43 protein-coding genes, 1 pseudogene and 1 other annotated feature are annotated in these 47639 nt (G+C 38.3%); of the genes and pseudogenes, 12 read left to right on the top strand and 32 right to left on the bottom strand.

Annotated elements, in window-relative coordinates; genetic code table 11:
- Positions 1-178: 178 nt before the first annotated feature.
- Positions 179-1420 carry a tyrosine--tRNA ligase gene (gene tyrS / locus SAZ04_RS17480; RefSeq protein WP_332697614.1) on the bottom strand — a complete coding sequence of 414 codons (1242 nt, stop codon included), beginning with the start codon at positions 1418-1420 and terminating at the stop codon, positions 179-181.
- 160 nt (positions 1421-1580) lie between these two features.
- Positions 1581-1796: a binding site (T-box leader), on the bottom strand.
- 122 nt (positions 1797-1918) lie between these two features.
- Between tyrS and SAZ04_RS17475 the strand changes: the two genes are divergently transcribed.
- Positions 1919-4756 (top strand): transglycosylase domain-containing protein, encoded by a 2838-nt coding sequence (locus tag SAZ04_RS17475; RefSeq protein ID WP_332697606.1) that lies wholly within the window; start codon positions 1919-1921, stop codon positions 4754-4756.
- 247 nt (positions 4757-5003) lie between these two features.
- Here the strand turns inward: SAZ04_RS17475 and acsA are convergent, their stop codons facing one another.
- Positions 5004-6719, bottom strand: coding sequence for an acetate--CoA ligase (acsA, locus tag SAZ04_RS17470; protein WP_332697604.1), 1716 nt, complete (start codon positions 6717-6719; stop codon positions 5004-5006).
- Between the two features lie 219 nt (positions 6720-6938).
- Here acsA and SAZ04_RS17465 point away from each other — a divergent pair, with 219 nt between their 5' ends.
- From SAZ04_RS17465 to SAZ04_RS17455, 3 genes are read left to right on the top strand one after another with little or no spacing between them, the layout of a single operon-like run.
- On the top strand, positions 6939-7571 hold the full coding sequence (locus SAZ04_RS17465) for an N-acetyltransferase (RefSeq protein ID WP_332697602.1): 633 nt from the start codon (positions 6939-6941) through the stop codon (positions 7569-7571).
- 14 nt (positions 7572-7585) lie between these two features.
- A complete protein-coding gene (locus SAZ04_RS17460) occupies positions 7586-8227 on the top strand; it encodes an acetoin utilization AcuB family protein (RefSeq protein WP_332697612.1) in 642 nt (213 codons plus the stop codon).
- Entirely contained in the window at positions 8227-9390 is a 1164-nt protein-coding gene (locus tag SAZ04_RS17455; RefSeq protein ID WP_332697610.1) for an acetoin utilization protein AcuC, read from the top strand. The genes SAZ04_RS17460 and SAZ04_RS17455 overlap by 1 nt, the downstream gene beginning before the upstream one ends.
- Before the next feature lie 152 nt (positions 9391-9542).
- On the opposite strand, the gene SAZ04_RS17450 is transcribed toward SAZ04_RS17455, so the two are convergent.
- From SAZ04_RS17450 to SAZ04_RS17425, 7 genes and pseudogenes are all read right to left on the bottom strand, one after another.
- A complete protein-coding gene (locus SAZ04_RS17450; RefSeq protein ID WP_332697600.1) occupies positions 9543-10241 on the bottom strand; it encodes a 5'-methylthioadenosine/adenosylhomocysteine nucleosidase in 699 nt (232 codons plus the stop codon).
- A gap of 142 nt (positions 10242-10383) precedes the next feature.
- Complete coding sequence (locus SAZ04_RS17445; protein WP_332697598.1) at positions 10384-10590, bottom strand: hypothetical protein; 207 nt, start codon at positions 10588-10590, stop codon at positions 10384-10386.
- 50 nt (positions 10591-10640) lie between these two features.
- A pseudogene (locus SAZ04_RS23545) lies at positions 10641-10727 on the bottom strand (motility protein A); the annotation flags it as partial.
- A 13-nt stretch (positions 10728-10740) separates the two neighbouring features.
- Positions 10741-11739 (bottom strand): catabolite control protein A, encoded by a 999-nt coding sequence (gene ccpA / locus SAZ04_RS17440; RefSeq protein WP_332697596.1) that lies wholly within the window; start codon positions 11737-11739, stop codon positions 10741-10743.
- 272 nt (positions 11740-12011) lie between these two features.
- Positions 12012-13088 carry a bifunctional 3-deoxy-7-phosphoheptulonate synthase/chorismate mutase gene (locus SAZ04_RS17435; protein WP_332697594.1) on the bottom strand — a complete coding sequence of 359 codons (1077 nt, stop codon included), beginning with the start codon at positions 13086-13088 and terminating at the stop codon, positions 12012-12014.
- Positions 13089-13333: 245 nt separating this feature from the next.
- On the bottom strand, positions 13334-13792 hold the full coding sequence (locus SAZ04_RS17430) for a YtxH domain-containing protein (RefSeq protein ID WP_332697592.1): 459 nt from the start codon (positions 13790-13792) through the stop codon (positions 13334-13336).
- Complete coding sequence (locus tag SAZ04_RS17425) at positions 13785-14237, bottom strand: DUF948 domain-containing protein (protein ID WP_332697590.1); 453 nt, start codon at positions 14235-14237, stop codon at positions 13785-13787. The genes SAZ04_RS17430 and SAZ04_RS17425 overlap by 8 nt, the downstream gene beginning before the upstream one ends.
- 189 nt (positions 14238-14426) lie before the next feature.
- Here SAZ04_RS17425 and SAZ04_RS17420 point away from each other — a divergent pair, with 189 nt between their 5' ends.
- The gene (locus SAZ04_RS17420; RefSeq protein WP_332697588.1) at positions 14427-15542 is read left to right on the top strand and encodes an aminopeptidase; all 1116 of its coding nucleotides are present in this window, start codon (positions 14427-14429) and stop codon (positions 15540-15542) included.
- A gap of 163 nt (positions 15543-15705) precedes the next feature.
- Here SAZ04_RS17420 and murC read toward each other — a convergent pair whose 3' ends face one another.
- The 7 genes from murC to SAZ04_RS17385 all read right to left on the bottom strand — a co-directional run bounded on the left by murC (position 15706) and on the right by SAZ04_RS17385 (position 24653).
- Positions 15706-17001, bottom strand: a complete 1296-nt coding sequence (gene murC / locus SAZ04_RS17415; RefSeq protein WP_332697586.1) for a UDP-N-acetylmuramate--L-alanine ligase — start codon at positions 16999-17001, stop codon at positions 15706-15708.
- 307 nt (positions 17002-17308) lie between these two features.
- The gene (locus tag SAZ04_RS17410; protein ID WP_332697584.1) at positions 17309-18406 is read right to left on the bottom strand and encodes a nicotinate phosphoribosyltransferase; all 1098 of its coding nucleotides are present in this window, start codon (positions 18404-18406) and stop codon (positions 17309-17311) included.
- Positions 18407-18518: 112 nt separating this feature from the next.
- A complete protein-coding gene (locus SAZ04_RS17405) occupies positions 18519-21158 on the bottom strand; it encodes a DNA translocase FtsK (protein ID WP_332697582.1) in 2640 nt (879 codons plus the stop codon).
- A 550-nt stretch (positions 21159-21708) separates the two neighbouring features.
- Positions 21709-22503: a DUF1444 domain-containing protein gene (locus SAZ04_RS17400; RefSeq protein WP_332697580.1), complete on the bottom strand. Its 795-nt coding sequence runs from the start codon at positions 22501-22503 to the stop codon at positions 21709-21711.
- Between the two features lie 239 nt (positions 22504-22742).
- Complete coding sequence (locus SAZ04_RS17395) at positions 22743-23066, bottom strand: thioredoxin family protein (protein WP_332697578.1); 324 nt, start codon at positions 23064-23066, stop codon at positions 22743-22745.
- A 28-nt stretch (positions 23067-23094) separates the two neighbouring features.
- A complete protein-coding gene (locus tag SAZ04_RS17390) occupies positions 23095-24123 on the bottom strand; it encodes a PTS sugar transporter subunit IIC (RefSeq protein ID WP_332697576.1) in 1029 nt (342 codons plus the stop codon).
- A 20-nt stretch (positions 24124-24143) separates the two neighbouring features.
- Positions 24144-24653: a hypothetical protein gene (locus SAZ04_RS17385; protein ID WP_332697574.1), complete on the bottom strand. Its 510-nt coding sequence runs from the start codon at positions 24651-24653 to the stop codon at positions 24144-24146.
- A 124-nt stretch (positions 24654-24777) separates the two neighbouring features.
- Between SAZ04_RS17385 and SAZ04_RS17380 the strand changes: the two genes are divergently transcribed.
- The gene (locus SAZ04_RS17380; protein ID WP_332697572.1) at positions 24778-25218 is read left to right on the top strand and encodes a YtoQ family protein; all 441 of its coding nucleotides are present in this window, start codon (positions 24778-24780) and stop codon (positions 25216-25218) included.
- 329 nt (positions 25219-25547) lie between these two features.
- On the opposite strand, the gene SAZ04_RS17375 is transcribed toward SAZ04_RS17380, so the two are convergent.
- Together SAZ04_RS17375 and SAZ04_RS17370 are read right to left on the bottom strand one after the other, a co-directional pair.
- Complete coding sequence (locus SAZ04_RS17375; protein ID WP_332697570.1) at positions 25548-26069, bottom strand: DUF84 family protein; 522 nt, start codon at positions 26067-26069, stop codon at positions 25548-25550.
- Positions 26070-26228: 159 nt separating this feature from the next.
- Positions 26229-27302: a M42 family metallopeptidase gene (locus tag SAZ04_RS17370; protein WP_332697568.1), complete on the bottom strand. Its 1074-nt coding sequence runs from the start codon at positions 27300-27302 to the stop codon at positions 26229-26231.
- A 181-nt stretch (positions 27303-27483) separates the two neighbouring features.
- Here SAZ04_RS17370 and SAZ04_RS17365 point away from each other — a divergent pair, with 181 nt between their 5' ends.
- Positions 27484-27789, top strand: a complete 306-nt coding sequence (locus SAZ04_RS17365) for a PepSY domain-containing protein (RefSeq protein ID WP_332697566.1) — start codon at positions 27484-27486, stop codon at positions 27787-27789.
- A 144-nt stretch (positions 27790-27933) separates the two neighbouring features.
- On the opposite strand, the gene SAZ04_RS17360 is transcribed toward SAZ04_RS17365, so the two are convergent.
- Positions 27934-28791: a YtnP family quorum-quenching lactonase gene (locus SAZ04_RS17360; protein WP_332697564.1), complete on the bottom strand. Its 858-nt coding sequence runs from the start codon at positions 28789-28791 to the stop codon at positions 27934-27936.
- A 116-nt stretch (positions 28792-28907) separates the two neighbouring features.
- A complete protein-coding gene (gene trmB, locus SAZ04_RS17355; protein ID WP_332697562.1) occupies positions 28908-29549 on the bottom strand; it encodes a tRNA (guanosine(46)-N7)-methyltransferase TrmB in 642 nt (213 codons plus the stop codon).
- A 122-nt stretch (positions 29550-29671) separates the two neighbouring features.
- On the opposite strand from trmB, the gene SAZ04_RS17350 reads away from it, so the two are divergent.
- On the top strand, positions 29672-29923 hold the full coding sequence (locus SAZ04_RS17350) for a YtzH-like family protein (RefSeq protein WP_332697560.1): 252 nt from the start codon (positions 29672-29674) through the stop codon (positions 29921-29923).
- Between the two features lie 135 nt (positions 29924-30058).
- Here SAZ04_RS17350 and SAZ04_RS17345 read toward each other — a convergent pair whose 3' ends face one another.
- Both SAZ04_RS17345 and pulA read right to left on the bottom strand, forming a co-directional pair.
- Positions 30059-30838, bottom strand: coding sequence for a phosphotransferase family protein (locus SAZ04_RS17345; protein WP_332697558.1), 780 nt, complete (start codon positions 30836-30838; stop codon positions 30059-30061).
- A 245-nt stretch (positions 30839-31083) separates the two neighbouring features.
- Positions 31084-33231, bottom strand: a complete 2148-nt coding sequence (pulA, locus tag SAZ04_RS17340) for a type I pullulanase (RefSeq protein ID WP_332697556.1) — start codon at positions 33229-33231, stop codon at positions 31084-31086.
- A 265-nt stretch (positions 33232-33496) separates the two neighbouring features.
- Between pulA and purU the strand changes: the two genes are divergently transcribed.
- Positions 33497-34363 (top strand): formyltetrahydrofolate deformylase, encoded by an 867-nt coding sequence (gene purU / locus SAZ04_RS17335; protein WP_332697554.1) that lies wholly within the window; start codon positions 33497-33499, stop codon positions 34361-34363.
- Between the two features lie 124 nt (positions 34364-34487).
- Here the strand turns inward: purU and SAZ04_RS17330 are convergent, their stop codons facing one another.
- The 4 genes from SAZ04_RS17330 to thpR form a co-directional block, all read right to left on the bottom strand.
- Positions 34488-34808 (bottom strand): type II toxin-antitoxin system HicB family antitoxin, encoded by a 321-nt coding sequence (locus tag SAZ04_RS17330; protein ID WP_332697552.1) that lies wholly within the window; start codon positions 34806-34808, stop codon positions 34488-34490.
- Between the two features lie 247 nt (positions 34809-35055).
- On the bottom strand, positions 35056-35739 hold the full coding sequence (locus tag SAZ04_RS17325) for an LrgB family protein (RefSeq protein WP_332697550.1): 684 nt from the start codon (positions 35737-35739) through the stop codon (positions 35056-35058).
- On the bottom strand, positions 35736-36104 hold the full coding sequence (locus tag SAZ04_RS17320; protein WP_332697548.1) for a CidA/LrgA family protein: 369 nt from the start codon (positions 36102-36104) through the stop codon (positions 35736-35738). Before SAZ04_RS17320 ends, SAZ04_RS17325 begins: the two co-directional genes overlap by 4 nt.
- Positions 36101-36658, bottom strand: a complete 558-nt coding sequence (thpR, locus tag SAZ04_RS17315) for an RNA 2',3'-cyclic phosphodiesterase (protein ID WP_332697608.1) — start codon at positions 36656-36658, stop codon at positions 36101-36103. The genes SAZ04_RS17320 and thpR overlap by 4 nt, the downstream gene beginning before the upstream one ends.
- A 238-nt stretch (positions 36659-36896) precedes the next feature.
- On the opposite strand from thpR, the gene cysK reads away from it, so the two are divergent.
- Complete coding sequence (gene cysK / locus SAZ04_RS17310) at positions 36897-37832, top strand: cysteine synthase A (RefSeq protein WP_332697545.1); 936 nt, start codon at positions 36897-36899, stop codon at positions 37830-37832.
- Between the two features lie 87 nt (positions 37833-37919).
- On the opposite strand, the gene pepV is transcribed toward cysK, so the two are convergent.
- Positions 37920-39344: a dipeptidase PepV gene (pepV, locus tag SAZ04_RS17305; protein ID WP_332697543.1), complete on the bottom strand. Its 1425-nt coding sequence runs from the start codon at positions 39342-39344 to the stop codon at positions 37920-37922.
- Between the two features lie 299 nt (positions 39345-39643).
- Between pepV and SAZ04_RS17300 the strand changes: the two genes are divergently transcribed.
- Entirely contained in the window at positions 39644-39862 is a 219-nt protein-coding gene (locus SAZ04_RS17300; RefSeq protein ID WP_034744682.1) for a DeoR family transcriptional regulator, read from the top strand.
- 42 nt (positions 39863-39904) lie between these two features.
- On the opposite strand, the gene SAZ04_RS17295 is transcribed toward SAZ04_RS17300, so the two are convergent.
- The 5 genes from SAZ04_RS17295 to SAZ04_RS17275 all read right to left on the bottom strand — a co-directional run bounded on the left by SAZ04_RS17295 (position 39905) and on the right by SAZ04_RS17275 (position 45760).
- Positions 39905-40615 (bottom strand): pseudouridine synthase, encoded by a 711-nt coding sequence (locus SAZ04_RS17295; protein ID WP_332697538.1) that lies wholly within the window; start codon positions 40613-40615, stop codon positions 39905-39907.
- On the bottom strand, positions 40602-41294 hold the full coding sequence (locus SAZ04_RS17290; RefSeq protein WP_332697536.1) for a hypothetical protein: 693 nt from the start codon (positions 41292-41294) through the stop codon (positions 40602-40604). The genes SAZ04_RS17295 and SAZ04_RS17290 overlap by 14 nt, the downstream gene beginning before the upstream one ends.
- A gap of 61 nt (positions 41295-41355) precedes the next feature.
- Entirely contained in the window at positions 41356-42540 is a 1185-nt protein-coding gene (rodA, locus tag SAZ04_RS17285) for a rod shape-determining protein RodA (RefSeq protein WP_332697534.1), read from the bottom strand.
- A gap of 35 nt (positions 42541-42575) precedes the next feature.
- Complete coding sequence (ftsW, locus tag SAZ04_RS17280) at positions 42576-43730, bottom strand: putative lipid II flippase FtsW (protein ID WP_332697532.1); 1155 nt, start codon at positions 43728-43730, stop codon at positions 42576-42578.
- Positions 43731-44119: 389 nt separating this feature from the next.
- Positions 44120-45760 carry a putative polysaccharide biosynthesis protein gene (locus SAZ04_RS17275; RefSeq protein ID WP_332697530.1) on the bottom strand — a complete coding sequence of 547 codons (1641 nt, stop codon included), beginning with the start codon at positions 45758-45760 and terminating at the stop codon, positions 44120-44122.
- Positions 45761-46134: 374 nt separating this feature from the next.
- On the opposite strand from SAZ04_RS17275, the gene SAZ04_RS17270 reads away from it, so the two are divergent.
- Positions 46135-47406: a BaiN/RdsA family NAD(P)/FAD-dependent oxidoreductase gene (locus tag SAZ04_RS17270; RefSeq protein ID WP_332697528.1), complete on the top strand. Its 1272-nt coding sequence runs from the start codon at positions 46135-46137 to the stop codon at positions 47404-47406.
- Positions 47407-47639: the final 233 nt, after the last annotated feature.

Raw genomic sequence — 47639 nt, 5'->3', positions numbered from 1 at the left:
TATTGGATTTTAGAAAGAAAGATAAAGGCATAAGAGAAACCCCACTTGAAAAAGTGGGGTTTCTCAACAATCTGAGCCAGTCATTTAGACTGGCTTTTTCTTTATTTTTAACGCAAAAGGAGAAGAACAATCTGCTCTTCTCCTTTTTTGATACATTGAAAGTGTAATAATGAATATTTTATTTATTAATTTTCATAAATTTTCGTTTTCCAACTTGAAGAATAAGCCCATCTTCAATTTCAACTCGCAACTGAACATCTTCCACTTTTTCTTCATTGATCTTTACCCCACCATTTTGAATCATTCTTCGCGCTTCACCTTTTGAGCTCATCATCTTTAGTTCAACAAGTAAATCAACAATCCAGATCGGTGCTTCACTTTCCCACTTTGTTTCAGGAATGTCTGAAGGAAGAGCACGTTTTTGGAAAACCGTTTGAAAGTAATTCTTAGCCTCATCGGCAGCTTCTTTGCTATGATACATCTCAACAAACCGTGCCCCTAAGTTCATTTTCGCATCTCGCGGATGGACACTTCCATCTTTTAGTGCCACTTCAAGCTTCTCAATTTCCTCAATTGGCAGGTCAGTTGCTAGCTTGTAGTATTTAATCATCAATTCGTCTGGAATAGACATTGACTTTCCGAAGATTTCATTAGGATCTTCATCAATTCCAATATAATTATTTAATGACTTAGACATCTTCCTCTCACCATCAAGCCCTTCGATGAGTGGTAATGTCATCGCAACTTGCTTCTCTTTCCCATAAGCATCTTGCAGAGTTCTTCCCATCAAAAGATTAAATTTCTGATCCGTTCCACCGACTTCAATATCCGTATCAAGTGCAACTGAATCATACCCTTGCATTAACGGGTAGAAAAACTCATGTACAGAAATCGGTTGACCTGACTTATAACGTTTTTCAAAGTCATCTCGTTCCAACATTCTTGCCACAGTCATGTTTGCAGCAAGCTTCACGACATCTTCAAATTGAAGTGGCTTTAGCCACTCAGAGTTATAGTAGATTGTCACTTTATCCATATCAAGCACTTTTCCATATTGCTCAACATAGGTTTCAGCGTTTTTCTTCACTTCTTCATCTGTCAATTGCTTACGTGTTTCTGACTTTCCAGTTGGATCTCCTATTCGACCGGTGAAATCACCTATTAACATTTGAATTTCATGGCCGAGTTCTTGAAACTGGCGCAACTTGTGAAGGGGAACCGTATGTCCTATATGTACATCTGGTGCAGATGGATCCATTCCAAGTTTTATTTTAAGTGGCTTGCCCGTCACAACTGATTTTTCAATTTTCTTTCTAAAGTCAGCCTCTGGAACAATTTCTACAACTCCGCGTTGCAAATAATCTAGTTGTCTTTCCACTTCAGCTTGCTGGGCTTCTGTTAACTTCAACTCTTTTTCCATCATCCATACCTCATTTTCTGTTTATATTCGCGTCAGATCAAAAAGGGAAAAACCATCTTTTTTTATAAATAAACCCCTGCAACGGCTTCTCTCTTTGCGCGTAAGTTCAGAGAAATCCACTCAGCTAACGCTCATTGCAAAAAAAGACCTCTCCCCTAAAAAAAGGGACGAGGTCTCGCGATACCACCCTTGTTGAAGAAAAGAATGCAGATTCTTTTCCCCCACTTCATTCATTTAACGGGATAAACCGTTCTTTGCTTATCACAAAGAAAGCTCCTGACTGTAATTCATCCTCTACCTTTGTGCTAATTCACACCAACCATTAGCTCTCTTATACAGGGAAGCAAGGACTACTTCGATCATTCTTCACTTTTACCTATTCACTTTTCGTTCTAAAATGTTTTTACCATATGTTTCTTACATTGTCAATTGCCTTTAAACCATATCACCAATCGACACCATGTGATATAATATTTACTGATATATGGGAGGTTTGCTATGGATAATAACGAATCAACATTTATAGAGAGACTCAAAAAGTTTCCAAGAAAGTTACATGAATTAAAAGTATTCCGCAGAATCGGCATAACATACCAAGTATTTTGGAATCTTTTCCTTATTTGTTTTATTGTTGGATGTATGTCGATCTTTTTCGTCGGTGGGACGGCTGCAGGCTATTTTGCTGCTTTAGTAAAAGATGAACCACTTCGAACAGCTGATGAAATGCGTACTGAAATTTATGACTATGAAGAGACGAGTCAAGTCTTTTTTGCTGACGATGTCTATTTAGGTGAGTTACCTACTGACATTGAAAGGCATCAAGTTGCTTTAGGCGACATCTCTAAGCATTTAAGAAACGCAATCATCGCTACTGAAGATGAATATTTTTATGAACACGAGGGGGTTGTACCTAAAGCTATTATGCGTGCAACGTTTCAGGAATTTGCGAATTCTACTCTTCAAACAGGAGGAAGTACATTAACCCAACAATTAATTAAAAATCAAATTCTTACAAACGAAGTATCGTTTGACCGTAAAGCAACAGAAATCCTTCTTGCGATGCGCTTAGAACAGTTTCTTGATAAAGATGAAATATTAGAAGCTTACTTGAATATTGTCCCATTCGGACGAAATGCATCTGGTCGCCAAGTCGCTGGTGTTCAAGCTGCTGCTAAGGGTATTTTCGGTGTTGATGTTAGTGAGCTCTCAATAGCCCAAGCAGCCTATATTGCTGGTTTGCCGCAAAGTCCATTTGGTTATACACCTTTCTTACCCGGTGGCGAAGTAAAAGAAAACCTTGATCCTAGTTTAAATCGTATGCGAACCGTTCTTTCTAGGATGCTTGATGCAAACTTTATAACTCAAGAAGAATTTGAAGAAGCACTTGCTTACGACATTCGTGAAGATTTCACTGGACGTACAACTACTCCAATTGAAGACTATCCTTTATTAACGTATGAAATATTGAATCGAGCTAAGAATATTTTAATAGAACAAAAGATTAAAGAAAATAATGCGAATTTTGATGAATTAGATACCGAAGAACAATTAGAAATCACAAACAAATATAAAGAACAGGCTGATGCAGAATTACGAGGCAGTGGGTATCGTATTCACACTACTATCGATAAAGATATTTATATCTCAATGCAAGAAGCAGTGAGTAACGATAATTTATTTGGGCCTAATAAAAGAAACAAAAATGGGGAAGAAGAACAAGAAGAAGTCGGTGCCGTGCTGATCGAGAACCATACAGGGGCAATAAAAGGCTTTGTAGGTGGACGAGTCGAAGGCGGTGAGCGTCACTTCAATCACGCAACACAAGCAGACAGGCATACTGGTTCAACGATGAAACCATTGTTAGATTATGCACCCGCAATGGAGATCGGTGCAGTCCAACCTGGATTGGTCATCCCTGATACTCCAGCTTATTACCGTAACGGAAGGGAAATATCCAATTGGGATAATAGGCATTTAGGTTTATTATCAGCAAGAGAATCTCTTGCCAAGTCTCGTAATGTTCCGGCTGTACGTGCCTTTAAGCGAGTTCCTCATGAACAAGCACGTAACACATTACTGAATCTAGGGTTTCGACTAAATCCAGAACACCCTTTTGAGTCAACGGCATTAGGTACTCTAGATGCTACAGTTGAAGAAAATACAAATGCATATGCGACATTTGCGAATGCCGGGAAGTACGTTCAGTCATACATGATTGAGAGTATTGAAACAGCAGATGGCGAAATCATATATGAACATGAACCTGTAGAACGTGACGTATTTACGCCTCAGACTGCTTATTTAACACTCGATATGTTACGTGATGTGCTTAAGCCTGGAGGAACAGCTAGCACTTTACGTAGTCGCTTGTCATTCTCTGCTGATTGGGCTGGGAAGACAGGAACATCTAATAACGTTAAAGACTCTTGGTTTGTTGGTACCAATCCAAATGTTACGTTAGGTGTTTGGATTGGTTATAGTACTCAGAATATAACGGGAACTGGTTACGGTCCACGAACTCAACAAATTTGGGCCAATATTGCTAATTCTGCTTATTCTAAACAACCAGAACTCATGAAACCTAGCAATAACTTTACTAGACCAGATGGTATTGTATCGCGTTCCATTTGTAGCTTGACAGGCTTACTCCCATCACCAATTTGTGAACAAGCTGGCCTTGTTACTACGGATTTATTTAATGCGAAATTCGTCCCATCAAAAACAGACGATAGTTTAGAAAGTGCTCGCTATGTGACAATTGATGGTAAGAATTACTTAGCACTCGATTCAACGCCTTCAGAGTTTACCGAGAAAGGGGTAACAGTCTCAGCAGATTTTTGGGATATTGATAACATTTCTAAATACTTACCAGACTCTATGAAAAACTTAATTTCAGGAGATCAAGCACCTAATAATGGAAAAGATCCCGAAGAAGTAAAAGGAGTAACATTAAATGGTAAGTCATTATCTTGGTCTAAGCATTCAGATAATGACATTGTTGGTTATCGAATTTATAGAGCACATAACGAAACTACAGACTACCAACTATATAACCATGTAGTTGGTAATGAGAAAAACTCATTTAATGTTAACGAGGATTCATACTCGTATTTTGTTACTGCTATTGATTCAGCCGGACGTGAATCTTCTGCTTCCTCATTAGTAACAGGTTCAAACTATCAATCGGAACCTAAACAAGAACCTGAAGAACCTAATAAAGAGCAAGAACAACAAAAAGAGCAAGAAGAAGTGCGAGAAGAAGAGCAAGAAGAAGAGCAAGAAGAAGAGCAAGAAGAAGTGGAAGAAGAGCAAGAAACTTCTGACAACGATTCATAGGTAAATAGGAATTTAAAAAGGCAAGGCGACACTGTCGTCTTGCCTTTTTTCAAAGGAAATAAAATGTCACATAAAAGGTCAAATACCGACCTCATAAAAAGAAATGGTATTGTTCGCTACCTGCTTACAATGAGGAAATCCCTCATCGCACAACCAAAGTATGAACATATAACACACCAATTGTAGCGGTAACACATTGTCTTAAATTGAATCAAAAGGCCATAATTCAACCTTTGAATTCATTCTCTTAATCTTCCATCGTAGACAGATCACCTGTTGGCAGATCTAATTCCCACGCCTTTAATACCCGTCTCATAATCTTCCCACTACGAGTTTTCGGTAACTTTTCCCTAAACTCAATCTCACGTGGTGCTGCATGAGCTGCAAGACCTTTTTTAACAAAATTACGAATGTCTTCTTTTAACTCATCCGTTACTTCATACCCATCACGCAGGGCTACAAATGCTTTAATAATTTCGCCTCTTACAGGATCAGGCTTTCCTATTACTCCAGCTTCTGCAACAGCTGGATGTTCGACAAGCTTACTTTCTACTTCAAATGGACCTACACGTTCACCTGAAGTCATAATGACGTCATCAATACGGCCTTGGAACCAGAAGTAGCCATCTTCATCCATATAAGCGGAATCACCTGAAACGTACCAACCATCGATTTCGAAATAACTGTTATATTTCTCTTCATTTTTCCAGACCGCACGCATCATCGAAGGCCATCCTTTTTCAATAGCAAGATTGCCCATTCGATTAGGAGGAAGCTCATTGCCTTTATCATCAATGATCGCTGCTTTTATGCCTGGGATCGGTTTCCCCATTGAACCAGGTCGAACCTCCATTGCTGGATAATTACAAATAACTTGTGCGCCCGTTTCTGTCATCCACCACGTATCATGAATTCGAAGGTCAAATACCTTCTTACCCCATCGAACAACTTCAGGGTTAAGGGGTTCGCCAACACTTAGCATATGACGGAGATTGGAAAGGTCATACTTTTTAACGACCTCATCACCTGCACTCATTAGCATTCTAAAAGCTGTTGGTGCACTATACCAAACCGATACTTTATAGCGCTCTAACGTTTCATACCAATCTTGCGGACTAAAACGCCCACCTCGAATGACATTTGATACCCCAACTAACCAAGGACCAAAAATACCATATGACGTTCCCGTTACCCAGCCTGGGTCTGCTGTGCACCAATAGACATCATCATCCTTTAAATCTAACACCCATTTGGCAGTTTGATAATGTTGAAGCATGGCATTATGGGCATGCAAAACTCCTTTCGGTTTCCCTGTCGAACCAGATGTATAGTGAAGAATTAAGCCATCCTCACGATCAACCCACTCAATTTCAAGCTCATTGCTTGCAGCATTTAAACGAGATAGTAAATTTAAATATGATCCATGTTCTTCATATGTCTCATCGACAATGAATACTGTTTCTAGGTTCGGTAGGTCATCAACTGGTACACGCTCTAGAAGAGCTGGTGTTGTGATTAGCACTTTTGCTTCGCTATCTTCTAGACGATCACGTACAGCTCCTTCCATAAATGCTTCAAATAATGGACCAACAATAGCTCCAATTTTAATGGCACCAAGGACAGAAAAATACAGCTCTGGAGAACGTGGCATAAAGATAAATACTCGGTCTCCTTTTTCTACACCCGCATCTCGAAGAACGTTTCCAGCTTTATTAGAATAGTTTTTCATATCGCTAAATGTATATTGTTCTTCGCGTTTTGCATCACTATAGTAAAGAGCGACTTTATCCGCTTTCTCTCCTTCAGCATGACGGTCAATTGCTTCATAGGCAAGGTTAACTTCCCCTGTTTCACTCCATGAAAATTGTTCCTCCGTTGTCTTCCAATCAAAAGACTGAACAGTCTCTTCATAGCTCACTAAATTATGATTTCCCTTTATAGATGGAAGCGCTTGCATGTTCATATTACATCTTCCTCTCTTTTATGTATTTACACTTTATAGTATAATACATACAGAATATTATATCAATTTCAAATTTTGTATAAAAGGTAATTTTTTGAAAAATAATTAAAAAATTGAACTTAGTATCATTTTTGACAAATCGATGACGATTAGCCTACATAGGCCTTTTATCATGTATAATAAAACGGAAATCAGCTGTATAAAGGTGGTTACATAATTATGATTCATCAAAAGACATATTTTTCTATAGAAGTTCCTTTTAAAGGACGAACGGTAATCTTAGAGGGACCTATTTCTTCAGAATCGTTGCATTCGTATGACTTTCATACAGGCCTTGTTGCTTTTCGTCCCCCAAAACAACAAAAGGAAGCGTTACTGGGGATTGCTGATTTACCTGAAGGTAGAATCAATGTCGTGCGTGACGGAAATATGATTGTCGGTTACGTCACGTTTCTTTATCCTGATCCAATGGAACGTTGGTCGGAAGGAAAAATGGATGACCTTATTGAACTAGGAGCCATTGAAATTGCAATTGAATACCGTGGTGCACAAATTGGAAAAAACCTGCTTACGTTTTCTATGAAAGATGATGCTATGGAAAATTATATTATCATTACTACAGAATATTACTGGCATTGGGATTTAAAAGGAAGTGGATTAGACGTTTGGGGCTACAGAAAAATAATGGAGAAGATGATGAATGCTGGGGGATTAGAATGGTTTGCTACTGATGATCCCGAAATTTGTTCCCATCCCGCCAATTGTTTAATGGCTCGAATTGGAAAAAGAGTTAACACTGAGTCGATCCAGCAATTTGATCAACTTCGCTTTCAAAATAGATTCATGTACTAAAGGTGGTGTTTACAATAATTATTGAACAAATTATGAAACGTAGTGTCATTACTGTATTAGAATCGTCTACCATTAAAGAAGCTATGCAACTTTTAGAACTTCATCAAATTCGGCATATTCCTATTGTGAATGAGCAAAAGCAATTAGTAGGTATTGTATCTGATAGTGATATTAGAGACGCTAGTCCCTCTATTTTTCATTTCACAGACCATCTGGATGATTTTTCGAAACCGATTTCTTCGATTATGAAGAAACATGTGATTACAGCACACCCGCTTGATTTTGTTGAAGAAGTGTCTACCCTTTTTTATGAACACCATATCGGTTGTTTACCCATTTTGGAAGGTGATCATTTAGTAGGCATCGTTACAGAAACGGACATGCTTCACACTTTAGTTGAATTGATGGGAGCCCACCAACCTAGTTCGCATATTGAAGTAAAAGTCGAAAATATCACTGGTAAACTATCTGACATTGCTGCTATTTTCAAAGATTTAAAAGTAAATATAACAAGTGTACTTGTATACCCTCACTTAGACCCTGCTTTTAAAGTACTTGTGTTCAGAGTTCAGACAATCGACCCTCGTAAAGTTGTAAAGGTAATTGAAGAAAAAGGATATGATGTGATCTGGCCAAGTGAGCCGGGGATGTTATGATGAAAAAAGATGCGGTATTTATCTTTTCCAATGAACAATTGTCCTACCGTTTTAACGAAAAACACCCTTTTAATCATTTGCGGTTACAACTTACGTACGACTTATTAAAAAGTGGTAATGTACTTAGCGACGAGCTCATTCTTCCTCCTCGGATAGCTACAGATGAGGAGATTTCTTTAATTCATGACCAAGCATATATTGAGGCTGTTCAATTAGCAGGACATGGAAAGTTAAGTGAAGGAATTGCCGCTAATTACGGTTTAGGAACGGACGATACTCCGATTTTCAAACAGATGCATGAAGCATCGGCTTTGTTAGTAGGTGGTACATTAACCGCTGTCGATGAAGTTATGGAAGGGCGTGCCAATCATGCTCTCCACCTTGGTGGTGGTCTTCATCACGGTTTTAGGGGAAAAGCTTCAGGATTTTGTATTTATAACGACAGTTCTATTGCAATTGAATACATGAAGAGAAAATATGGCGTTCGCGTTTTATATGTGGATACAGACGCCCATCACGGCGATGGAGTACAATGGGCTTTCTATGACGACCCAGATGTCTGTACATTAAGTATTCACGAAACAGGGCGCTATCTCTTTCCAGGAACTGGCCAAGTACATGAAAAAGGAGCTGGAAAAGGATACGGTTTTTCAATCAATGTACCTGTTGATGCGTTCACAGAAGATGATTCATTTTTAGAAGTGTATGAAACTTCTTTTCGCGAGGTTATTGAGTTTTTCAAACCAGATGTCATTCTTACGCAGAACGGTGCTGATGCTCATCATTTCGACCCGCTAACCCATCTTTGTTCAACCTTTAAGACTTTTAAAAGGATTCCTAAATTAGCTCATAAACTTGCTCACCAATATTGTAATGGTCGATGGATTGCTGTTGGTGGGGGAGGTTATGATATTTGGCGTGTTGTCCCTCGCGCTTGGTCATCTATATGGCTGACAATGACGAACCAAACGGCTCTCATAGACCAGCCTATTCCAAGTGATTGGCTGACAAAATGGAAAGAGCACGCAGAAAGCGAATTACCAACATTGTGGGATGATGGCAAGATCGTACCGCAAATTCCGAGAAAGCCAGAGATTACGGAAAAGAATAAGAAGACATTAGAAAAAGCACTTTTTCACATTCGGAACGAAAAGAAAAAGTAACAATAACAAAGTTAAATTTAAGGGTCTGTACGTCTATACGTCTATACGTCTATATGGTAACAACAATGAGGTTACCATATAATAAACTACGAATCGGGTCAGACCCTTTTAGTCAAACCGCCTTTAATACACATCAACTTGTTTCATTCTTTTTAGTTTATGTACTTTAGCATGGAAGAAACAAGTAAATGCGATTGTTCACTAGCTAACACAGTAAATTCAGCGAAACTCATTGACGCCTCACCATTTGCCTTATCTGACATAGATCGAATAATGACGAAAGGAATGTCATTTAGTGTAGCAACTTGAGCAACAGCAGCCCCTTCCATTTCCACACAAGCTGCATCAAAGTCTTTCCGAAGTGTTTGAACGTAGTCATGGTTCGATATGAATTGATCGCCACTAACAATTTTCCCCTGCACGATATGACGATCTGTTTTTTCCTTTGCAACCGTTGTTGCGATTTCGATAAGATCCTTATCTGCTTTAAAATCAGAAGATCCTTCAAAATAAGGAATCTGTCCTTTCTTAAATCCGAGTGCCGTTACATCAATATCGTGTTGCATTGCACTTGTTGAAACAACAAGATCACCAACATCTAAAGATTCATCAATCGCACCTGCGACGCCTGTAAATAGGATATGAGTAGTCGCAAACTTGTCGATTAAAATTTGAGTAGTAAGTGCCGCATTCACCTTCCCTACCCCACATTTACAAAGGATCATGTCCTTTTCATGCATGGTTCCTTCATAAAATGTAACTGTTGCGTATATATGTGTCTTTAACACGGTCATTTCCGTTTTCATACGTTCAATTTCTTCATTCATTGCTCCAATAATTCCAAACTTCATGCTGTAACCTCCTACCTTTTAAAAAAAAGTGAATTACGTTAGAATCTGTCACTAGTAAACATTTTCAATAGTCCTCTAGCAAAAGCGTATAGCTTGTGTCTTGGCCTATTTATTTACTAGAGACAGAAACGTTTAAGTCACTTTAAAACGTTTCTCCCTCTTCATGAGTAGGGTCAGAAATAACTATGACTACTCTTCGATTGATTTGTAAATTTTCTGTTGATGTATTAGGAACAACGCTTTCTTGTAAGAAAAGAACAACTCCACGATCATCACTTGTAGCAGCTATCAATTCTGTTAGCTCATTATCTTCTAGGAACTCCGTAACCTCTATAAGTAACTCGTCCATGTCTACATCTGAGCCACTTTTTTGCAAATTCACTGTCAGTAAAAGGATTAGACCAAATTAGCTAATACAGTTCCATACAAGGTCGTTAAAAGTGCAACTGCCATATTAGGCCCAAGTGTTGTAGGATCATTCAAATTTAGCTTCCCTCTATTATTTCGTTGATTGTCTAAATTCTATACGGTGCGGGAGCACAACGATATGGTCACTTACTTCTTCCTTGTTCATAAGTTTTGTTAGTAAGCGCATTGACACTGCACCAATATCATACATTGGTTGGACAACAGTCGACAATGTAGGCCGCACCATTGTCGCAAGACGTGTATTATCAAACCCTAATACTTCAAAATCATTCGGAATTGAATACCCACGATCTTGTGCTCCATGAATAACCCCAAGAGCCATTTCATCCGTTGATGCAAAAATTGCTGTAGGCTTTTCTTCTAATTCTAGAAATGATTGCATTGCATCAATCCCTGAGTCGTAAGTATAATCGCCAATAACAACTAGTTCCTCATTAAACGTAAGACCAGCTCCTTCTAGTGCTTCCCTATAACCTAAGAACTTTAGATAGCCATTAACCGGATCATCCAATGTCCCTGAAAGCATCCCAATACGAGTATGACCTCTCTCGATTATTGTTGTAATAGCGTCATGAACTGCTTGTCTATAGTCAATATTCACCGAAGGAACTTCACTATTTGCATCAAGTGTAGCGGCTAATACAACCGGTACCGGCGAACGTTTAAATTGTTCTACATGTTCCTCAGTAATATGCCCTCCCATAAAGACAATACCATCCACTTGCTTTTCAAGAAGTGTATTAATAAGATGAATTTCTTTGTCTTTATTCTGATCAGAGTTACAAAGGATAATATTGTACTTATACATTGTTGCAATGTCTTCAATCCCACGAGCTAATTCTGCAAAGAAAATGCTCGAGATATCAGGAATAATGACGCCTACTGTCGTTGTTTTTTTACTAGCTAGTCCTCTGGCAACCGCATTCGGACGGTATCCTAACCTTTCAATGGCTTCAAGTACTTTCTTTCTTGTTGCTGGCTTAACATTAGGGTTACCATTAACGACACGTGAAACGGTCGCCATTGATACTCCTGCTTCTCTTGCTACATCATAAATTGTTGTATTCACTAGGATCCTCCTCTATTATTGAAAATGATTCTAATCGTTTTCATATTGTATTGTTATCATACGATACTATGAAGAGGTCCGCAATGTTCTACACTACTTATATCGACAACCTTTTTAATTTTTTCATAGTAATTTCATTTTATTTTATTGGTTAATTATGGAGAAGAGTGAATCACGCTAAACTTTGCACGTAAATCACATACCAAAAATCAAAGGGTCAGACCCTAGTTACACCTGGGTCTGACCCTTTTTAAACAAGATCTTAATTGGAATTAGCCTTTATATAAGCCTGAAGCTAGAAGATCATCGATAAACTTGTTGAATTGTGGAATATCCATTTGCTGAGCTGAATCAGATAAAGCCACTGCTGGATCTGGATGTACTTCAGCCATAACCGCATCAGCACCAATTGCTAGAGCTGCTTTTGCAGTAGGAAGCAGTAAATCACGACGTCCTGTTGAATGAGTTACATCAACTAAAACTGGTAAGTGAGTTTCTTGTTTTAAAATCGGAACAGCAGAAATATCTAATGTGTTTCTCGTAGCTGTTTCGTATGTGCGAATTCCACGTTCACACAACATAAGGTTGTTGTTTCCTTTTGATACAACATACTCAGCTGCATGAATAAATTCCGCAATGGTTGCTGATAAACCACGTTTTAATAAAACTGGTTTATCAACTGCACCTGCAGCTTTTAGAAGTTCAAAGTTTTGCATGTTACGTGCTCCAATTTGAATTACATCTAAATATTCAACTGCAAGATCAATATCAGAAGGATTAACGATTTCACTAATAACAACCATATCTAGTTCATCAGCAACCTTCTTTAAAATTTGCAAACCTTCAACACCTAAACCTTGGAAATCATAAGGAGATGTACGCGGTTTAAACGCTCCCCCACGTAATAATCTAATACCACGTTCTTTTAGTGCTTTTGCAACTGTAAATACTTGCTCATAGCTCTCAACCGCGCACGGTCCCATTACAAGACGTTGAGTACCATCACCCATCATGACACCTTTAAGATCAACAACTGTATTGTCTGGATGCTTTTTACGTGAAACAAGTAATGCTTTGCTATTGTCTTCTTCTTGAAGCTCAAGGCTAGCTTTAAAGATTTGTTTAAATAAATGTTGCAATGTTGATGTTTCGAATGGCCCTTTGTTATTGTTCGAAATAAGATCAAGCATACTACGTTCTCTCACTGGATCGAATCTATTTACCCCTTGCGTACTTTTCACTTTCCCAATTTCTTGAACAAGACGAGCACGCTCATTGATTACTTCAAGAAGCTTAAGGTTCACCTCGTCTAATTCTGATCTCAACACATCTAATTTATCGTTACTCACTATTCTCCACTCCCTTTTTTCTTTGCTTCTTTGTAGTTATGTTTCATTATAAATGAAACTTCAGAGAATGTCACCACTTTTCTCTTTATCGCTTTTAAGCTTTTAAGCTTTTAAGTGCTAAAGTATACTTCTGCAATTTTCTTACTAATTACGAAGGTATCTAGTAAACTAAAAGCAAAGAGTCTGTCCCGCAGTACATAAGGGGACAGACTCTTTAGACAGGTTAGGAGGAAAAGACTTAACTCTTAATGACTTTTCGCTTTTTCCTCTTCGACCTTCGCTTGAATATCGTCTACTTCTTGCTTAACCGTTTCAGCAATTTCTTCTCCAGAGTTTCGAACCTCTCCAGCTAAATCTTCTACGATCTCTTCTGCTGATTCTTGAGTATCTTGTGCTTCGGTTTTTAAATTTGAAGTTGCCTCTTTAACTTTATCAACAACTTGTGCCGATTGATCTGAAACGACCTTCGCAATCGATGATGATTTTTCTTTTGCGTAAGTTGCCCATTCATTTCCTTTATCATAAGCCGTTGTCGTAAATTGATTTGTTTTATCACGAGCTACTTGTGCTTGTTCATTAAGATCGCTACGAAGTTCCTTACCTGACTTTGGAGCTAAAAACAATGCCGCAGAAGCCCCAACAATTCCCCCAATTAATGATCCAATTAAAAAATCCTTTGTGTTCATACTATTCTTATCACTCATAATCTTTCTCCTCCTTCATTTCGTTTGAACTTTTTTCTTTTTTCTGTTTGAATTTTGAATATAAATCAATTGCAACATTGCCCCATTGTACGGCCTTTGCAATTTGATCTGACTGTTTGACAACTTGAGTTGAGACCGTATTGGACATATGTCTTAACGACTTATTTACTTGCCCAATAGAATCACCTAATTCCTTTACTGATGAAAAAACGGTGTTTAATGATTCCGATTTTTCTTGAATATCATCGGCTAATCGATTCGTACGATGTAGGAGTTCTTCTGTCTCTTTTGTGATTCCATTTACTTGTTTCTCAAGTCCTGCCATTGTATTGGCCACATGCTCTAGTGTACGATTAGCTGACTTTAATGTGCGTACTAAATATATAACTAACACTGCAAAAGCAACTGCAGCAACTAATGCACTTATGTACAATAAACTTTCCATTCCCGGTCTTCACCCCCTTTTTTAATGAACCGATATATAATCGGAATACCCATTATTACGCTATCTTAAACATTGCATATAGACTAATTCGAGAAAACATCTTCATCTCCTGCTTCTTTTCTCACGTACTGTTAAGTTTTACTCTTATCGTATACAATAAGAGTGTGAACGTTGAAGGAGGAACAGCTAATGAGAGATCCGAGAATTCAAACACTTGCAAATAATTTAATTACGTATTCAGTGGAATTAAAACAAGGTGAGAAAGTGTTAATAGAAAATTTCGGACTGCAGCGTGAGCTTGTTACGGCACTTGTCCAAGAAGCGTACAACGCAGGAGGGTATCCTTTTGTATTATTAAAAGACCATCAAGTGGATCGTTCTTTGCTAATGGGCGCTCAAGAAGAGCAACTTTCGATGATGGCTTCGTTTGAAGCTCAAGTCATGAGTGAAATGGATGCATATATCGGTTTACGTGCTGGCGATAATATTTCAGAACTCGCTGATGTGCCAAGTGACAAAATCGCACTACATGGAAAAACAGTTGGAACAAAGGTACACCGTGAAATTCGTGTACCGAAAACAAAATGGGTTGTCTTACGTTATCCGAGCTCATCGATGGCTCAACTCGCTAATACAAGTACTGAAGCATTTGAAGATTTTTACTTTAACGTATGTAATTTAGATTACGGAAAGATGGACCAAGCTATGGATTCCCTTGTCGCGTTATTAGATAGGACGGACAAAATCCAGTTAAAAGGACCTGGAACTGATTTAACCTTCTCTATTAAGGATATCCCTTCAATTAAATGTGCAGGGAAACGTAACATCCCAGATGGTGAAGTGTATACGGCTCCCGTTCGTGAATCGATCAATGGAACGATTACATATAACACCCCGTCTCCATATCAAGGCTTCACATTCGAAAATATTTCTTTTACTTTTGAAAATGGAAAAATTGTCAAAGCAACTGCAAACGATAACGAGCGAATTAACAAAATCCTAGATACAGATGAGGGTGCTAGATATATTGGTGAATTTGCCATTGGTGTTAATCCGTATATTCAACACCCGATGAAGGACATCCTCTTTGACGAAAAAATTGATGGAAGCTTTCACTTTACACCAGGACAATGTTACGAGGAAGCATCAAATGGAAACCACTCAAGCATTCACTGGGATATTGTTATGATTCAACGTCCTGAATATGGTGGAGGCGAGATTTATTTCGATGATGTATTAATTCGAAAAGATGGTCACTTTTCACATCCAGAATTAGATGCATTAAATCCTGAGAATTTAAAATAGCTGTTAGTAAACTACTATAGGATGAAAGTTGACCAATAAAGAACCTACTCATAACGGAGATCTATCTGTCTTAGTCAACCTGCTCACACTGTCCACGTTTGCAAAATGAAAAAAGACAACCAAATTCAATCCGAAATGGTTGTCTTTTACTATTCTGGCTTTGTTAAAGTGTTTGTTCATATGCCTGTTGAAACTTTTGAATATCTCCAGCTCCCATAAACAAGAGAACACTATCTTCATGACTTTTTAATACATCAATTGCTTCCTCAGTGATCACTTTGGCATTTGGAATCAAATCTTGAAGATCAGCAATCGTTAAAGAACCTGCGTTCTCCCTAGCCGATCCAAAAATATCACATAAATAAACAAAATCAGTTTTCTTTAAAGAGTCAGCAAATTCCTTTAAAAACGTTCTTGTTCTAGTAAAGGTATGTGGTTGAAAAATCGCTACAACAGTTAGGTTCGGATATTTTTGTTTTGTTGCTTCAATTGTCGCGGCAATCTCCGTTGGGTGATGGGCATAGTCATCAATTAGCACTTGCTTTCCAATCGTTTTTTCCGTAAAGCGTCGCTTTACCCCTTTAAACGTTTTTAAGTGGGCACCAACTACTTCAGCAGACACGTTTTCATAATGACAAAGCGCAATAACAGCAAGAGCATTTAAGACATTGTGTCTTCCATATCCAGGAATTGTAAATGATCCATATAAACTATTCCGAACATACACATCAAAGCGAGTACCCTCGTTAGTTGTCTCAACATTACGCGCTTGAAAGTCATTATCTTCAGCAAAACCATAATAAACAACTGGGACATTAGCATGAATTTCTTGCAAATGCTCATCATCACCACAAGCAACAATAGCCTTCTTCACTTGCATAGCCATTTCTTGAAAGGCAGAGAAAACATCTTGAACATCTTTGAAGTAATCGGGATGGTCAAAATCAACATTTGTCATAATACAATAATCCGGCTTATAATTTAAAAAATGACGTCGGTATTCACAAGCTTCAAACACAAAATAAGTCGAATCCTCTTCTCCTTTTCCAGTACCGTCTCCAATTAAGTATGATGTCGGAAAAGCAGAACCTAACACATGAGATAATAAACCTGTTGTTGACGTTTTTCCGTGCGAACCTGTTACAGCTACACTCGTAAATTTTTGAATAAACTCTCCTAAAAACGTCGGGTATTTTTTTACTTCGAGTCCTAATTCATGTGCTCGTTGCACTTCTTCATGATCATCTCCATAAGCGGCTGATACGATTACTTGCTGATCACTTTTAATATTGTTTCGTTCAAATGGTAAAAGAGTAATTCCTTTTTGTTCGAGCGGACGCTGTGTAAAAAATTGTTTTTCAACATCAGAGCCTTGAACTTGATTATTCATATCATGTAATACTTGAGCCAGAGCACTCATTCCTGACCCTTTAATTCCGATAAAATGGAAATTTGTCATAGTTGGACCTCCAAAATTCACATGGTTTTCTTTCGTCCAATGAGTCAATATCATTACGTATTTTAAAAAGAGAATCTATACGAACAAATCTTATATGCCTGAATAACCACTATATTTCATAGTCGTACATCGAGCATAACTAATCACGTTTCTAGTCCCTTTAAATACAACCTTCCTCAATAGAGGCATTGACCCATTATATCAGAAAACGTCGCTTTCACCAATTACAATCCGTTCTTCTGTATTCACCCAATAGTATATGACATAACATGGAGAAAAGACCCACTGAAGCCAGTAGTTCTTCATGTTAATCTACTATTTGCAATCTAGGGTTATCGCGGAAGCGCCGCCCTGCTTTCGCTTCATGCTTACCATTTAAAAGGACGTTATCACCGGTAAAACCGATGTTAAGTTTCAATAAACTTCCTCCTACCCCGTATATATCTACGGGCACACCTGCTTCTTCATATTCTCTTATACGTGTATCATTGAAACCACCTGTTCCAATGATTTTAACATGATTAAAGCCTTCTTGATCTAATGCTTCTCGCAAGGCAAAGAGTAAGGTTGGATTCGCTCCTCTTGGGTCAAATGATCCCATTATCTCTGGCTTTCGGCAAAAATATTGATCGACCATTGTTCGAGATGTATCAACTCGAACCCCCATTAAGTCAGAGCCAAATTCACGAGCCACTTTCAAAGAGTCAGTAATGACATCATTATTGTAGTCAACTAGCGCCATGAGATCGTCTTCAGGGTACGTTTCTTTATATGCACGCGTTGCAGCTACAACATCGCCTTGAAATAGTTGAATAAGCGCGTGCGGCATCGTGCCCATTCCTTTTTTTCCCCACCACTCGTTCATCGCATGTGTCGCTTGTGCTTTTGACCCACCAATAAATGCCGCATATCCATCACCCGATTGTTGGGTGAAATGATCATCACGGTCACCCATGAAAATAATTGGCTTTTGAACACCAGACCACCTTGCTGCTTTTGCCACATTATACACATTCGTAGCAACAGATGTACGTCTGGCAAAAACACCATCAATTAACCCTTCTAAATAACCAAAGTCCTCATATTTTCCTGTAATGGTTAAAACCGTTTCAAACGGTTTTATTTTATCTCCATCTTCTAACGATCTTATTTCAAGCTTGCTTGCATCTCTAGCAAAGGTACGAATTAATGCTATGACTTCATCCGTACCACACAGAACAGCATGTTCTTTTTGAAAAAATTGCATCGTTACTATATTGTTCGGTTGATATTTCTCAACTATTTCTCTTGTTTTCAAAAAATAAACGGCAGAGAACCATCCCTCTTCAACACGTTCATCAAATTTAAATGTTTCGTTCGTTAAACGTTTAATTTCTCCATTTAATTTCCGTGTAATTTCCTTCATCCATCTAAACTCCTTGTGTCGAACCCTTCAATAGTAGAATAGGCAAAGTTTTTATCTTTTTATCATATAGAACCTTTCACATGAAAACAAGGTATATTGTGAATGATGAAAATTATCCTTCTTTATGATAGAGAATTTCTTCGATCTCGATTTCATCAACAAGAACATGTCGAGGCTTACTCCCCATTGCTTGAGATACGATTCCACGGTCTTCCATCATATCAATTAACCTAGCTGCTCGGTTATAGCCAACTCTAAACTTTCTTTGTAAACTAGAAGCTGAGGCTGACCCTTGCTCAATCACATAATAACAAGCCTCTTCAAAATGTTCATCATCAACTTCTTCATGAGCAACATGTTTAAGTTGTTCGGATTTCAATAGATATTCAGGCTCTCTTTGCTTTTTCACATGAGCAACAACATCTTCAATTTCCTCATCGGATACAAAGGTTCCTTGAACGCGTACCGGTTTTGGCGTTCCATTTTCATGAAATAACATATCACCCTTGCCGAGTAACCTCTCAGCACCACCCATATCTAAGATCGTTCTAGAATCGGTTTGTGACGAAACAGAAAAAGCAATTCTTGTCGGAATATTTGCTTTAATCAAACCTGTAATGACATCTACTGATGGACGCTGAGTAGCTAATAATAAATGGATTCCACAAGCTCTTGCCTTTTGAGCAATGCGACAGATCGAATCCTCTACTTCTTGCGGAGAAACCATCATCAAATCTGCTAACTCATCGATCACGACAAGAATATACGGAAGTTCAGGTTTACCAGGTGACTCTGAGTAAATCTCATTATATCGTCCGACATCACGTACACCTTTTTGACTAAACAACTCATATCGTCTTTCCATTTCAAGAACGACCCATTTTAATGCAGCTGTTGCTTGTTTCGCATCTGTAATTACAGGTGTAACTAGGTGTGCAAGCCCATTATAAGGGGCTAACTCTACCATTTTCGGGTCAATTAACATTAACTTTACAACATCTGGACTCGCTTTAAACAAAAGACTAATTAAAACAGAATTAATACAAACACTTTTACCAGAACCTGTTGCTCCCGCGACCAGTCCATGAGGCATTTTCTGTAAGTCCGTTACGATAGGTTGTCCGGAAATATCCAGGCCAAGCGCTACCGTTAAAGGTGATGTTGAACGAACGAATGTACCATGGCGCAAAATCTCACGTAAAAAGACAGGAGTTGATTCCCGATTAGGCACTTCAATTCCAATCGTGTTTTTTCCAGGTATAGGAGCTTCAATTCTTATATCTTTAGCTGCTAATGCTAGTTTCATATCGTCGGTTAAACCAGTTATTTTCGTCACCTTCACCCCTCGACCTGGCTGAACCTCAAATCGAGTGACAGAAGGACCCTTTGTTACATGAACGACTTTCGCATCGACATGGAAGCTTTGTAGTGTCTCTTCTAAAATAGCGCCTTGTTCATCCAGCCATTCCGTTTCATCCTTTTTCTGTAATGCTGGATAGTTCAACAACTGAATGCTTGGATATAGATAAGATGAACTTACTTGCACTGGTTCTGCTTGAGGTTGTTTCTTTTGAGCCTTGTCTTGAGGAAGCATCATAACATTAAAAGGAATAGCCGGTTTATTAGATTTCTTCTGTTCAAAAGCAGGTTGGCTCTGTCTTTCTTCCTTTTTCTGTTCAATAGATTGAGAGTGTCTTTGTATTTCGCGATCTTCCGTGCACTCTGTTACTTCGACTTTTTTAGCGGCATCCGTGTATTCAGATGCTTCTATTTGTTCTAGTTCTTTACTATGCTCAAATACTATCTCTTCTATTGGTTCTTCCGTACTCTCAAGCACTTTCTTTTCTGCTCGTTCTTCCGTATTCTCAAGCACTTTCTCTTCTGCTTGTTCTTTCGTATTTTCAAGCACTTTCTCTTCTGCTTGTTCTTCCGTACTCTCAAGCACTTTCTCTTCTGCTTGTTCTTCCGTATTTTCAAGCACTTTCTCTTCTGCTTGTCCTTTTTCCAAATGTTGTTCGTTTAAGTCTAAAGTCAAAGCTTCTTCTAGAATAGCAGGTACATTAAATGATTTTAGATCATTAAAGGAGGCTTCTACTTGAACCGAACCAGTCGGTTGGGATTCAACTCTATTTTCTTGATTATGCTCTTTTGAACTTGAAGCATTTTGCTCACCGAAAGGAAGATCAACTTTCCTAGAAGATAGATTAGTGCGAGTGTTATGTTCCTCCGTATGCTCTATTTCCTTTTTCAACAATGGTAATTCACTGCTTTTTGAGCTCTCTTCTCTACTCTTTTCAAAAGGGAGAATAGACAGATTATCACCCAGTTTGCTTTTAGCCGTTTCTCTTTCTCGAAAGCCATAAACAGGAGAAGGAATAGCCGTCAATTTAAAATTCGAGTTGGAAAACTTTGATTTTTGAACAGGCGCATCATGTTTGACGTTCTTTTTGCTGATTTCTTTCGGTGTAGAAACTACTTTTCGTTCCTGGCTTTGAAGCTTTCGCTTTTCTTTCTGTCGCTTAGGTGTGTCTTCAATTAATGGAAATCTAAAATTACTATTTTTTGGGTATTGATAGGCAACTCGAGATTGACTTTCCTGTTTTCTTGTTGGAAATGCTTCGTATGTATGTGGTTTTATGTTTCGATTATGATCTACTTGTTTTTCCTCACTGTACTCTCCAACAAAAAATTGTTGAAGTGTTCTCATCCAGCGATGCAATGTCCCCATTTGTGACCACTCTCTTTCTCTCATTATTTCTTCATAAACGTAATGAGGGAAAAGAGGTTGACTTAAAAACCAGGAGATTGACTCAAAAACTTGGCTCTGAGACAACCTATTCTCTTAAACCACACCTATATTACAATCGATTAAAAAAAAACGATCACTTTTATATAAGAGGGCAGAATCGTTGGTTTTCAGTCAACCTCTCTCTTTATGTTTATTTGAACGTCGCACCAACCTCATAAGAGTCATCGAGTACTAATATTCCTTTTTTTCAGGTGTATTCGGCAACGCAAGTTCCTTCGCAGAACAATCGTTTCATTTGTTTCTTTATCAAATATACGGACAACGCCACCTGTTTTTTCACCACGACGATCAAGCTCTGTGTCCTTTATCTTTAATAGTAACGCATTACCAATTCTTCATTATGGTAAAACACATTCATTGTTACTGTCTCCTTCTATCTTTCTCTCTTCCTCCTTTTTATTGTACCATAATGAAGCTTACTATGACGGGTCTTAAAGAGGTTGTTCAAAAATGGGAAAATCGCCCCTTTTTGAACTATCTAAAGGACCAAATTCTATTTAGGCTTTCTTTGCGCCAAAATAAATGTCGGTTCTAATTCACCATTCTCATATAAAAACGGAAGAGCAGTCACGGGAACACGCCCTTCTCCAAAAAATTGAAGAGCAAGTTGCGCTAAGACATCATAGCCTCTTTCATTTACAATATCAGCAAAAATTAAAACATCTTGGTGTGGAACAGCAACAGCTAATTGTCCAGTTGCTTGCTTTTCCATCTTTTCTAGCAAAGATTGATCTAAAATTCGACTTGCATCAAACCCATCCTTTGCTCGCAAGAAAAAGAATCGATTCCCAGCTACAGTATCTTCCATTAACGGTTGAGGCAATGAGCGTACGTTAAACATCGCTACTTCACGAATTTCATCTTTTGTAAATGCCGTTTCTTCTAGCATCGGTTCTTGAATTAACGTATAAGATTCCCCTAGATCAATGACATAATAAATTCGTGTTTCCGCGGTATGCTCATCATATAATAAGCCATACCCTTCTTTTGTTTCTGTTGGGAAAGACGTAGCACGTATGACAGGAAAGATCTTTTTCTCATTTCCAGCAATAGACGGCTTCATTTTCATTGCTTCCAACCCTACCTCGACATACCTGACAACTTCATCTATAGATCCAAACTCTTTTCGTTCCCATTTTGCAAGAAGTGGTTTAAGTGATAGAGTCACACCTTTTTTTATTTCATCGTCTTCTATACGTAAAGTAGATTCCTTATGATCATAAATAATGGTCCACCCATCTCTTGTTAGTCTTTGTTCAATCTCTTTGCGAAACTGTCTCATTTCCATAAATGATCCTCTCCTTCTATCTCTATTATTTTATCAGAAATAAAATGCCTATCCAAATTAGAGAAACTTCGTCCTCGCCAGATATACTTGAAAGGATAACTTTTTACCGAAGACAAGGCTTGAGGATTCTAACCTCAAGCCTTTTTTCGTTTGTAAATTAAAGTAATGTCTAAAACATTTTTCAGGTTTCTCCACAAAACCTGAACTACTTAATTTAATTTGAGTACCCTTATTTCCGTTTAAAAATGAGCTTCGGCCTTACTTAAGAACGATTCAATTTCCTCTTGTGACTTGCGATTCTTGCTAACCAAGCGCTCAACTTCTTGTCCATTCACATACGCAAGAAAACTTGGAATACCAAAAATTTCAAGCTCTCCACATAAATCAATAAACTGGTCACGATCGACATAATAAAATGAAAAACTAGGAAAATCAGCCTCAACTCTCGGTAAAATTGGTTCAATTACTTTACAATCAGGACACCAGTTAGCTGAGAACATAAAGACTGCAGACTCCTTGCCTGCTATTTCATTAAATTGTTCGATACTTTGAATCTTTTCCATTTTAAACACTCTCCTAAAAAGTTGATTATCATTGCTCAATCTTCATATCACCGAATCGAATTGTTCCTCGTTTCCTCATCCATTCGGCGATAGCCAAACTGATAATTGCAGGACCTGCAAAATACAACAATATAACTGCAATTAATACACTACTTGAAAACCCCATATGTGTAAACGTCATAATGGGTCCCACCAGTCCACTTGTTCCCATTCCAGCTCCTGCTGAATTATTCGTCATCCCAAAGCCAACTGTCGCAATCGGGGCAAGCAAAGCACCTGCAACGGTTGGTGGAATGAGTATGTAAGGGTTCTTTACTACATTTGGGACCTGCAACATCGACGTACCAATTCCTAAGGAAACGAGGCCGGACCAACCATTTTCACGGTAACTGCTAACGGCAAAACCAACCATTTGTGCGGCACAACCAACCGTTGCAGCACCCGCAGCAATCCCTTCAATTTCAAGCATAATTGCTAGAGCAGCACTTGAAATTGGAGCTGTTAAGGCTAGTCCCATTAATGTGGCAACGATAATCCCCATTATAATCGGTTGTTGCTCCGTCCCCCACATAATAAGAGCACCGAATTGTTGCATACCCGCTTGGATCCATGGAGCAATTAAAGAGGCCGACAGAAACCCTGTCAAGATCGTTACAAGAGGTGTAAGAATAATATCAAGTTTTGTTTCTCCGGATATCAGCTTAGCAATCTCAGATGAAATGACAGCAGCAACAAAGGCCCCTGCTGGTCCACCAAGACTTGCTCCCGCGGCCCCACTTATAATAGCAGAAAAAACAACAAGTTTAGGCGCCTTTAAGCCATAAGCTACAGCAACTCCGATTGCCGGTCCCATCAAACTCATAGCCAAGCCGCCTACTTCTCGTAACCAAGCTCCTACCCCATCTACTCCTAAGTGAACAATTTGTTCTCCTACGGTTCTTATAATTAAGCCAATAATGAGTGACGCAAATAACCCTAACGCCATGTGACTTAATGCCGTAATAAAATAAGTACGCCACGAAAGATCAATACCCTTTTTTTTCAAAAAATCTTTCACCTATAACACTTCCCTACGTTCTAGTTAGGACGATAAGAATGAACAATTTCTGTCATAGCCTCTATATTGTCCTCTAGTTCTTTATAAGTTGTAAGAGTCGACAGTTTCGCCCCCCCAATAGTCGTGATAACAAATAACTGACTGTCTTCCTCCTTTGATACGATTAAATATGCTAGCTGCTCGTCGGTTTCAATTAATTCATAAAGTATCGCCCGATCAGCAAACTCCATATCACGTTGCAAATGAATGTTACTCGTAGGAAGTTCCAACGGTTGATGAAACAAAAGAAATAATTGCTCTTGATTTTGAATTCGAAGATTGTATTCTTGTTCTTCTATTACTTCAAAACCACGAGGTAAATAAAGCTCTAGCGTAGTTAAATCTGTATTCGTATCTTTCTTCTCCTTTTCAACACCTGTTTTAAAAGCTTGATATCCTAGTTCTAAAGCCTCTTCTTCTGTTACAGAACAACCGACTACAAGCAATAGAAAACAGAGCGCTGTTCCTACTTGCCATACTTTCGTAATCAAACGTTACACTCCTTTTTCCTTATCATACGCATTTCTACATAATAATACCCTCAAGGATGGCAGCTGACAAGACAACTTTCATTGTTTCCTGTTACAATGGGGCAAAGGAAAGGAGTGACTCTTGATGGAACTAACCGTTTATTTAGCAGGAGAAATACATAACCCTTGGCGTGAGGAATTAAGAAAAAAAGCACTGGAATGGAATCTTCCACTTACTTTTACTGGTCCGATGGAAAACCATGACCGTTCAGATCTAATTGGTGAAGAAATTCTAGGCAAGCAAGCAACTAATGTATTGAGAGATGAAACCGCATCTTCCGTCAATAATTTACGAACACAAATACTGCTCTCCAAATCAGATGTTGTGATTGCTTACTTTGGCGAGCAATACAAGCAATGGAATAGTGCGATGGATGCCGCTACTGCGATTACATTAAATAAGCCTGTCATTCTAATTCGTGGTGAAAAACTACACCATGCATTAAAAGAACTCGCAAACAAAGCACAACTCGTCGTTGAAACTCCTGAACAAGCCTTAAAAGCATTGTCATATATTTTTGAATAATCGGACGTACTTTTGTGATTTTTCGTTACAAATAAAAGAGGATGATTCAAAGGATGTTTCACCCATTGAATCATCCTCTTTTAGGTGGATTAATTCATATTTTCTGCTAGCTTAAAGAATCCAATTGCCATGCTAATACTTACTAAACAAATAGCACCTGCGAAAACAAACACGGCAGAAACAGCAGCACCTGATATTTTCATCATTCCTTCTCATATCATAATTTACTACCACTTTTATTTTAATAAGAAGGCGTCAGCAACATCGCGATGATTGTGTCAATTTATTTACATTTCCAGGAAATTAGTACAAACACTATATTTACCTATTTAATGCTGAAGGCTATTCCTTGTTGACACGTACTGCCCATAAAGCAATTTTACTATGTGAGAAAACAATTCTTTTCTACTGACCCAATCAGCTGTATAAATCCCTATTGCCCCTTCTTTCTTTCGTGTATGCTCATCTCCCGTTATGCGTGCCATAACGTCTCCAAGTTCTTCGCCTTCTCTCAGCTTTTCAGCTACTTGTAAGGGCAATGGGAATTTAGCTCCGCTAGCAATCCACTCACCTCCATCAGCATGAACTAGCACTCCCCAATTACAAAGTAGTAATCCCGATTTCGTTTCTTGAACTCCTCCTTCTAGCCCAAACGAAAGGTCTGCCTTTGTTATTGTTAAAGCCAATTTAGCGCGAGTCCTAGCACCTTCCAATGTCTCCTCTTCTGAGAATGGTTGTGCCGAAACGCCTGAGTCCACTTTCACACTTACTATCGTAAGCCTCTCACGGATTAACGTATCTTGGACAGCATGTACTTTTGCTGGGTTTTTCGTCCCAATCGCAACAATCATCGTATTTGCCTCCTCTTTTAAAAGTGAGGTTAACTACAAGGGGGTCTAGGTTCCCATGATGTAACCTCACTGTTTTTGAAGTACATATTTTTCTAACTTATAAAACCTTGCAGCGACTATACTCAATGCTACGAGACAGTTCAAAAAGTAAAATGTCTATTAAACACCTTTTGTAATCGTTTGAATTGTACTGCGGTTTGTCGTTTTTACTAATTTTACAATTAACTCCTTTGCTGCAGCATAGTCATCAATATGGACAATAGAAGCTGCTGTATGAATATAACGTGAGCAAATACCTACTACCGCAGATGGGACACCGTCTCCTGACATGTGCACTCGTCCTGCATCTGTTCCACCTTGAGAAATAAAATATTGGTATGGAATATCATTTGACTCTGCTGTATCTAGGACAAAATCGCGCATTCCACGGTGCGTAATCATTGAGCGGTCGTAAATACGAAGCAAGGCACCTTTTCCAAGTTGTCCAAACGCATCTTTTCCACCAATAGCATCATTAGCCGGACTCGCATCGAGTGCAAAAAAGATATCTGGTCTAATCATATTGGCAGCAGTTTGAGCTCCTCTAAGCCCAACTTCTTCTTGAACAGTTGCACCTGAATACAAAATGTTCGGAATCTCCTCATTATGCAACTCTTTTAAAAGTTCAATGGAAAGACCTACTCCGTAACGATTATCCCATGCCTTCGCTAGTATTTTCTTATTATTAGCCATCGGCGTAAATGGACAGATAGGAACAATCTGTTGACCAGGTTTAACACCAATCTTACCTACATCTTCTTTATCATCAGCGCCAATATCAATGTACATTTGCTTACTATCCATGGGCTTCTTACGCTGTGTTTCTTCAAGTAAATGTGGCGGAGTTGACCCTATCACACCAATTACTGGACCATTATCTGTCATAATTTGTACACGTTGCGCAAGAAGAACCTGGCTCCACCAACCACCTAATGTTTGAAATCGAATGAGTCCATTTTTTGTTATGGATGATACCATGAATCCAACTTCATCCATATGACCAGCTACCATAACTTTTGGACCATCTTCTAACCCTCGTTTAACACCAAAAATACTTCCTAAGCGGTCTTGAACAATCTCGTCTGTATACTTTACAAGTTCCGAACGAACAAACTTGCGTACATTATGTTCATACCCCGGAGCACCTTGAAGCTCCGTTAATGTTTTAAAAAGTTGCATTGTATCATTGTTCATTCCCCTGAACTCCTTTCGATTCCCGAAAAATAATGTGTCATATTTAGTTTAGCTGAAACCGATTTTGATTTCCACCGTTGTCTTATTTCTCATGATTGTTAACTAAAGATTGAAACCGTTATAATTTATTGGATATACTACAGAGGTGAGAGTATTCTATGGCTCGAAAGGATGGTAAATCATGTTAAAACGTTTTGTTGCTGGGTTAGGAATTGGGTTAGCAGCTGGGTATTTCCTCGGTCCAACCTTAAAGTGTGAGAAGATTTCTCCTGAAAAAGCATTAAAAGAAGTGAAAAAAGCAGTTTCTCGTACGTACGCCATTTCTGGTTCATGGATTCATATGATTCCAGAAACAATCAAACGTAAGAATATCTCCTATACTGTCTATCGTGGGGGTTTATCGACAACGACTGAAGAAGGAACAATACAATACGAATTTTTAGTCGATACAAAGTCCGGTACATTACTTGACCTTCAAGAATCTTAATCGATAAGTACAATGTCTTTTTTGAATTATTAAAGCTTTTTGTATATTAAAGACGAGCACTAGCTCCTCTCGTTTCGCCGCTACGCTCAATGCTTCGAAGTTGTTCAAAAAGGTAAGAACTTATCTTTTTGAACAACTTCTTTTCTATTCACTGTATTTGTATTGCTCACGTTCAATCGAATCAAGAATATCCCCTCGCTCGTTCCATTTAATCGCCCGATATTTGTAATCATGATAAAATAAATAAGTGGCTTCTTTTTGTTTTGCGTATACTTGCCATCTTTGCTTTTCCTTGATAGATGTCATTGGATAATCATCGTACGCAAGCACCCACAGTGGATTCGTATGAGCATGTGTCGGCATGATATCAGCTAAATGGAGAAATGTCTCCCCGTCATGTTCTAATACGATAATGGAATGACCTAGACTATGTCCTCCAGTATGAACGAGGCGCAGCCCTGGAATTACTTCCTTTTCCCCTTTAAACGTTTGTACTTGATTATGAATAGCCTTCCAATTCTTCTCCCAATATGTATTCTTTGAACGAATGTTTGGTTCGCGCATCTCACCCCATTCTACGTCCGACGCATAAATGATCGCGTTCTTAAACATAGGCATATCTTTCCCCTTTTCTTCTTTTACCAGACCCGCAGCATGATCAAAATGAAGATGGGTCATGACCACGTAGTCAATATCATCCGTTGTAAGTTGTAACGCGGCTAGATCTTTTTCAACAGAGGATTCTTCTAGCACGCCATAGTTTCGTTTCTGTTTAGGATCAAGCCGACCATTTCCAATTCCAGCTTCCACCAAAATGCGATAGCCATCTTTTTCAATAAGTAATGGGTCTGTTCTAAGCTCGATTTGATTTTTTTCATTATGAGGATACGTTCTACTCCATAACGGCTTTGGCACTACCCCAAACATAGCACCACCATCCATATGCGTGACCCCGCCATTAAGCCACGTAATTGTTAAATTTTTACGTTCTAAACGTTCCACTATAACCCTCCTCCTTTTTTAAATAACTACATAACAATATTCTATACTCTGTCTTCATAATCCTGTTTCCACTAACTAAAAAGGATGACCACTGAGTAGTCATCCTTTTTCTATTTCTACGACCTAAACTTTGCTTCACAACGATAAATCCGCATTCCTTTGCGGGAAAACCTTTGTTCATATTCAGTCATAACATTCCCTTCAATATTACTCCGATGCAAATCTAAGCTTACATGATGTAACGTCATTCCATAACTAGTAAAACTCTCTAATGAATATTCAAATAACCCTTGATTATCTGTTTTCAAATGAATATCTCCGCCTTCTTTTAACACTTGCTCATACATTTCAAGAAACCCTTTATACGTAAGGCGACGTTTCTCATGACGATTTTTTGGCCATGGATCAGTAAAGTTAATGAAAACTCGATCAATTTCACTTGCTTCAAAGAACTCTAGAATGTCGGAGACATCCTCATTAAGAAACTTCACATTTGTCTGACTCGATTCTTTCGCACGATTCATTGCTGTAATCAAGACACTTTCATATTTTTCAACTCCGATAAAATTAACATCTGGATGAAGCATACTCATCCCCATTAAAAATTGCCCCTTGCCAGTACCAACTTCAACATAAATAGGATTATTATTACCAAAGATCTCTTTCCATTGTCCTCTACATTTCTCAGGATTTCGAATGATAATCTCAGGATTTTGATTTAATTCTTCCTTCGCTCCTGGTTTATTCCGTAAACGCAAAACAATCACCTCAACTCAAATATTTCCACTCTATCCTTTGCTCTCTTCTATGTAGAATAGCTTTAGCCATTTCCGCACAAAATAGGCATAAGAAAATTCATTTAAGGAGTGCTACTACCCCCATGCCAATTTCAAATCATGACAAATTGCAATTACTTAAAGATTTATTACAAAACCAAGCTGCAGAAAACTATATGTCAACTGACGAAGCCGCACAAATTGAGCGACTCTTATCAACACTTTCAGATGATCCCACTCTGCAACCCGTTATCCAACAAACGCTCGGTCTAATGCAGGAAAAACATCAACTTAATCACGAACCGTTTCAACAAAACGATGTCGAACAATGGCTTAACGCCCTGTCACTTGAATAATTCGACAGCATAACATTTTATTCCTCAGGAAATATCGTGTTTTTCTGAGGGGAATTGCCACCTTTATCGAGTATAGCCTCACCATAGTAATAAGAAAACCAAAAGACTCACCTCTTAATGCTTTAATGGTGAGTCTTACTCGTGAAAAAGGCTTTTAATATATTCCTTTAATTGTTCAACCTGTTCGAACTGATTTCGACCATAATGCCATAACAATACTGATATGGATTGGGAAACGACGTACCAATGCATACGTTCGCGTAATGATGTATCAAGAACTTGTCCATATTGTGTGAGCCACGTTTCCCATTCATGTTCAGGAATATAGGAATAAAGCAACAAACCAAGATCTAACGCAGGATCAGATACTGTTGCACCATCCCAGTCTATTAAATAAAGGTGTTCATCTTCATCAAGCATCCAGTTATTATGATTAATATCACAGTGACAAACAACAAAGTGTTCATGAAGAACCGTTTCTAATTGATCAAGTAAATATGCCATTCCTCGTTCTATGATATCATCGTCTATCTGATATGTTTGTAATTGACGACGTAAATTCTCAACAATTACATATGGAGTTAACGGCTCGTTTCCAATCCGCTTAAACATATCAAGTAATTCACTTGAACCATGTATTTTAGAAAGTAAAGCAGCTACACGACTCTCTTTCATTTCATATGCTTTTAATTCTCTTCCTTGAATGCATTTTTGTGCCGTTACGACATCACCATTCTCTAATCGCCTTGTCCAGAGTAACTTTGGAACAATTCCTTCTGCTGAAAGGACAGCAAGAAAAGGCGAAGAATTCCGCTTCAAAAAAACTATTTGTTCACCTTGCTGGGCTATATATGCTTCACCTGTTGCACCTCCAGCTGGTTGAAGCTTCCAACCGTCTCCTAAAAATTGTTCCACCAAATTCACCCTCATTTTCATAACTATCCATCTCTTTTACAAAGAATAGTAATAGTATACCTTATTTAAAGACAATTACATATGTTTTTAGAAAAACTTGACTACCACCAGCTTACTTTCAAAAGGAAAGGAGCTTAGATTCCAACTCTCTTCCGACAAAAGTTCATACTCCGGCGGTAGCGGTAGCCTTAGACTTTCTTACAAAAAGTATATAAAAAGCAATTCTCTATTTACCGTCATCCAGTTTAAACATAATTCACACATACAAACGTAGAAATAGGTGAAACTAACGCACAGTCTTCTCCTATTTTGCTTAATGGTATCAGAGATGCTACACGATCGTCAACGACTACGTACCAGTTATTATTGTTTGGTAATCTAACGCTTTTGTAATCCAAGCTTGCATTATGAATGACAATGATATCATGCCAACGATCAATGCCATTAAGATTTCGTAAGTGGTAAGCGATACAATCAGATTCAACGAACAATAAATGGAAGTGTTCTTTAATTGTCTTATAAGAAGCAATCCTAAATGCAGGGTGCGCTCTCCGCAGCTTAATCAACCCTCTTGTATAGGTAACAGCGTCCTCAAAATAAGCACGTTGTTCCCAACTAAATTGATTCACCCAATCAGGTTGGTTGTAGCTATTTTCGGTTCCATGCTTTGTTCTGAACCATTCTTGGCCAGCATGCAAAAACGGAATACCTTGTGAAAGTAAAACTATTGATGTAGCAAGTTTATGTCTCTTTTGTAAGACTTGCCGATCTTCTGTTGGGTGAACTTGCTTCAACTTATCCCAAAGCGTGTGATTATCATGCGCTTCAACATAGTTAATCGCTTGACGAGGCTTTGTAAATAATTCCATGCTCCCTTTTACTCCACTGACAATTTCATCTATTGAGAAGCTGTCACCACTTATAAAACCAGGTGAACTAATTTCAAACGTACTTCCTTTCATTCCATCACGAAACTTATCTTGAAAAAAAGAAATCTCCTGTAAAGATCTCGCATTATCTGTTATCGCACGCTTTTCTTGAGGATACGCTGTTGGAAGATCCCACCCTTCTCCTAACAGAAACACATCTTCCTTTACTTTTGATGCTGCTTCCATCACTTGTTTCATTGTTTCAAGATCTAATATTCCCATCAAATCAAAGCGAAAGCCATCAACTTTGAATTCCGTTAACCAGTAAGTAATCGCATCAACAATGATTTTCCTAGCCATCTTCCGCTCCGAAGCAAAATCATTCCCAACTCCAGTAGCATTACTAATTTCATTGTCTTCTGTATAGCGAAAATAATAGCCTGGTACAATTAATTCTAACGGCGACTCTTCACGGATATAAATATGGTTAAAAACAACATCCATAATCACTCTTAATTGTCTTTGATGAAGGCTGGCTATCAAAGCCTTTAACTCACGAATCCGTGAGTAACCGTTATACGGATCACTTGCATAGCTACCTTCAGGAACAAAGAAATGAGTGGTATCGTACCCCCAATTGTAATTTTCTTCGTTACTTCGATCACTTTCATCGACACTTCCATATTCTTGTACTGGCAATAACTCTACATGAGTAATCCCTAACCTTTCTAAGTAATCTAGTCCGGTTACTCGTTGGTCAAGATCAAGTGTTCCTTCTTCTGTTAAGCCTATATACTTACCTTTGTGGGTAATTCCATTGTTGCGGCCGATTGTAAAATCTCTAATATGAAGCTCATAAATAATGACATCATTGTTCGATTGCAAAGGTGTTAGAATCGGCCAATCAGATAATTCTGTTTTCTTAAGGTCTCCTACCATCGCCTTTTGTCCATTCACCCCTAAAAACTTCGCATATGGGTCAACAACCTTACGCCATTCTTGATTAACATACACTTCAAAAAGATACCACGTCCCTTCCTTATTACCGGAAAGTTCAGTTCTCCAAACTCCTTTCTCATCTCTAAAACAAGCGTGAATCTCTCCTTTATCCTCATGCCATGTTGAAAAGGTTAAAACATTAACTTTTGTAGCCGTTGGAGCCCAAATAGCAAAGGTTGTTAATCCTTGTGAATACACAACTCCTAAATCATCACCCGAATAATAAAAAAGTTGATCAAAAGCTTCCGTTCGTACTACGTCTGTTACTTCGATGTAACAAACTTCATCGCCGTGTACAACGTAATTTTCTTCACTAAATAGGTACGGATTTGTTAAACGTAATTCAACTATATAACCATTTGTAAAAGTAAACACAAGTGGCCATTTACCAGTTTGATTTGAAACAAACCAGTTATTTTCATCAAATGCATGAGAACTTTCTATACTAACACGTAGCATGTCAACGTTTACAAGTTCAGCTGACTTTAATCGACAATTGACAAATGACTGCTTTTTTTGCTTCAATGATGACAGCCCCTTTCCTTTTCATACGAAATAGTAATTGTTTTAAATAAATGTTATAGATCACAAGCAGTCAGTAACTTTTCACTTTGAGCATTGTAACACTCTCAACTTAGTTGGTTGATTGTTAGTGCTTCCTATTTCAAAACTAAATGTAGTATCATTGTATATCATTATGAGCATGATCACGAAACCATTCGTCAGCTCAAGTTATCAACTTAGTATTTTTTTATTGGAAAGGCATTGATTGAATTTTGGAGGAACTTACATGAATTTTACGACGAACACACGAGCGCGATTGTTAATTTCTTGTCTTGATCAACCTGGCATAGTATCTGCTGTTTCAACATTCCTACATCAGTACAAGGCAAATATTGTTCAATCTGACCAGTACTCTACTGACCCATCTGGTGGAATGTTTTTTATGAGGATTGAATTTGACTTATTTGAAGATGGATATGAGTTTTCTCTCATTCGTACAGCCTTTACAGAAATAGCTAATTCGTTTGAAATGGACTGGAGAATGGAATTAGAATCTCGCCGAAAAAAGATGGCTATTTTCATTTCGAAGGAAGACCATTGCTTGTTTGAATTACTATGGAAATGGCGAGCGAAAGAGATTGATGTTGATATCCCCCTTGTCATTAGTAACCATCCAGACTTAAAAGAACAAGTAGAAGCATATGGGATAAAATTTCTTCACATTCCAGTAACGAAATCGACAAAAAAGGAAGCAGAGCAAAAAGCCGTCGAAACACTTCATGAACACAATATCGACTTTATTGTTCTAGCAAGATATATGCAAATTCTCTCCCCTGACTTTGTCGGTACTTTTCCAAAACGAATTATTAATATCCACCATTCATTCTTACCAGCATTTATAGGAGCTAATCCTTATGCAAAAGCTTTTGAACGCGGTGTTAAATTAATCGGAGCAACAGCGCATTATGTGACAAATGATTTAGACGAGGGACCCATTATTGAACAAGATGTTTTACGGGTAAACCATAGGTACACAACAGAGCAGTTAAAAGTAGCTGGTCGAAACGTTGAACGTATTGCTCTAGCTCGAGCTGTAACATGGCATATCAATGATCAAATTATCGTACACGGAAATAAAACAGTAGTATTTTAGAAAGTCATCGCACCTTTTAAATAGCCTGCTAAGAGTCGGTTACTCTTTAGCAGGCTATTTGTATTCGGAGCCATTTCCCCTCTCATGTTGCTGTCTCTTTACTACTATCTTATTGTATTGCATTTTAGCCTTTCAGCTTTTTTAATTCGTAATTTATGTATTCAAATTCTTCTATTTCCATCGGCGAATCCATATAAATGAGATGGGCCCCTTTACGAATATCAGGTAATTGCTGTTGTCCGTGAGTGTAAATCCAAAGATGCAACGATTCTTCAAGTCCGACTTTTGCTTCTCTCATCGTTTCCCCAAAACTCTCGCATCCTTCTAATTGATCCAATGCAATCATAAATTCAAATCCCCCCATCCAATTGTAGACTTTCCGAACTCTCCAAATGAACTGTTCTGGCCTATACTCCTCGTAAAATGGTCTATTCTCTTTGGTCAACCTATCGCTCCTTTCTCATCATATTTGTTACATGTCTTATTTTTGGGCGCATTGGCTATTATACGGTTATTAGCAAGTGATTACAAACTTCAAAAAGGAACGGTTTTTACTTTTTTGAACAAACTCTAAGTAATGAGCGGAGTCGCTGCCATCTTTTAAGCACGCTATGAGCTGGTTTCTCATAGCATGCGCCCAGCGATTGAAGCCATTTCACTTTCTCAAAAAGAGGCGTCTTTTACCTTTTGAATCAAAAAAATAAAACAAGAATCGGTCCTATTATCGAAACAATTATAGCACTAAGTGTCATAGCTATAGAACTTGCCGCTCCTTCTTCCTCACTGTTCTCTAAAGCCTTAGCTGTACCAATTGCGTGAGCTGCACTTCCTGTTCCAATTCCTTTTGCAAACTCACTTACAATCTTACACCTTTTGAATACATACGGGGCAAGTACTACTCCTCCAATCCCGGCTACTGTGACTAGAACAGCAGCCAAAGGGGGAATTCCACCAATGGTTAAGGCAATATCCATTGCTACTGGAGTCGTAACTGATTTGGGAACGAGTGAAGAAATTAGGTCTTGTTCAATCCCTAACCATTTAGCAAATAGCAGCCCGCTCATAATCCCTACCACACCACCCGCACTTACACTTATGAAAATGGCTAGGAAGTTTCTTTTTAACATAGTTAATTGTCGATATAAAGGATAAGCGAGTGCTACTACTGCTGGTCCAAGCAAGTACTCTAACCACCTTCCTCCGCTATGATAGGTATCATAGGGAACTTGAAAAAGGAGTAAAATAATAATGATGATGATGGTTGAAATGAGTAACGGTAGAGTAAACGGAAAAGGATAACGTTTATAAAATGCTTTTGCTGCTAAATACGTGACGATCGTTAGAAAAAAAAATCCTATGGCAGTTACTACCATCATTTCTTATCCACCTCCTTTTTATTTGCTAGTTTTTCTCCAAGAAAGCCAGTAACAATCATGACGATAACCGTACTAATAAGAGTTATAAAGATTAATAGAATTCCTAGCCCACTAAACACATCTAGAAATTGCAAAATTCCAACCGTAACCGGTAAAAATAAAAGAGGCATATGCCGTAAAATAAAGGATGAACCTTCTTCAATTAAGCGAACTGGTAATACCTTAGTTAAGAGAGCAAGAAACAAAAGCAGCATCCCAATAATGCTGCCTGGTATCGCTAATGCAAACTTGTTCTGAATCAAAACGCCAACAAAATAAAAAATAGATAAAAGTGCGACATGAAGGATCAGAGTAATAATCTTCATCTTGAAACCCCGCCAAATTGAAATGACTTTTCTACTTTGTACTTAGGTTCCTCTGTCAAAACACTTTTATAAAGTATGATTTCCTTTACATCCCATTGATCATCCGCTTTTATCTTTTTTTCCATATTAGCGTGATATTCTCTTTGTCCAATCCACTTTCTCGCTAGAGTTATATGCGGTGAGAATGCCCTTTTATCAAGGGAAAAACCAATTTTTTCACATTGTGCAAAAATCTCTTGCTGCAACGATACTAATCGTGGTTGATTCTTTACTCCTATCCAGAAAATTCTTGGTCTTTCTTTCGTACCAAATGTCCCTAACGTTGATAGTTCTAGAGAAAAAGAGGTCCAATTAGAAAGCAATGAATCCATTCTCATTTTTATTTGTTCTAACTGTTTCACCGTACAAGCTCCGAGAAATACAAGCGTTAAGTGAAGATCTTCTTCATGTACCCAACGGTTAAATGTAAATGGTTTCTTTTTAATAATTGTTTCATTTAATTTTTGTTTCAGTGATTTCGGTAAAGGAACTGCTAGAAAATAATGAGATTGCATCGTCACTCTGCTCCCTTCTTCCATGTTTCTATAGTAAACCAGAATCCCCTATTTTACTCAAATGGAATCTTTACCAAGTTAAACCGTCCTTTTTGCTTTTAAAGGCTATGGCTGCTCTCGTTGATTTGAGGTTGTGCAAAAAGGGGAAAACAGTCCCTTTTTGCACAACCTCGAATAGGAAATCCGTTTTTTTCTATGATAAAATGATTGTATTATATATAAAAGAGGAAGTGTACCTATGACAGTTGTAAATGATATTGCTGATTTAATTGGACGAACACCCCTTGTCCGTCTAAACAAAATAACTAATCCAAATGGAGCAATCGTTTATTTAAAAATGGAGATGCAAAATCCAAGCGGGAGTGTAAAAGATCGTGCTGCCTACAACATGATCATTCAAGCGGAAAAAGATGGCCTCCTTAAGCCTGGTGCGACAATTATAGAACCAACTAGCGGCAATACCGGTATCGGCATTGCCATGAATGCTGCTGCAAAAGGGTATAAAGCGATCCTTGTTATGCCTGATACGATGTCACTAGAACGAATTAACTTGTTAAAGGCTTATGGAGCTGAAGTAATCTTAACGCCTGGAGACGAGAAGATGCCAGGTGCCATTGAAAAAGCTCATCAACTGGTAACTGACATTCCAAATAGCTTTATGCCTATGCAATTTGAGAATGCTGCGAATCCCGATGCACACCGCTTTACGACAGCTCTTGAAATTAAAGAAGCACTTGATGAAATTGGGAAACCATTATCTGCTTTTGTAGCTGCTTCTGGGACTGGAGGAACGATCACAGGCACAGGTGAAGAACTTAGGAAATTTTATCCTAATAGTACCATTCATGTAGTCGAACCTGCAGGATCTCCTGTATTATCTGGAGGACAGCCTGGACCACATAAATTAGTCGGAACAAGTCCTGGCTTTATTCCACCCATCTTAAATGAAGAAGTTTATAATGAAATCTTAAAAATAGAAGATGAAGATGCCTATCGCGTGACAAGAGCGTTAGCAAGACAAGAAGCCATCCTTGTTGGACCGTCTTCTGGCGCTGCCTGCTTTGCAGCAATGGAAGTAGCAAAACGCCTTACTCCAAATGATGTCGTTGTTGCGATTGCATGCGATACTGGCGAACGATATTTATCGACTGATTTGTTTCAGTTTGATAAATAAGTAACATGTACTAAAAGCAAAAGGTCTGTCCCCACTTGATCGGAGGCAAACCTTTTTTTACACTACTTTCAGCGAAAAAACCATTATTCAAATCTCACTCTTTGCCAATTCATAAATGGCTTCAGCGTAAATAGCTGTCATGCGCAATAGATCGTCAATATCAATATATTCATCTCTCTTATGAGCAACATCCTCACGCCCCGGGAACATGGGTCCAAATGCGACACCTGTCTTAAGTGAACGCGCATACGTCCCCCCACCAATCGCTAATAACTTTGGCTCTTCGCCCACTTGGCGTCTATAAACAGCTTGTAGCGTTTGAATTAGCGGGTGATCTTCATTAACGTAGTTAGGACCCATATGATCATGAACTGTAAAAACGGCGTTGTTTGTTTGTGCAACTTGTTTTAATCTTTCTATACATTGTTCTCCAGAAGCGGTAACAGGATAACGAATGTTAAAGCCTACTTTCGCTTCTCCACTTTCATCAAAATCAAACAAACCGGCATTCATCGACAACGCCCCAGAAACATCATCATAGGCTGCTATGCCAAGTGCCTCACCGTTATAATCACAATATTTAACAATAAATTCAAGATAATCATTTGCTGTTTTTTGAAAGGGGATAGTTGATAAAAATTGAGCTAAGTATACTCCTGCATTTAAACCGTTCTCTGGAGTCGAACCATGAGCAGCCACTCCTTCATACGAAAGAATTAATAAACGATCTTCAAATTGAGCATAACCATTATGTTTGTTGTTGAAACGAAAACTTCTGAAACGCTCTTCTACTTTTTCCAATTGCTCCTGTTCTCCGCTTATCATTGCCCGTGCTTGATCTGGTACCATATTAAATCTTTCTCCAGCCTGAAATCGACTAAGGTGTAATGGAACTTTGGTTGAATCAAAAGGATCTCTTTGCCCCCAATTGAACGTTACATCAGTGATCCCTTTTTCCGCATGGATTATCGGAAAATCAGCATCTGGGGCAAAACCTACCGTTGGCATCTCTTCCTGTTTAAAGTAATGATCAACACATCGCCAATTGCTTTCCTCATCTGTACCAATAATGATCCTTACACGTTTTGATAAAGGAAGTTCTAACTCTTTTACAATAGCCAAAGCAAAAAAAGCTGCCAACGTAGGACCTTTATTATCAATTGCACCACGTGCATATATACGATTATCTCGAATCTCAGCTGAAAAAGGAGGAGATGTCCACCCTTCACCCGCAGGAACTACGTCTATGTGACATAAAACGCCGACACTTTCCTCTCCCTTGCCATGTTCAATAACGCCTGCATATCCATTTATATCTTTTACAAAAAAATCATATTGTTCACCTTTTTGTAATAAAAAGTTCAAAGCCTCCGCAATTCCTGTTCCAAATGGATGTGACTCGCTACTGCTTGATTCATCTAAAACACTGTTAATACGCAAAAAATTCTGTGTTTCCTCGATCAGTTGATCTCTTCTTTTGTCTACTTCTTTCGTCCAATTTATGATTGACATTCACATCACCTTTCGTATTTGCACGAGAAATAATCGTACAACGTTTTTGCATAGTTGTTTGAATTATTGTAAACTGTATACAACGAGGAATGAACCAAGCTTCATTTGAATTACTTACAACATTACCTTTCCCACATTTAAAAAGCAACTAGAAGTGGGAGAAGCAGAACGGTCATCCCCCTTTTTAAAGCGTGAGAAATATGGTACCCTCTTCAGCCGTAATGACATACATGATCTAACATGCCATTACATAGACTCTACTTAAGAACTAGTCATGATTATGAATAAGGAGTGGTTTTTTGAAAACTTCAACTGATCGTATGCTGACTCGTATCAAGTCTATCTACCTTTACATTAAACAAAGGGGGACCGTCACAACGAATGAATTAGTTGAAGAATTCGGCATAACCCAACGGACCATTCAACGTGACCTTAACGTACTAGAATACAACAAACTTGTTGAAAGTCCTACACGTGGCAAGTGGAGTGTTACTAAAAAGAAAACTCGAGTTTCATAAAGATGTATAAGAAACCAAGGCTTAACAAGAAGCCTTGGTTTCTTATTTGGGGAGGAGTAAATCTACTTCTGCTTCCGTTAATTCTCTGTAGGTCCCTAATTCTAGTTCAGGATCAAGTGTGAGCTTCCCTATTTTTGTTCTTTTAAGGGTGAGTACTTTCTTATCAACTGCCTCAAACATTCGCTTCACTTGATGGTATTTTCCTTCCGTAATCGTTAATTCGATTTCAGACACGTCCCCTTGCTTTTGAATGAATAAATCTGCTGGCTTTGTAACATAGCCATCATCAAGAGTGACACCTTGTTTAAATAAATCAATATCTGTATTTGTCACTTCTCCGCGAACCGTGGCAACATACGTTTTCGTTACATGCTTTTTCGGTGACATAAGCGAATGCAAAAATTGTCCATCGTTTGTAATGAGAAGCAATCCTTCTGTGTCTTTATCAAGGCGACCGACAGGAAAAGGTTCGTACATCTCGTGCTCGAATAATAGCAAATCAATAACCGTTTCATGCTGAGCATCTTCCGTCGCAGAAATAACGCCTTGTGGCTTATTAAGCATTAAATAAATGAAAGGTTTGTATTTTACAATTTCTCCGTAAACCGTTACCATGTCTTGGTCCGTGTCCACATGAAGCTTTCCTTCTTTTACGACATCTCCATTCACATGGACACTCCCTGATTTCATCAGCTTTTTTACATCTTTTCGCGTTCCAAATCCCATATTTGCGAGTAATTTATCCATTCTCATTCGATTTACTCTCACCTTTCTGTTGCAAGTGATCTGCAATCTTTCTAGCAAATCCCCCTAAATCATTGCTTTGATAAGCATCAATCACACCATGAACCGTTTGATCAAACGTTTGTTTAATGATCAGCTCAGGAAGATTATGCTGTATCATCCTTTCATTTAAAAGCAAAATCATCCTTATCGCTTCTTCTGTTCCTAGTTGGTTCGCAAGTAATACTTCGTCTTCTTGCGCAATGACAATGTCCATTGAAGGAAACCACTTACTGAGTGTTGATCGTTCTTCTTGATATTGTGGAGGTATCGCGAATAACCCTTTTAATTGCTTTTTCACGACATTTGCATGACCTGCTAATTTTAACGGAATTATTTTCCTTCCACCGCTCCATTTTTTCACGTCACATTCATCAACAGCTGTAGCCATATGATAAATTGTCACGTCGTTTGAAAAAAGGGCAGCATTTCCCTTTAAAAATTCCTCATAACCACTTTTTGGTAAACACAAGAAAACAAATTTCATTTCAGAAAAGAACGTCTTCTCTCCTTTTTGAACATCAGTAAACTGCTGTAACAATGTATCAACAGTTTGTTGATTTCGTCCATACAAATACGTTTCCTGCTTTTCTTTTAGTACCTCAAGTAACATGCTAGCAAGACGACCTGATCCAACCACTAATTTCATTCTATCCTGCCTCCTCTCAAAATAAAAAGAAAGAGCTGGTAATCAACGTGATTAACAACTCTTACAAACTTGAGTCCTCGGTTTCAAACATATAGTGCCTTGTTCGTATATTAACATTGAGAACAATTCCCATCGCTAACATATTTGTCAAAAGTGCACTTCCTCCATAACTAATAAAGGGTAGTGCTAAGCCCGTTATTGGCATTAAACCAATTGTCATCGCTATGTTTTGGAAAACTTGGAACACAAGTAAGCCAATAACTCCTGCAATTAAATAGGTTCCAAACAAATTGTTACAAGTTAACGCAATAATGATCATCCGATAAAATAATAAAAAATACGTAACCAATAGTACCGTTGCACCAATAAAACCAAACTCTTCTCCAATTACAGTGAAAATAAAGTCAGTATGAATCTCAGGAATTCGATCACTTTGTGTTTGGATTCCTTGCATGAAGCCACTTCCTTGTAATTGGCCAGAACCAATTCCTCTCATGGCATTCACTAATTGATAGCCAAAGCTACCTTGGTGTTCATAAGGATCTATCCAACCATATATTCGGTCAAGCTGATGCGATGCAATGAATTTTGTAAACAATTCAAAATTATAATTATGCAACCAAACAAGTGACATAATTCCACCAATTGCAGCTAAACCAAGAAATAAGAGAATTCGCCATGCAACACCAGACATTAACAACATCGTGGCCATAATACTCGCAATGACTAGCGCGGTCCCTAAATCAGGCTGTCGTAAAATTAAGAAAAAAGGTGGTAACCCAATTGCAAAGACTCTTGCAACAATGATTAGATCAGATTGTATATCTTTTTTGGTTCGGTTTATCGTTACTATATACAGCATATGAGCTAATGCTACAATAAGAAAGATCTTCATGAATTCAGACGGCTGAATTTCCGCAGGACCAAAATCAAGCCAGCGTTGTGATCCGTTCCGAAAAACCCCCAAAGGTGAATAGGCAACAAGTAACAGGAACGTAATTCCTATTCCGTAAAGAGGAATAGAAAAGTTTTTAAATAAATCATAATCGATTACCATGACCCCAACCATTACCATAATTCCGACCACAAACCAAATAATTTGACGCTTAACATAATAGGTTGGGTCCTCACTAAAATATTGACCAGAACCACTATAAATCGCTAATAAACTAAAACACATGAGCACAAACAACAAAAAGAGTAGCGTATAATCAATCTGTTGAAAGCCCGATTTCCGTTCTTCCATTGTCTCCTCCATCTATAAGAAGCAGCTTCAAGCATTTATGAAGCCGAAAGCTGCATTTCTTCCTTGTGTTCTTTCAGTCTTTCTTGTCGGATGTTATTACGCGAAATGTTCGCTAAAATCGCCAATGAGACGAGAGTAAAAAATAATGACGATCCACCATTACTTACTAACGGTAGTGTAATTCCAGTTATAGGTAACATCCCAGTAACTGCACCAACATTAAAAATAATTTGGACTGCGATTTGAAACACAATTCCAAATGCAAGTAAACTACCAAATGGACTTTTGCAACGAGACCCAATCATGACACCACGAACTAAAATAATACTATGTGCCCCTAATACAAATAAGACTCCGAAAAGACCTAATTCTTCTCCCACAACAGCCATAATAAAATCAGTGTGAGCTTCCGGTAAATAAAAGAGCTTTTGAACACTTTGTCCTAATCCAGTTCCACTAAGCCCTCCATGTGCCAGCGCAATATACGACTGAATGATTTGATGACCAGTGTCTGTTGGGTCAGCAAATGGATCTTGAAACGAGGTTAGGCGTTTCACTCGATAAGGAGCAGATAAAGCAAACACAACAAAAAGAGTGATCCCGACCATCCCTAGTCCAATGAGATGTCTCCATTTTGCCCCTGAGAAAAAGACAAGAAAAAACGTCACGATAAGAATAGACGTTGCTGTACCAAGATCAGGTTGCATCATGATTAACCCAAAAACAAAGCCAACTACAACTAATGGAGGCATAACCCCTTTTACAAACTGATCGATGTAGGCTTGTTTTTGCGAATACACTTGTGCAAGGTAAATAATTATTCCAATTTTCACTAATTCTGTAGGTTGAAAATTGATCGGTCCAACTCGTATCCAACGTTGCGAACCGTTAATTTCATGCCCAATGACAGGTAATAAAACCAAAAAGAGCAAAATGATCGATAATAAAATAATGAGTGGTGACATTTTTCTATAAAACCGATAAGGAAAATGCATAACAATGATAAAAGCAAAGACAGCCAGTCCAAACCATAAAAGCTGTCGTTGTATAAAAGCATACGCGTTAGGGATGGTCTGTCCAATTCCCATTGCGTAGCTTGCACTAAATACCATCACCAAACCAAATCCTGCTAACAGGAACGTCGTGATAATTAATAACCAGTCGTTATCTTTACGGAATGAATACTTCATCGCGCCCCCCGCTCTATCATAACATTCAAAACTTGATTTTATCGTTCATAGAGTAGAAGACAAGTTTACCTTCCACCTTCGTTCAGCAATTCAACTGTTTTGAACAGTCTCTTTTATTATATCAAACGACATATGCAAGCAAAAGAGGCATTCATTGCCAACCATTGTCGAAATACAGAAGAGCTTGACTCTTGCAAGGTCCCCCCATGAGAAATATTACTTATCTCCTACGCTCATCCTCAGCCTAAGACAAACTCAGGCGAAAGTCTTAGGTTCTCTATTCTCTCAAATACTTAGCTCTCATCAGGAGCAGCTGATGTCAGAACGCTTCTTCCGTTTCGCTTTAGCTAGAGAGGGCGACTAAAAATATCACTAAACATTTCCTCGCTTTATTCCTGTTGTCGTTGTTTCTTTTTTTGTAAAAATAGGAATCTGTTCCCAAGTACGTGTCCTGCTAAATTAGAACGATACCCTAAGTACAAATAAATAACTGCTCCGACAATAACACCAACAAATAAAGAAGGAAAAGCTCGTAGTTGCGATGTGATAGGAAGGAGATTTTGCATTCCGGTATTAACGATCATTACACCACTAGCCATGACAATAGTAAATATACTGATTAATAAAGTACGCTTTGCAATTAACCTGTAATGAAACTCAGCAAACTTACCAATCGCCCATACTGTAATCATGATAGAGATGGTGTATCCAAGATAGGTCGCTAACACTCCGCCTATAGGTCCGAGAACGGCAAGGAGCCATGCATTAGTCAACAGCTTTATAAGAAGTCCTGCTGCAAGGGCGATAACTGCATACTTTTGCTTATTCATTCCTTGTAATATTGCTCCCGTTACAGCAAAAAGAGAGAAAAATAAGGTAATCGGAGCATAATAACGTAAAATATAGCCTCCAACCTCTAAATCTTTCATCCCATAAAGTGCACCAAATGCAGGATAGGCAAGTACGGACATTCCAACAGCTGCTGGAATCGTCAAAAATAAGATCACTTGATATGTTTGTGTAATTTGTTTTTGTAGTAATGCTGTATCATTTGTTGTAAAAGACTTCGTGATCGTTGGCACAAGCGTTATTGACAGCGCCGTTGCAAGCGCCATTGGAATCAAAATAATTTTATGCGCAGTGTTAGAAAAAACAGCAAACGCCACTTCTGACTCTGCTTGGTTCATGAAAGAACCGATTAATGCCCGATTAAAAGTAAACAAATCAATTAATTGATAAAGTGGTATGGCAAGTCCAACAAATGATAATGGCAAAGCATACGCAATTAATTCTTTGTACATCTTTTTTAGAGGGAGTTGATGATCAACTGTACTTTGTTCGATCTGCTCATAAATATACTTCTTTCTTTTAAACCAATAAATCATAAGAACAGTAAGTCCACCAATGGCCCCCACAAATGCCCCAAATGTCGCAAACCCTACTGCTACTCCAAGGCTTCCTTCCATAACATTAACAATGGAAAACGTTACAGCAAGAATGAACACTATTCGAACGATCTGTTCAATCACTTGTGAAACAGCTGTCGGTCCCATTGATTGAAATCCTTGAAAGTAACCGCGAATGATGGACATAATCGGGACGACAATTAACGCAACACTTACCATTCGGATCGTAAACACAATATCTTCAAAAGAATTTCCATTCTCTGTTGGATTCTCAATAATCAAAGGGACAATATAGGGTGCCGAAAAAAACAAAGCAAGAAAAGCGATAAGTCCAGATATAGACATAAATAGCAAACCGGATTGAAACAACCTATGCCCTGTTCGATAATCTCCTAATGCATTATACTTTGATACAAATTTAGACACCGCAAGCGGTACTCCTAAGGTCGCTAAGCTCAACAACACCGTATATGGCAAATACCCATATGAATAGAGCGCAATTCCTGTTTGACCAACAATTGCGGTAAACGGAAAAATATATATAAGACCTAAAATTTTTGAAGCAAAAGTAGCCGCGGTCAGCACCATCGTCCCGCGCATTAATTTCGAATCCGCCACACCCATTCCTACCTTCAATAGATTTTAGAAAAACTTGACCTCTCTCACCCGGAATAACTGATGACAGATCGTTCTTTCCGATTCGACATCAGCTATGGAGGCGCTTATACTCTAGACCTATTTATATGTTATACATTCAATTTATCATTCATTAATCTAAACCTTTTAAGGTGAATCTGAACTCCTTTTGCATTTTACCATAGTCTAGACCTAGTTGCTCGAACTATGAGCGAATTCCTTTTTTTATCGAAAAATGGTACTGTAAGTTAGAGATTATTCAAAAGGTAGAACAATCGACCAAACATTGCTTCGAGGTAGTTTAATAAAGGAAAACAGCCTTTGTCTGAACTAGCTCTGTTAGAAAAATAGAGGTGAAGGAAATGAAGACATATGACGTAATAATTATCGGTGGAGGGCCTTCAGGTCTGATGGCCTCCATTGCCGCTGCTGAACATGGTGCGACTGTTCTTCTAGTTGATAAAGGAAATAAACTTGGACGCAAACTTGCCATATCAGGTGGAGGACGTTGTAATGTAACAAACCGAATGGGTATCCAGGAATTAATTGCTCATATTCCAGGAAATGGACGTTTTATGCATAGTCCCTTTTCTGTCTTCAATAATGAGAATATAATTCAATTTTTCGAAGGATTGGGGATCAGCCTAAAGGAAGAAGATCGTGGTCGCATGTTTCCTATTAACGATAAAGCTATAACAGTTGTTGAAACGCTACTTAATCGGGTTCGTGAGCTCGGAGTAAAAATTCGGACAAATACTGCTGTTAAAACGATTCAATATACAGAAGACGCAGTAAATGAAGTGGTATTACAAAATGGTGAACGTCTCCCTACTCAGACTGTTATAGTAGCCACTGGAGGAAAATCAGTTCCGCACACCGGTAGTACTGGCGACGGTTATCCTTGGGCACAGAAAGCGGGACATACCGTTACAGAACTTTACCCAACCGAAGTACCGATAACTTCCAACGAAACATTTATCCGTAACAAAACATTGCAAGGATTGTCATTACGCGATATTGAATTAACGGTTTTTAACCCAAAGGGGAAGAAAATTATAACACACGATGGCGATATGATCTTTACACACTTTGGAATTTCCGGGCCTGCAGCGTTAAGGTGTAGTCAATATGTTGTCAAAGCATTGAAGAAATTCAAAACGAAAACGATTAGAATGGAAATCGATCTTTTTCCTTCTTTATCAGAGGAGGTACTTTTTCAACAATTGCTTGCGAAAGTGAAAGTTGAACCGAAAAAGTCGATGAAAAACTTACTAAAGGGGTTTGCCACCGAGCGCTTCTTACTGTTTATTTATGAAAAGCTCAATCTTGAAATACAAGCGCCAGCTTCTACTGTTTCTCATGAGAGTTGGCGATCACTTGTTACGATCTGTAAGCATTTTGAGATTGACGTCAATGGTACGCTCTCGATTGAGAAAGCGTTCGTCACAGGTGGTGGAATCTCCATTAAAGAAATCGAACCAAAAACCATGCATTCCAGAAAGAAAAAAGGACTGTATTTTTGTGGGGAAGTGCTTGATATTCACGGTTATACAGGGGGGTATAATATTACTGTTGCTTTTTCTACAGGGTACACAGCAGGAAAATCCGCGGCAGAACAAGTTGTTCACAAATAATATCCACATTATCCACAACGGGAAATTTTCCCCATCACGTTATTAAATCCGACAAAATTCACACTAACTCAACATATTCACATGTGTATATATTGAGTTATCCACAATCTTATTCACAATATATACAGGTATAAAAGACTTACATATGTAAGTCTTTTCAGATTGTTGAGAAACCCCACTTTTTCAAGTGGGGTTTCTCTTATGCCTTTATCTTTCTTTCTAAAATCCAATAA

Source organism: Halalkalibacter lacteus (assembly GCF_036663595.1).
GTDB classification, from domain to species: domain Bacteria; phylum Bacillota; class Bacilli; order Bacillales; family Bacillaceae_D; genus Halalkalibacter; species Halalkalibacter lacteus.
The sequence above is the reverse complement of the archived record's forward strand: the minus strand, read 5'-3'. Positions and strand labels throughout refer to the sequence as shown.

Coding starts and splice junctions, on each gene's coding strand:
- tyrS (WP_332697614.1), bottom strand. CDS start 1,420: ATGGAAAAAGAGTTGAAGTTAACAGAAGCCCAGCAAGCTGAAGTGGAA.
- SAZ04_RS17475 (WP_332697606.1), top strand. CDS start 1,919: ATGGATAATAACGAATCAACATTTATAGAGAGACTCAAAAAGTTTCCA.
- acsA (WP_332697604.1), bottom strand. CDS start 6,719: ATGAACATGCAAGCGCTTCCATCTATAAAGGGAAATCATAATTTAGTG.
- SAZ04_RS17465 (WP_332697602.1), top strand. CDS start 6,939: ATGATTCATCAAAAGACATATTTTTCTATAGAAGTTCCTTTTAAAGGA.
- SAZ04_RS17455 (WP_332697610.1), top strand. CDS start 8,227: ATGAAAAAAGATGCGGTATTTATCTTTTCCAATGAACAATTGTCCTAC.
- SAZ04_RS17450 (WP_332697600.1), bottom strand. CDS start 10,241: ATGAAGTTTGGAATTATTGGAGCAATGAATGAAGAAATTGAACGTATG.
- SAZ04_RS17445 (WP_332697598.1), bottom strand. CDS start 10,590: ATGGACGAGTTACTTATAGAGGTTACGGAGTTCCTAGAAGATAATGAG.
- SAZ04_RS17430 (WP_332697592.1), bottom strand. CDS start 13,792: ATGAGTGATAAGAATAGTATGAACACAAAGGATTTTTTAATTGGATCA.
- SAZ04_RS17425 (WP_332697590.1), bottom strand. CDS start 14,237: ATGGAAAGTTTATTGTACATAAGTGCATTAGTTGCTGCAGTTGCTTTT.
- SAZ04_RS17420 (WP_332697588.1), top strand. CDS start 14,427: ATGAGAGATCCGAGAATTCAAACACTTGCAAATAATTTAATTACGTAT.
- murC (WP_332697586.1), bottom strand. CDS start 17,001: ATGACAAATTTCCATTTTATCGGAATTAAAGGGTCAGGAATGAGTGCT.
- SAZ04_RS17410 (WP_332697584.1), bottom strand. CDS start 18,406: ATGAAGGAAATTACACGGAAATTAAATGGAGAAATTAAACGTTTAACG.
- SAZ04_RS17405 (WP_332697582.1), bottom strand. CDS start 21,158: ATGAGAGAAAGAGAGTGGTCACAAATGGGGACATTGCATCGCTGGATG.
- SAZ04_RS17400 (WP_332697580.1), bottom strand. CDS start 22,503: ATGGAAATGAGACAGTTTCGCAAAGAGATTGAACAAAGACTAACAAGA.
- SAZ04_RS17395 (WP_332697578.1), bottom strand. CDS start 23,066: ATGGAAAAGATTCAAAGTATCGAACAATTTAATGAAATAGCAGGCAAG.
- SAZ04_RS17380 (WP_332697572.1), top strand. CDS start 24,778: ATGGAACTAACCGTTTATTTAGCAGGAGAAATACATAACCCTTGGCGT.
- SAZ04_RS17375 (WP_332697570.1), bottom strand. CDS start 26,069: ATGATTGTTGCGATTGGGACGAAAAACCCAGCAAAAGTACATGCTGTC.
- SAZ04_RS17370 (WP_332697568.1), bottom strand. CDS start 27,302: ATGAACAATGATACAATGCAACTTTTTAAAACATTAACGGAGCTTCAA.
- SAZ04_RS17365 (WP_332697566.1), top strand. CDS start 27,484: ATGTTAAAACGTTTTGTTGCTGGGTTAGGAATTGGGTTAGCAGCTGGG.
- SAZ04_RS17350 (WP_332697560.1), top strand. CDS start 29,672: ATGCCAATTTCAAATCATGACAAATTGCAATTACTTAAAGATTTATTA.
- purU (WP_332697554.1), top strand. CDS start 33,497: ATGAATTTTACGACGAACACACGAGCGCGATTGTTAATTTCTTGTCTT.
- SAZ04_RS17325 (WP_332697550.1), bottom strand. CDS start 35,739: ATGATGGTAGTAACTGCCATAGGATTTTTTTTTCTAACGATCGTCACG.
- SAZ04_RS17320 (WP_332697548.1), bottom strand. CDS start 36,104: ATGAAGATTATTACTCTGATCCTTCATGTCGCACTTTTATCTATTTTT.
- thpR (WP_332697608.1), bottom strand. CDS start 36,658: ATGCAATCTCATTATTTTCTAGCAGTTCCTTTACCGAAATCACTGAAA.
- cysK (WP_332697545.1), top strand. CDS start 36,897: ATGACAGTTGTAAATGATATTGCTGATTTAATTGGACGAACACCCCTT.
- pepV (WP_332697543.1), bottom strand. CDS start 39,344: ATGTCAATCATAAATTGGACGAAAGAAGTAGACAAAAGAAGAGATCAA.
- SAZ04_RS17295 (WP_332697538.1), bottom strand. CDS start 40,615: ATGAGAATGGATAAATTACTCGCAAATATGGGATTTGGAACGCGAAAA.
- SAZ04_RS17290 (WP_332697536.1), bottom strand. CDS start 41,294: ATGAAATTAGTGGTTGGATCAGGTCGTCTTGCTAGCATGTTACTTGAG.
- rodA (WP_332697534.1), bottom strand. CDS start 42,540: ATGGAAGAACGGAAATCGGGCTTTCAACAGATTGATTATACGCTACTC.
- ftsW (WP_332697532.1), bottom strand. CDS start 43,730: ATGAAGTATTCATTCCGTAAAGATAACGACTGGTTATTAATTATCACG.
- SAZ04_RS17275 (WP_332697530.1), bottom strand. CDS start 45,760: ATGGGTGTGGCGGATTCGAAATTAATGCGCGGGACGATGGTGCTGACC.
- SAZ04_RS17270 (WP_332697528.1), top strand. CDS start 46,135: ATGAAGACATATGACGTAATAATTATCGGTGGAGGGCCTTCAGGTCTG.